Source organism: Ruegeria sp. H9 (genome assembly GCF_056532915.1).
Map to the genome: position 1 here is coordinate 1,063,866 of NZ_JBQFNX010000002.1, position 55,486 is coordinate 1,119,351.

A 55,486-nucleotide genomic window follows, 5' to 3' on the forward strand; every position below is an offset into this window, starting at 1 on the left:
AGCGCAGAAAGCGGCCGCTGAATTGATGATCACGGATTTCAGCAGGAAAGGATATATCGACGGTATTTCCTTGCGCTTGCCCACTTTGTGTGTGCGCCCGGGCAAAGCCAACGCTGCCGCTTCGTCCTTCTTTTCGGGTATAATCCGAGAGCCATTGAATGGGGATGAGGCTGTCTTGCCAGTTGCCGAAACCGTTCGCCATTGGCACGCCAGCCCCCGCGCCGCTGCGACTTTTTTGACCCACGCAGCAACAATGGACACGCAGCTTTTGAATGACAGACGCGCATTGAACATGCCTGGCGTAAGTTGCACCGTCGCCGAACAAATCGAAGCTCTGCGCAAAGTGGCCGGCCAAGAAGCGGTTGGCCTAATCAGGCAAGAACCCGACGAGACAATCGAACGAATAGTCAAGAATTGGCCGCGAGACTTTCAAACAGATCGCGCTCTGGAGTTGGGGTTCGAGGCGGAATCAAGCTTCGACGAAATCATTCGCGTGTATTTAGAAGACGATTTTCGGCTTTAGTCGCCCATCGTCTTTCCAGTTAGGTGGCGTTCCAGATGATCGTGAATTTTCTCTCGTGTTAACTGCTCATCCCCTGACAATGCTGCTTCAAGTATATCGGCATGGTGTCTTATGTTCTGAGAAATGAATTCAAAGTTCCGGTCTGCCACCATCAACTGCTGTCTGAATTGCGCGTAAACTCGGCTATGCATTTGTTTTAAAGTTTCCGAGCCACAGGCAGAAATAAGTGTTTGGTGAAATTCCTTTTCCGAGGCAAACCATATCTCGATAAGGCCGCTCGGGTCGTCTGTGGCGTGAATGCGTTTTTCGATATGGCTGAGTTTGTGATGTGCGGCCGTCAATCTTGCTTCCCAATCCACCCCGCCATTACGGATCGACATTGCGGTGCCTTCGGCCTCCAACAGAACACGGACGTGCGTCAATTCGATAAGCTTCTGCGGCGATCGCATTGGCACGCGGAAACCTTTTTGTTCCTGAAAGTCCACCAAACCAACAGCGGCCAAACGAAAAAGGACTTCACGAACGGCGCTCGCAGAACAGCCATACACTTTACGAAGTTCTTCAGCCCGCACCTTCGCTCCATGCTCGAATCCATTAGAGATCAGGCGCATCTTAAGATCTTGATAAATATCTATTTCGTCGTTCATTCCAGTATGCACCTTCAAGTTTTGTCCAAGTAGCGTCCTAACCTTATTTTCGAATTATCGCAAGAATCTCGAAATTTTTAGAAATTTCAATTTTTTCTTGTTGCATTCGATTCGTCGGCTTAACGTTTACCTGCGCGACAGCAAAGGAGGCGGCAAGATCTTCCACACCGCGCACGCTCAACGTCTGGGAGGACAATATGAAAATAGTCAAGACAGCGGCCCTGGCGGCCGTAGCCACGACAATGGCAGCCGGTTTCGCGATGGCTGAAACAACGAAGCTTAGAATTCAAACCCATTTTTCGCCCGAAACTCTGTCAGGCCAGATGGCTGCAAAATTCGTTGAAGACATTCAGGAAATGTCGAACGGCGAAATCGAAGTTGAAATGTTCTATTCCTCTTCGGTGGTCAAATCAGTTGAAACCTTCGATGCCGCAGCTACAGGAATTCTGGATTGCGACATGACGGGCGGCGGCTATCAGACCGGTAAAAACCCGGCCTTCCAGTTTGCGGGCGACCTGCTCGGCGGATATCAGAACCCATATCAGCAAATGGCTTGGCTTCTTCATGGCGGCGGAAGAGAAGCTGTAAATGATCTATACAACGGCTACGACATGGAATTCATCGGATGGTGGATTCCCGGGCCAGAGTCGCTGTCTTCGACCAAGCCGATTGCAAAAGTGGAAGACTTCAAAGATTGGAAGTTCCGCTCGCCTCCAGGCCTTGCTACCAAGGTGTTCGCGGAACTTGGTGCTTCTCCGATCGTGATGGACTTCAACGAAATCTTCACGGCTTTGGAAACCGGTATCATTGATGGTGCGGATGCTGCGAACCTGACGAACAATGTGGGCCTCGGTCTGTACGAGATCGCAGGCCACACAAACTATCCCGGTTTCCACTCGATGCCTGCAGATCACCTAGCTTGTCGCAAAGACGTCTGGGAAGCGATGCCCGCGCATCACAAGAAGATCATGGAAGTCGCAATGGATAGCCTGGCATTGCACAATGCCACAATCAATGAAGTGCAGAACGCTCAGACTGCAAAAGACCTGAAGGCAAAAGGCGTTCAGTTGTACGAATGGTCGCCTGAAGACCTGGCAGCGTATCGCGCGGCCGTTCAGGTCGGTTGGACGGAGTTCGCAACGACACCTGAAGCACAGGCGCTTTTGGAAAGCCACATCAACTTCCTGCGTGACCTGGGCGCAATGCAGTAATCAGGCTTCGATCGAACTACGACACACGGAAAGGCCGCACTTGCGGCCTCTCCGGATCGGCGCCGGGATCCAGAACTTCATGAAAATCACCAGAATAATAAGTCATGTACTGCAGTACGACATGCCGGAAGTTCTGGGCTACTCGCAACAGTATTATGACAAGCGTACAACCCATCTGGTCGAGATTCAGACAGATGAAGGGGTAACCGGTTGGGGGGAGTGCTTTGGTCCCGGAAACGTAGCCATTGCGAACAAATCCATCGTGGAAAAGGTTATCCAACCAATGGTCCTTGGCATGGACCCTTTGGACAAAGACGTGATCTGGCACAAGGTGTACAATCTTTTGCGAGACCATGGCCAAAGCGGAATGCCAATACAGGCTTTGTCCGGGGTGGACATCGCACTTTGGGACATCACCGGCAAAATCTCTGGCCTCCCCCTCCATAAGCTTGTCGGCGGGGCTCATCGCGCAAGCGTTCCTTGCTACGGCTACGGCATGATGCTCCGGGATGAACCGATTTCTAGTCTTGCAAGCCGTTTTGAGGATGAAGCCGCTAAGATCAAGTCAATGGGATTTACCGCCACCAAAATGAAAACGGGCTTTGGCCCGAAGCCTGATGTGAAACTGTGCGAAGCAGTTAGACGCGGAGTTGGTGACGACTTTCCTTTTATGGTCGATGCAAACCATGCCTATACGACTTCAGACGCGTTCTTTGTCGGTCGGGCGCTGGAAGAACTGGACGCATATTGGTTCGAAGAACCGGTCGCGCCAGAAGACATTGACGGATACCGCGAACTGCGCACTTCGCTTAAAGTAAACATCTCAGGCGGAGAGGCGGTATTCAATCGCTGGGCATGGCGCAATCTTCTTGAAAACCGTGGCATCGATATCGCGCAGCCAGAGGTTTGTGCTTTGGGCGGTGTTTCAGAGTATCTCAGGGTACTGTCTCTATGCCACGCACATTTCACTCCGGTCGTAAATCACGTCTGGGGTAGCGCCATCGCCGTCGCAACTAATCTGCATTTACTAGCGGCCATGCCCGCAATTCCAGGCGGCTTGCATCCATGGGAGCCGATGCTGGAGTTCGACACAACGGACAACAAGTTTCGGGACGATCTGCTGACCGAACCGCTGGAAATTCAAAATCAAGTCAAGGCCAACAACGGCCGTGTCACGATCCCGACTGGCCCCGGATTGGGTGTCGAGCCGGACCGAGACTTTATCGATCACTACAGGATCGAAGGATAGGGACGAGGGTTACGCGATGCACAAGAACTCAGGCGGACTAATTGAATGGCTCATACCGTTGGCCTTCGTCGCAACAGCCAGCTGGCTTGTTTGGCATCTTCCCGCATTCCTATTGGACTGGCTGCCTTACACCTCTGAGTCCCTCAAAAGTCAGGTAACTGAAATATATCTGCGCAGCGACGTTACGCCCGAATTGTCTGGCGTATTCGGGGGGTATGTCGACATCATCGACATGGCCGCGCTCGTCCTTCTACCGTTTCTTGCAGTGATTGGTACCAAGACCGTGCGCCCGGCGACGATGGAGTTCGAAGGCTCGACGGTTATGGACCGTTTCGCCCTGTTCATAGGTCGAGTGACGATGATGATGATCGCAATCATGACTGTCGTGATGCTCTACGAAGTCTTCATGCGTTATATCCTGGAGAAGCCGACCGAGTGGGCGAACGAAATGACACTCTGGTTCGCCAGCTTTGTGTTTTTGATGTCTGGCTACTACGCCATGCAGCAACGCAGTCACATTCGAATATTCCTGCTGTACGACGCAGTTCCACGTTGGCTTCAGCGCGTTTTTGATACGGTTTCGACTATACTGATCGTGCTATTTGCCTTCTTTCTTGTCTACGGCAGCTACAAACAGGTGTTCGTCAACAAGCTCTACAAATGGGAGCTTTATGGCTCTGCCTTCAATCCGCCGATCCCGGCGACGTTGCAGCCGATGGTGCTGATCGTGATTACGCTCGTCGCAATGCAAGCAATTTTGAACCTGGTCGCGGATTGGAACAAAGAACCGGAAATCCACACAGATGAACCGGACGAAGACGAAATTGAAATGATCAAACGGGCGGTGGGACAAGACTGATGGACATTGGAACAATCTCACTCATCCTGATGGTCGCCCTGATTGTGCTTCTGGCGATCGGGATGCCCTTGGGTCTGGCCTCGGCTTCGCTTGCGGTTCTGGTTCTTGTGCTCAAGTTCGAACCGACACTGCTTTTAAACCCGTTTTCATTCGGCGACGGGATTCTCACAGGTCGGCCTGGGACTGGGCCGCTCTATATCCTGGCGCAGAAGATATACGGGCTCTTAACGGACTACGTGCTCATATCCGTGCCATTGTTTATCTTCATGGCGTCGCTGCTAGAGCGGTCCGGGATCGCGCGCGACATGTATTCGTCGCTGAATGTCTGGCTGTCCAGAACACGCGGCGGCATCGCGATCGTGACCTCGATCATGGCGGTGATCATGGCGGCCATGTCCGGCATCATCGGCGGTGAGGTTGTCCTGCTGGGCCTTATCGCCCTGCCCCAAATGCTGCGCCTGGGCTACGATCAGAATCTCGCGATCGGCGTCATCTGCGCCTCTGGGTCGCTGGGAACCATGATCCCTCCTTCGATCGTTCTGATCATCTACGGGCTGATCACCGAAACCTCGATCAAGTCACTGTTCACCGCGTCTTTCATTCCCGGCTTCATGCTGGCCTCGATGATCATCCTGTACATCATCATCCGCACGCGGTTGAATCCTCATCACGCTCCGCTGCCGGAACCGGACCCGAACGACCCCGAACCAGCCGAGAAACGCAAACTGTTTGGTGCCTTCATGAGCATCGTCGTCGCCGGATTTTCCACCGTTCTGTTTATCCGAGCCGCGTTTTTCGAGCTGTCAGGCTCCAACGCTGCCAGCCAGGGCGAACCAGCGCGATTGGGGACAGCTGACTACCTGCCCTGGTTTGCCGGCATCACGATCGTCGCCCTTCTGCTGATTTTCTTCGTCTTTGGCAGACAACGCTCAAAAATCGGTTGGGAAATGGGCAAGGGTCTCGTCGCGCCGCTGGTTGTAATCGGCGTCGTGCTCGGCTCGATCTATGGCGGGATCACAGGTATCACTGAGGCTGCAGGCATGGGCGCCTTCGCAGTCCTGATCATCGCCATCCTAAGGGGCGAAGGATCGTTCGAGCTGGTTTGGGACAGCTTGATGCGGACACTAAAATCCACAGGCACCATCATCTGGGTTACGATCGGGGCCGCCGCGCTGGCGGGTGCCTATACCATTGCTGGAGGGCCCCAATACGTGGCCGACCTGATCGTCGGCCAGGAGCTGCCGACCATGTTGGTCATTCTGGTAATGATGCTGATCTTGCTGTTCATGGGCGCATTCATGGATTGGGTCGGCATCGTACTGTTGATCATTCCGGTCTTTCTGCCGATCGTCCTGCGCCTTCCTATCGAGGAAATCGGAGTCTTTGGCCAGTTGGAGCCGAGTCATGTCGCCATCTGGTTCGGCGTCGTGTTCTGTATGAACATGCAGGTCAGCTTCCTCTCGCCCCCTTTCGGCCCGGCCGCGTTCTACCTGAAGTCAGTGGCTCCGCCGCATATCAGCCTGACGGATATCTTCCGCGGCTTCCTGCCATTCATCGGGATCCAGTTGCTGGCGCTTTCCGTTCTTCTGATCTGGCCGGGTATCATCGCGCTGCTTTTGTGAGGTTGCACCCATGCTGACACAAGATGCGATTGGCAAGTTCCAGACCGATGGATACCTCGTGGTTGAGGATGTAATTCCCCGCGATGTCCTGGGTCGGGTGCAAGCGGAATACTCGGATGTCCTGAACCGGCTCTATGACTGTTGGTACGGAAAAGGGCTGGTCAAGGACGAGCCGTCCGGAATGACCTTCTGGGACAAACTTCTGTCCGCCTATCAGGCCGGATGCGACTATTTCCAGCCGCTGGACATCTCGCTGCCCGGCGATCGGATCATGGCGGACACACCGTTCCATATTGGGCCCGCAGTGTTCGACTTGCTGACGGCCCGTCCCATGCTTGACATCGTCGAGCAGCTGATCGGGCCAGAGTTGGTGAGCAATCCAATCCAGCACGTTCGGCTGAAGCCACCTGCCCTGAAGCTGTCCAAGGACGAGGTGCGCGCGCACATCACCGCAACGGACTGGCACCAGGACCGAGCGGTTGCGCTGGAGGATGCTGATCAGACCGACATGGTCACGGTGTGGATTGCCGTCAACGATGCAACCGTCGAAAACGGCTGCCTGCAAGTGCTGCCGAAGGCACAGGACCAAACCATCCTGCCGCATTGTGCCCGGACGCAGACAGGCATTGCTGACGGGTTCATTGATGAAGGCCGCGCCGTACCCCTTCCTGTCAAGGCCGGCGGGATAATCCTGTTTCACCCTTTGACGCCACACGCTTCGCTGATCAATAAAACGGACCGGTTCCGCTGGTCGTTCGACATCCGCTTTAGCGCGGCAGGCCAGCCGACCGGTCGAGATCATTTCCCCAGCTTCATCGCGAGGTCCAGATCGCGCCCCGAAACCGAGCTGCGAGATTGGCGCGTCTGCAAGTCCAATTGGGAGGCGGCGCGAGCAAGACTGTCCGGCAAGCCGCATATAGATATTCACCGGTGGACATCGGACTCACCGTTCTGCGCCTAGCTGCTGCCGCCAAGAAAGCTGATTATGACTTTTGTACGTTTAGATCGAACGGATAGCGTGGTGGTTGCAACTCGGCACCTGGAGGCCGGCAGTATGGTCGAAGATGTCACGACCAATGCGCGCATACCCTCGGGGCACAAGGTCGCCACGCGGAATCTTGCACTCGGCGATCCGGTCAGAAAGTACGCCCAGATCATCGGTTACGCCACCCAACCGATCGAACCCGGCGACCATGTACACACCCACAATGTCGAGTTCCGCAACACCAGCGTGAACTACGAGTTTGCGACGGATCACAGACCCACGAAACCCGCCAACTCGGTCGATACGTTTATGGGCTACCACCGGGATAGCGGTCGGGTCGGTACGCGCAACTACATCGCGGTTCTGACCACCGTGAACTGTTCGGCAACTGCGGCCCGCATGATCGCCAATCACTTCACGCCGGACAAGCTGGCCGAGTTTCCGAACGTCGACGGCGTGGTGGCCTTTGTACACGGAACGGGCTGCGGAATGGCCGATTCCGGCGACGGTTTTGAAGCCCTTCAACGGGTCATGTGGGGGTTTGCAAAACACCCCAACCACGCTGCCGTTCTGATGGTCGGTCTAGGCTGCGAGATGAACCAGATCGACTGGCTGCTGGACGCGTATGGGCTGAAGCAAAGTCCCACCTTCCAGACGATGAACATCCAGAACGTCGCCGGATTGCGTCGGACCGTGGAAATGGGCATCAACAAGATCAAAAAGATGCTTCCCATTGCCAATGAGGCGAGGCGCAGCGAAGCCCCGGCGTCCGAACTGATGGTTGCGCTGCAATGCGGTGGCTCGGACGCTTGGTCCGGCGTGACCGCGAACCCGGCGCTCGGACATGCCTGCGACTTGTTGGTTGCGCAAGGCGGCACAGGTGTCCTTGCGGAAACACCCGAAATTTACGGAGCCGAACACCTTTTGACCCGCCGCGCCCTTAGTCGCACAACTGGGGAAAAACTGATCGGACTGATCGATTGGTGGCAGGACTATACCGCTCGCAATCACGGTTCGATGGACAACAACCCAAGCCCCGGCAACAAGCAAGGGGGTCTGACGACCATCCTAGAGAAGTCGCTGGGGGCAGCGGCGAAGGGCGGCACCACCCCTTTGACCGGTGTATTCAAATACGCCGAACCCATCACCGCCAAAGGCTTCACCTTCATGGACAGCCCCGGATATGACCCGGCCTCGGTGACCGGGCAGATCGCGGCTGGGTGCAACCTTGTGTGCTTCACCACGGGACGCGGCTCTGCATTTGGGTCCAAGCCGGCACCCACGCTGAAAATCGCTACCAACTCTGAATTGGCAGCACGCATGCCCGAAGACATGGACGTGGATGCGGGCGACATTCTGACCAAAGGCGCCAGCGTCGAGGAAAAAGGACAGGAAATATACCGACGGCTGCTCCAAGTCGCCTCTGGCGCGCGGACCAAGTCCGAGGCGCAGGGCTTGGGTGACTACGAATTTGTTCCCTGGCAAATCGGAGCGGTGATGTGAAACGGATCCTTGTAGCCGGCGGCGGATTAATCGGTATCCGCCACGTCCGCGCCGTGATTGAGCATCCCGGTTGCCAGTTGGTCGGGTTGGCCGATCCAGATGGCTCGATCCAGATCGACGCGCCGCGTTTTGCTAGTATGGACGAGGTGCAGGACCCGGTAGATGGCGTCATTATCGCGACGCCAACCCGACTGCATGCCGAACATGGCATTCTGGCCGCATCTCGCGGTTGGCACATGCTGATCGAAAAGCCGGTTGCCGCGTCGGTCGGTGATGCACTGCGCCTGAAGACGGCCGTTCGCCAGGCCAATGTCCGCAGTCTTGTAGGCCACCATCGGCGGTATCATACAATCTTGCAACACCTGAAGGAGGTGATCGCGCAAGGTACGATCGGACAAGTCATCAATGTCTCGTTGCTGTGGGCCATGCGCAAACCCGACAGCTATTTTGAACAGAACTGGCGGACTTCCGATGGCAGCCCAGTCATGATCAATCTGGTGCATGATATCGATGTCCTGCGCTTTGTGATCGGAGAAATCTCGGATGTCGTCGCCCTGCCCGGAGCGCCCATCCGCGGATCGGATAGGATAGAAAGCGGGGCTGTCGCGATCGCATTCGAAAACGGCGCGACGGGCACTATCAGCTTTGCCGATACCGCACCCAGCCCCTGGGGGTTTGAGGCCGGAACCGGCGAGAACCCGAACATCGGCACGACCCATCAGGACATGATCTGGATCACGGGAACCAGTGGCGCTGTGAGTTTTCCCTCCATGACCCTGTGGCGCGGACAGGATTGGGGCACTGCGGCCCAAAAAGACCAACTTACACGACCGGAACAACAACGCGCACCGCTAGAGGTGCAGCTGGATCACTTCCTTGACGTGATCGATGGCGCTCCTCCACTGATTGACGTCGAGGATGCAGCCCGAACGCTCGAGGTCACATCACGGATTGAACAGGGGCTAAAGGCGCGAACGACCCGAGCGCGGGCGCCGGCCTGATGGACATGCGGCCCGGCCAAATGCCGGACCACCCAAAAACCAATGATTATCCACCGGGCAATATGAGCATTAAAAAAGCAAAGCCGCCCGCAACAAACACAAGAATAAAAACCAGACACATTCACGGAAAGGGAAACCAATGAGCAAACCATCAATCGGGTTTATCGGCTTGGGACTAATGGGCGGAGCCATGGTGAGCCGACTGTTGGACCAAGGATATTCGGTCGCTGTATTGGGAAACCGCGACCGCACATACCTGGACGCCGCGATTGACCGAGGCGCCCGCGAGATGCGAAACGCCCAAGAACTGGCTCAGGCCAGCGACATCGTGATGCTGTGCATGGGCACCTCCGAACAGGTCGAGAGCCGAATGCACGGTGCAGATGGAGTGATTGCGGGATTGAAGTCCGGCGCGATTGTCATCGACTTTGGCACCTCGCTTCCTGGCAGCACACGCGCCTTGGCCGAGGAGGTTGCTGCAGCCGACGGAAGCTATCTTGATGCACCGCTTGGCCGGACACCTTCACACGCGCTGGAAGGCAAGCTCAACATCATGACGTCTGGCGACAAGGCTGCCTTTGACAAGGCAGAGCCGATACTGAAAGATTTGGGCGAAAACGTTTTTTACCTTGGCCCCGTTGGGTCCGGACACACGATCAAGCTGATCAACAACTTCTTCGGAATGACCGTTGCGAACGCGATGGCCGAAGCCTTTGCCATGGCTGACATCACCGGTGTTGACCGCAAGCAGCTTTATGATGTGATGGCCGCAGGGCCGCTGCATTCCGGAATGATGGATTTCGTCAAAGCCTATGGCGTTGAGAGCGACCCAAATCAGCTGGCCTTTGCCATCAAGAACGCGGCAAAAGACCTCGGGTATTATGACCGAATGGCGCGCGAGGCGGGCGTTACCAGCGTGATGTCGCAGGGCGCGCTTTCGGCGCTGAATGACGCCCGCGACCACGGTCAGGCGGATGACATGGTAAGCCAGATGGTTGACTACTACGTTAAGCGTTTCAACACTTGATCGATGGCCGTCTCCGCCAACCCCACCGCTGACCTGCCGCGCCTTGGCATTGTGCTGATGTTGATGGCGTGGCTGTTCTTTTCGTTGGTTGACCTTGGGGCCAAGTGGTTGGCGTTGGCCGGAGTGCCGGCATTTCAGTTGGCGTTCATGCGCTATGCGGGGCACTTCGTGATCTCAGTGGGCGTGATCGCCAAGGGCGGGATAGAGGCCGGTCGGTTCAAGACTGACCATCCATGGCAGGTGATAAGCCGGGCCTTGCTGCTGATCTCGGCGACCGTTTTCAATTTTTATGCCCTACGGTTTTTGCCACTGACCGTTGTGTCGGCAATCATGTTCTCAAGCCCGGTCATCGTGTGCTTTCTGTCCGTCTTTGTATTGAAAGAAAGCGTGGGCCCATGGCGTTGGGCGGCTATCATCCTGGGCTTTCTGGGGGTGTTGGTTGTCGTACGGCCGTTTGGTTCGGCCTTTCATCCGACCATGCTGCTGCTCGTATATAATGCCACCGCTTTGGCCTTGTACTCGATCATGACGCGCAAGCTGTCCGGGGTCGTTGCCGTGGACACTATGCAATTCTACCTCGGGCTTACCGGTACGGTGGTCCTGTTGCCGTTCGCCATCTGGTTTTGGGTCCAGCCAGAAAACACGTGGAGCCTGATTGTACTGATCGGCCTTGGTGTGTTTGGCTGGTGCGGGCATCAGCTGCTGACGAACGCGCATCGGTTTGGAACGGCGAACCAGTTGATGCCATTCACCTATTCGTTCCTAATCTACGTGGCAATCTGGGGTTATCTGTTCTTTGACACGGTACCGGACGCATTCACGTTGGCGGGGGCTGCGCTGATCATGGCTGCCGGTCTCATCATCTGGAAAAGAGAAAAGAAATGACGCGAATTGCCTGCATCGGCGAAGCAATGATCGAATTGTCCATGCTGGAAACCGGCGCAAAGGTGGGCGTCGCGGGGGATACGCTGAACACGGCCATCTACATGCACCGTGCCGCGCCTGACCTGCAGGTGGAGTATGTGACATGTCTAGGCGACGATCCGTTCTCAAGGCGTATCGTGGACTTCATCGCCAGTCATGGTATCGGAACATCCGGCATCCGTATCATTCCGAACGCCTCTCCGGGACTATACGCGATCACGACATCTGCGGACGGTGAACGCAGCTTTACCTATTGGCGCAGCGAGGCGGCCGCCCGCCAGCTTTTTGCCGATCACGACTTCAGCCCGCTGAACGGTTACGACGTGCTGTACTTGTCAGGGATTTCCGTGGCCATTCTTCCGCATGCAGTCAGGCTTGCGCTTCTGGACTGGCTCGAAGGCTCTTCCGTTCGGTTGGTATATGACAGCAACTTTCGTCCGCGTCTTTGGGACAGCGTCCAACACGCTCGGCAGATTAACCAACGGCTTTGGCAACGTGCAGACATTGCCCTGCCGTCCATTGACGACGAGATGGCATTGTTCGGGGAAAGCGCGGACCAGGTGGCTGCACGCTTTGCCGATCATCACGGTGTTGGTGCGTTGAAACGCGGAGAGAATGGCCCTTTGTCCATCGGTCAGAACACTGACCAAACCTATGAACCTGCCAAAAACGTGCTGGATACGACAGCGGCGGGCGACAGTTTCAACGGTGGGTACCTCGCGGCCTTGCTGATGGGGAAATCACAGGCCGACGCCCTGATGGCTGGGCACAATTTGGCTTCCACCGTTGTTCAATTCCGCGGCGCGATCATTCCCGGATAAGTGGCGCGAGATCCTCAGCGCCAACGAGACCCAAAAGCAGCGCTACCGGGTCCGGCTGCTTGACGGCCGTGGCAATTTCCGACGCGCAAGGATCGTTCAGCGCCCTGCCCTTTGCGATCTCGGACATGCAAAAAGAGATCCAGGCCCGCATCCCTGCAATCACCGCCTGAGAGCCGGTCTCACGGAGTGTGGGAACAAACCGATACGGCAGCTTCTGGCTGCCATCCATTGCGATTTGGTCCAGACGGTGCGCCAGCTCGGGGTTTTCAAAGCGGCGTAACAAAGCCTCGGCATAATCCGGAACCTGTGCTTGCAGTGCAGCGGGCAGCGTTGCGCCCGCATCCTTCATCAACTCAGAAACCAGCGGGCGCAAAACCGGGTCTTGAACCGCTTCGTGGACGTAGGTCAGGCCCCGCTCCAACCCGGCATAAGCCAACAGGGAATGGGCACCGTTCAGCATGCGCAGCTTTCGCATCTCGTGCGGGGCTACGTCATCGACCAGTTGCACTCCCGGCCAATCCGGGTGTGGACCGGCGAAACTGTCTTCGATCACCCACTCCGAGAACGCCTCGGTCGGAACAGCCATAGGATCGCCGCTGATTGCGCGAACGGCGTCCGTGGTAGCCGGGGTGATCCGGTCGACCATCGCGTTGGGAAAGCGAACAGAGTCCCAATTCACGTCCAGACCGGCTGCTTCCGCAAAATCGGCAACTGCCGTTTCGAGCGTCTTGCCGTTTTCCATGCGATTGTCACAACTTAGTACCGTTACTGGCTTGCGCCGTTCCGCAAGGCCATAAGCTAAAAACCCGATCAGCGTCGCAGGCCCTTGCCCTGCCAGATCGGCGGCAATCGCCGGGTCCTGAAGGTTCAGCTTGCCCGCGGCGTCCAAGTGATAACCTTTCTCGGTTACGGTTGCCGAAATGATCTCGGCATCCGCCATCACATCGAATATCTCTGCGCGATCCTTGGGCGCGACCAGAACGTCTCGCAGAGCTTTGATGCGCCGGACACCCTGCCCCTGTACGCACAAATCGTACTCAAAACCCTGTCGGGCCAATCCATCCCGAACCGAGGATGAACGCAGGCTGACGCCGACAACGTCCCATCCGCCCGCTTGATCCGTGTAATCCAGCAAATGCGCCCGGGCAAAGTTTCCAAGGCCGAAATGAAGAACTGTACCCATCTAGCTTTGCAACCTGTAAACCTGTTTCGCCAGATCGACCGCCAGCAATCGCGCCAGATGCTCGGCACTGTCCCGATCGAAATAGCCGCGCGCAACCTGCTCCGCCAGATGAATCGCCACACCCTGTCGCCACAGGTCGTGACGTGCAGGAATGGACAGGAAAGCCCGCGTGTCGTCATTGAATCCGGCCAGATTGTAATATCCGGCCGTTTCAACGACCTGATCGAAATACCGCGCAATCCCGGCTGGGCTGTCGTGGAACCACCAAGGCGGCCCGATCCGAAGGCACGGCCAATGTCCCGCCATCGGGGCCAGTTCGCGGGCATAGGTGCTTTCGTCCAGTGTGAACAGAATGATGCGCAGTTCCGCCGAGTTACCGACCCGGTTCAACAGCGCCTCAAGGCCCGTGACCCAATCCATCGCGATTGGAATGTCGGCCCCCTTGTCCCGTCCGAAGTCCCGCAGTACCGCGTGGTTCGTGTTGCGCTTGCTGCCAGCATGTATCTGCATTGTCAGACCATCATCGACAGACATCTGCGCCATTTCGATCAGCATATGCCCATAGAACCGGCGAGCATCCTGTTCGCTACCTTCCCGCCGTCTCAGCCGCTGGTACAGCGCTTCCGGGTCGTCCAGCCACTCGGTCTGCACACGTTCGATACCGTGGTCGGTGGCAGTACATCCCAGCTGGATGAAGTAAGCCCGCCGCATTCGCAGCGCGTTGAGGTAGCCATCATAGCTGCCCAGATCGCAGTCTGTCAGCTCGGCCAACTTGTTCAGGTTCTGTACGAACTCCGGGTCCGACCCATCCAAAACCCCGTCTGGGCGGAACGTCGGAACAACCCGCCCGCCCCAACCGCTTGTTCGAATCTCCCGATGCTCAGCCAGGCCGTCGAGAGCCGAATCTGTGGTGGCCAGAACCTCGATCCCAAACCTGTCGAACAAAGCCCTCGGGCGAAATTCGGGACGCGTCAGCTTTTCTGAGATCTCATCATAAATCAGGTCAGCCGTGCGAGAAGACAACGCCTCAGACACGCCCAGCGTTTCGTGCAGCACGTAGCTCATCCAGATCCGGGATGGCGTTCCCAGAAACAGATGCCAGTGTTCGGCAAAGGTGCGAAAAACGGCGCGGGGATCCTTCTTTCGCCCCTCTTCCCCAACGCCAAGTTCGGACAAAGGAACGCCCTGCGAATAGAGCATACGGAACACGTAATGGTCGGGAACCACAAGCAGCTCTGCCGGGTTGGGAAACGGCTCATCGGTTGCAAACCACCCCGGATCGCAGTGACCATGCGGAGACACGATTGGCAGGTCCTTGATGCCCAAGTACAGGTTTTCTGCCATGCCATTCAAATTGCCAGTCAATTCTGCCTCCGATACTGCTGCCCGCAATTGTTAACACAGTTTTTAATGGTTGCATCTTTCCCGTTCGAACCCGCAGACTGACCGAGTGATCCGGGGGAATGAATGAATATTGCGCTGATTGGTTTGGGGATGGTTTCGGGCACGCATGTCGCTGCCATTCAAGCATCGGATCAAGGCCTCAGTCTTGCCGGCGTCCTCGGGCGCAACTCTGAAAAAGCAGCTGAGTTCGCGCAGCGAAACGGCACCCGCGCATTCGGCTCGATCGAGGAAATCGCAAACGACCCAAACGTCGACTTTGCGATCATCGCAACACCGCCCGATCAGCGCTCAGAGTTGGTTCGGGTTCTTTCGAGCGCTTCGAAACCGATCCTAATGGAAAAGCCCATCGAGAGAACGCTGGGCGCCGCGACAGCCATCGTCGAGCAGTGCGAGGTATCCGGTGTGCCGCTGGGCATCGTCTTTCAGCACCGCGCCCGCGCCGCCTCGCAGGCGCTGAAATCAGCCATTGAACAGGGTGAGCTGGGCGCGATCGCCACGGTGGAGATCCGTGTCCCCTGGTGGCGCGATCAGAGCTACTATGACGAGCCGGGTCGCGGCACTTATGCGCGCGACGGAGGCGGTGTCATGATCTCGCAGGCAATCCACACGCTTGATCTTGCGATGTGGCTGCTGGGGCCGATCTCGGACATTCAAGCCATGATGAGAAAAACTCCGTTACACGATCTCGAAGCTGAGGATTGGGCAGGTGCAGTCTTTGAAACGGATAGAGGCGCCGTGGGCACTATGATGGCGACTACTGCCGAATATCCCGGGGCCGCTGAGTCCATTACCATCCAAGGCACACGCGCCAAAGCGCATTTGGAGTCAGGTGTCCTGACCTTAACGACTTTCGATGGTCATAAATCCACGGTTGGCGAAACGTCCGCCACAGGCGGAGGGGCCGATCCCATGGCGTTCACCCATGCTTGGCATCAGGCGGTCATCGAGGATTTCGCCAAGGCTGTTGCCGATGGCACGCTGCCCATGGCCACCGGACGCAGTGCCCTTTTGACCCACGCCGTCATAGACGCGATGCAGATCGCCAATCGAACCGGCCAGAAAACACGAGTCATCTCATGAGCCTGACCTGCGTCGCCCTTGGCCTGGACCACCGCCATATCTATGGCATGACGGAAAACATGCGTAAAATCGGCGTGGACTGCGTTGGCTACTGGACACAAGGCGATCCGGAAACGCTACCGGGCTACGTCAAAAGGTTTCCCGATATTCCGCGGCTGGCCCGACTGGAAGACGCCCTAACCTGTGGGGCGGATCTGGCGCTGATTTCGGCAATACCGGCAGATAGGGTCGCGTTGACGATCCGCGCCATGCAAAACGGCATGGATGTCATGAGCGACAAGCCGGGCTGCACGACGTTCGAGCAACTCGACCAGATCAAGCGAGCTGTCGCCGACACCGGTCGAATCTGGTCGGTGAATTTTTCCGAACGATTTGAAACGCCCGTCAGCACCCGGGCGACCGAGTTGGTCGAGTCCGGTGCCATCGGGCGCGTGATCCAGACGGTTGGGCTTGGCCCGCACCGATTGAACCGGGCAACCCGGCCGAATTGGTTTTTTCAGCGTGACCGCTATGGCGGCATTCTGACCGACATCGCCTCGCATCAAATCGATCAGTTCTTGCATTACACAGGTTCGAAAACCGCAGAAATCACGAACGCTTATGTGGCGAACTACGCAAACCCCAAAGATCCCGGATTGCAGGATTTCGGAGAACTCAATCTAAGAAGCGAGAATGGCACCGGGTACATCCGGGTTGACTGGTTCACGCCGGATGCCTTGCCAAACTGGGGGGATGGTCGTCTGACGATCCTCGGAACCGAAGGATATATCGAGTTGCGGAAATACGTCGATGTGGGTGGGGCCTCAGGGACAGACCATCTGATCCTCGTCAATGGTGAAACCTGCCAAAAGATCGACGCAGCCGACGCCGGCCTTCCCTACTTCGCGCGCCTGGCCGATGACATCCGCAACCGGACCGAAACCGCGATGACACAGACCCACTGCTTTACGGTCATGGAACTGGCACTGCACGCGCAGGAAATGGCGGAACGCAGATGATCAACGTTGCGATCCTTGGCGCAGGTATCGGTGCGCAACATCTGGACGCTCTGGAACGGCTTGACCGCACCTTCCGCGTAGCCGCCGTGGTCGACCAGAATACGGACCGGATCGAACAGATACGGCAGAACTCGGATTTTCGAGCACTAACCAACATTCAGGACGCTCTGGATGATCCGGCGATTGATGTCATCGACATCTGCCTGCCGCCGCATCTGCATGTACCAACCACGCTTGCGGCACTGGCCGCAGGAAAACACGTTGTCTGCGAAAAGCCTCTTGCGACCTCGATGCAAGATGTGGATCGGATCACGGCAGCCACACGCAACGCGGGCAAGCAGGTGTTTCCGGTGTTTCAATACCGGTGGGGCCCGTCACTTGCCCAATTGCGCCACTTGCAACGCGCAGGCCTGACCGGAGCGGTCCAAACTGCCGCGCTTGAAACTCATTGGTCCCGAGGGGCTGACTATTACGCAGTGCCGTGGCGAGGAACATGGGCCGGTGAACGCGGCGGCGCAGTGCTGGGCCATGCCATCCACAACCATGATCTGCTGACTCATATTGCGGGTGATATCGCCTGGGTGTCTGCAATGGCGACAACGCGGGTCAACCCGATCGAGACCGAAGACTGCGCCGCGATCTGTTTTGGCATGACTTCCGGTGCTTTGTGCACAAGCAATATCACCTTGGGCGCCGCCACGGACGAAACCCGCCTGCGGTTCGTCTTTGAAAAGGTGACCGCCACCTCTGGCACCGAACCCTATGCCCCGGGTCAAACGCCCTGGACATTCGTCGCGCGAGACCCTGTGAATCAAGCCGCTATCGACGAGGCCCTTGCAGCCGCCACTGACGAGCCAACAGGTTTCGAAGGGTTCTTTACCGAAGTCGGCAGGGCGCTGCGGTCCGAGGCAAATTCGGCCGTTACGCTGAAGGATGGCGCTGCATCCATCGGCCTTGTGACAGCGATTTATCACGCGGCGCGCACCGGGCAGCGCGTTGCTCTTCCCATCGGGTCCGATCACCCGCTGTATGAAGGATGGCTGCCATGAAACAATGCTGGCGTTGGTTCGGACCCGATGATCCGATCGCCCTTGCCGCTCTCCATCAAGTCGGGGTTCAGGGCATCGTCACCGCGCTGCATCACATCCCGCCGGGACAGCCCTGGGATGAACCAAGCATCGCCGATCGGCAAGCAGTTCTGGCTACTGCCGGGTACAGTTGGGACGTTGTCGAAAGCCTGCCCGTCTCCGAGGCGATCAAAACACAGTCCGCAGACATGGCTGAACATCTGCAGGCGTATAAGTCCAGCCTCAGGTCCCTGTCCGCCCGTGGCATCAAAGTCGTTTGCTACAACTTCATGCCAATCCTGGATTGGACGCGCACCGCCCTTCGCGCACCGCAGCCGCACGGCGGAACGGCCATGCTGTTCGACCTGACCGATTTTGCTGTTTTCGACATACATATTCTTGAACGTCCGGGCGCGTCCGAAGACTATTCCAGCGACGTCCAGCAAACGGCCAAGGATCGCTTCTTGCGCATGTCGGATAAATCCAAGGCCCAGTTGCAGCATAATGTCACAGCGGGGTTGCCCGGCGCCAACGATCAGTGGAGCGTGCAGGACGTGCGCGCTTTGTTGCAGACCTATGCACATATCGACCGTGACCGGCTTCGCGCAAACCTGATCGACTTCCTGTCAGAAGTCGCCCCAGTCGCCCAAGAACTGGAACTACGCTTGTGCTGTCATCCAGATGATCCGCCGTTCTCGTTGCTTGGTCTGCCGCGGATCATGTCCAGTACCGATGACTACGGCGCCGTTCTGGATGCGGTTGATTTGTTGGCGAACGGCGCAACGTTATGTACCGGATCGCTGGGAGTGTCTCCCGAATTTGATGGGCCGGACTTCGTGCGCAGGCATGGCGACCGAATTCACTTTGTCCATCTGCGGAATACCCAACGCATCGCCGGGTCAGACAGCCAGAAGCCGGACTTCTTTGAGGCCTCGCATCTGGAGGGCGACACCGACATGGTCGGCACAATTCGCGAACTGATGAACGAGCAGCGCCGCCGCAAATCCCAAGGGCGTCGCGACTGGCAAATTCCGATGCGGCCCGACCACGGACAAGAACTGCTGAGCGATCTGGGTGGACACAGTACTCCCGGCTATCCGTTGATCGGGCGTATGCGCGGGCTTGCGGAACTGCGCGGCATCATGGCGGCGTTCTCCTAACGCGTCGGATCAGGCGGTTTCTTTTCGCCCGCAACACTTCTTTGCTTGCCTGAGCGCCGCATTCTTCGTTTACTTACGCTACGTAAACGGGCAGCGGGGTGTCTTCCGGACTCGCCCGACGTCTGTTCAAGACGCGTGAAACTCCCGCGAAAACCGATGCGATTAGGCATCATTTTTCGAAACGCCTGCCATACGGCAACGGCGAAATATCGGGAGGAGCCCAAATGAATACTGCAGGCGTAATAGGTCTTGGCGACATGGGCAGCGGCCTTGCCAAGAACTTGATCAAGAATGGCTTCGAAACATCAGGTTTCGACCTGAGCGAGACGCGCTTGACGGCATTTGCTGACATGGGCGGCCAGCCCAAGGACAGCGTGGGACAGGTCGGTCGACACGCCGCCAGTGTGTTTGTCATGGTAATGAACGGAGATCAGGCCCGCGATGTCATTCTGGGTGAAAACGGGCTGGTTGCGAACATGGCCAAAGGCGGAACGGTCATCCTGTCGGCGACCATTACCCCGGCCGAAGCCCGCGCCATCGGGCAGGATATGGAAGGCTCGGGGATTAACTTAATCGACACGCCGGTCTCAGGTGGGTTTCCCGGCGCGCAGAACGGCACATTGACGATGATGGCTGCCGGTGCTGCGGATGTGCTGGACCGAAATGCCGAAGTCATGCAGGCAGTGTCTGCAACAATTCATCGAGTCGGAGAAAACGCTGGCGACGGGCAAACCGTGAAAGCCTGCCTGCAATCCCTGATCGGATCGATCTTTTCCGCCACATTCGAGGCTGCAGCCCTGGCGGCCAAAGCCGGTGTCAGCGGTCAGGCATTACTTGATGTGTTCTCCTCATCCAGCGCGGGGTGCGGCGTCGTGAATTCCGCCCTTGAAAACATCATTGATCGCAAGTTCGAGGCCACCGGCAGCCATATCGCAACCATGCACAAGGACCTGACGATCTCGCTGGCACTGGCCGGTGCGTTGGGCGTTCCAATGCACACAGCATCATCCGCTATGCAGATCTTTCACGCAGGAAAAACTAAATACCCGAATGGCGACAACTGGGTGTGTACTCGCGTCATCGAAGAGATCGTTGGCGCAGAATTGCATCGCTGAGGGGACCGGACATGAAATTGGGTGTAATTTGCGACGGCATTTCCCGCGATCTGCGGCATGCCGTGGACGTGATGGACGAGTTCAGCCTGGACTATGCAGAGCTTCAATTCGTTGGCGATGCGGAGGTCGGGGATCATTCCCCGCAGCAAATTGCCGAGATCGACGCGCTTTTGCGCGACCGGGGCAAGCCTGTGTCATGTCTGTCGCGCCATATCTTTGCGGGGATGACAGCTGCCAATAGGCCCGGCGACGACCTGCACACTCGGCATATGGACGCCTTGAAACGCGTAATCGACATGGCGCATGTTGTTGGGTCTCCGCTGGTTCGGATCATGACCCAACGAAAAGAGCAGATACTGTGGGGAAAAAACGGCGCCGAGAAGTGGAACGTAGCGCATGGGGTATGGGACTCGATGCCGCCGCTGATCGCGCCGGCGGTTGAACTGGCAAGAGCTGAGGGCGTGACGCTTGTCGTGGAAACCGGAAACGGCACGCTGGTCAATTCCAACTATACAGCCCGCAAGCTGATTGACGAGTTGGACGCAAAAGACTCTTTGAAAGTGCTGTGGGACCCCGGAAACAACTGCTGGTGCCATGAACTGGCATATCCGGACGGTTATGAAGAACTGCGCGGCGGCTATCTGGGTCACATTCACATCAAGGACGTGAAGGTCGACACGCCACGGGCAACGCTGGAAGTGCGCCGCATGGGGGAAGGTCAGCTTGCGCCTTTGTTCCAACCCATCGCGGACGCGCTTAGATCCGACGGCTATGATGGCGTCATTTCTTTCGAAAGCGTTTATCACCCCGGCAACGGGAACTTCGAAGATGGTTTTCGTCTGTGTGTGGACCAGTTTAAAAGCCTGTTTGCATGAATATGCAGTCAATATGCGTTTAAAATCAAAAGTTTGACCCCCATTGCTGAATGCCAAGTGAGATGTAGAAAGCTGGGCGCGCTCGCGTGAAATCAAGGAAAGGGCCTGCTGGATGAAACAACAGTTTTTTGACCTGTCCATTGAAACGCCGGGCAAATCCCTCATCGACATCAGCGGGATCGTTCAGCGTGCGGTGTCCGAACACGAATTTGTCTCGGGCCTGCTGACCCTTTGGTGCGTCCACACCGGTGCCGCGCTGTTGGTGCAGGCCAATGCCGATCCCGAAGTGCTCAAGGATATCGAGACGTTCTTCGAGAAACTCGTACCCAAGTCACCAGGCAAGTATCACCACCGCCCGACCGAGGACGACAACGCTCCATCGCATCTGCGGGCGCTGTTGACGCAAACTCAGGTATCGATCCCGATCGAACAGGGGCAGCTTCCGCTGGGTCGCGTACAAAGCCTGTACCTGTTCGAACATCGGGAAGCACCCAAGGCACGCCGATTGAAGGTGCACTACATCGGGACGTGATGCCTTGGATCACATGGAGCGTTGGCAGTGCTAACGCCCCATCCAGCCCCCGTCGACTACAAGGATTTCACCGTTGACGAAGTCCGACGCAGCCGAGGCCAGAAAGACCACCGGTCCCGCAAAATCAACAGGCGTACCCCAACGGCCTTGGGGTGTTCGTTCCAGGATCGACTTCGACCGGACCGGATCATCCCGCAGGGCTTGGGTGTTGTCGGTCGCGATGTAGCCAGGCGCGATCGCATTCACGTTTACGCCCTGCCCGGCCCATTCGTTGGCCAAGGCTTTGGTCAGCTGTCCAATCCCGCCTTTCGAGGCCGCATAGCCCGGAACGGTGATGCCGCCCTGAAAAGTAAGCAGCGATGCCGTGAAAATGATCTTCCCCGAGCCGCGCGCCAGCATGTCCTTGCCGATCTCGCGTGACAGAACGAACTGCGAGGACAGGTTTACCTCCATCACTTCGTCCCACCAGTCGTCCGGGTGTTCGGCGGCGGGTTTGCGTTTGATCGTGCCGGCATTGTTGACAAGTATATCAGGGGTTTGTCCGTCGGCCCTCAACTGATCAATGAACCCATGCAGCGCGGCGCGATCCGAAAAGTCGCATTGGTAGGCCCGGAAATTGCGTCCCATCGCCGTCACGGCTTTTTCGACATCCGAGCCAGACAGCTCGAGCGAGGCGGACACTCCGATGATATTGGCTCCGGCCGATGCCAATGCTTCGGCCATACCGCGCCCGATACCGCGTTTGCACCCGGTCACAAGGGCCGTCTTTCCCGTCAGGTCGAAACTTTGCAAAACACTCATGAACGCGGTCCTACTTCGATCAGGCTTTTCATTGCGGTTGGGCTGCGATCCAGTGCTTCGAACGCGGCCTGGATGTCTGCCAGAGGGCTGACGTCCGTGATCACAACATCCGCGTCCACTCCGCCCGAGGCGACAACTGCAATGGCTTTCTCGTAATCCTCTGGCTCATAGACCCGAGCACCGATCAGTTGCAGCTCTCGCCAGAAGAACTGGAACAGGTCGATCTGGGGCTTTTGAGCATGGATCGCGACCATTACGATCCGGGCCCGAGTCGCTGCAACAGCGGCCATCGCATCAACACCGGGCTGCGTTCCCGACACTTCGAAAACTACATCTGCCCCTTTGTCGCCCGTGCGCGCGTTGATTGTGGACACCAGATCGGTTTCGATTGGGTTGATCGTGTCAAAGCCAAGTTTTTCAGCTATCGCAAGACGGTTCGGATTCACTTCGGAAATTACGACATTTCCACCCGCGTCCCGCGCAACCATGGCAACCAGGATGCCAATCGGGCCGCCGCCGATAACGACAACGTCCTCTCCAGGTTGCAGGTCAGACAGCCGCACATCGTGGCAGGCAACGGCAACCGGCTCGATCAGCGCCGCATGATCCATGCGCAAGTCATCCGGCAGAACGTGCAACGTGTGGGCCGGAACAGTCCAGATCTCTTGCATAGCGCCATCGGTGTCGAGGCCGAGAAACTTGAGATTCTGACAGATATGCTGATGCCCCCGCTTGCAAGCTGGGCATTCTCCGCAGTGATCTAGCGGTCGGACAACGACCTTCTGGCCGGGTTCGACCGTATCGACGCCCTCGCCCACCGCCTCGACCACACCTGACATCTCATGCCCAATCACCCGGTTCAGGCCGACGCGGGCATCCATGTTGCCGTGGTAGACGTGCATATCCGTCCCGCAAATCCCACAATAGGCAACACGAATGGCAGCCTCGCCGGGACCCGGATCTGTCGCTTGGGCTTGCTCTACTGCAAAGCTCTTCTCACCTCTGTAGTATGCGGCAGTGATCGTCTGGGTCGTCATCTATGCATCTCCTTGTGTTCCGCATTCAATTTGTCCCAGTCGAATTCCACTCCGGTTCCCGGGGTATCCGGGGCCACGGCCAGACAGTCTTCGACAACTAGTGGACGGGTCGTGTACTGGTCTATCGGGAATGAGTGTACTTCTAGCCAGCCTGCGTTGGGTTGCGCAGAAACAAGGCTGACGTGCAGCTCCTGCATCCCATGACTGCAAACCGGAATGCCGTGCTGTGCGCTTAGCGCGGCCACGCGCAGCCAGCCGGTGATTCCACCGCAGTTTGAGGCATCGGGCTGGATAAAACTCAGTTTCGCGTCATCAAAGGCGTATTCAAATTCGTGTATGGTGTGCAGGTTTTCACCCATGGCAAGGGGAACGCCCGTCGCTTCGACAATTTGGCTATAACCTTTGTAGTCGTCTGGAATTGTCGGTTCCTCGAACCACAGGATATCGCAGTCGGCGAACCCTCTGGCAGCGACGATGGCCTGTTCGACACTCATAGAGTAATTCGCATCGACCATGAAGAACCGGTCCGGCCCCAGCATCTCGCGTACCGCCCGGGCACGTGCAAGATCGTCGGCCAGGTCTGGTTGACCGACCTTGATCTTGACTGCGTTGAACCCACGCGCAAGGTACCCTTCGGTCTGACGCAGCAGTTTCTCCAACGAGAAATTCAGGTCGATCCCGCCGGCATAGGCCTTGCACCGTTTGGACGCTCCACCGGCCATCTGCCACAATGGCGCATTCTGCGTTCTGCCGCGAATATCCCACAGTGCAATATCCACGGCCGAGATGGCAAACGAGGCGATCCCACCCCGTGCGACGTAGTGCACGTGCCACTGCATGGCATCGTACAGGCTTTCGATCTGTTCGGCGTCTTGTCCAACAAGGAACGGTGCCAGGTCATGCTGGATCATCGCTAAGATGGCATGACCACCCTTGCCCCCGGTGTAGGTATACCCGACCCCCTCGACCCCATCAGAGGTTTGAATGGTGACAGTGATCAATTGAAAAAACGTGTGATCCCCATGTTTGGCATCGACTAGGACTTCGGCGAGCGGAACGTTGAACAGCCGCGCTGATACACTTTCTATGCGATTCATTAACCTAAGACCTTCTGCTGCCTAGCAATAACCCGAGACTGTAAAAGGATGACCGCAAATAGAAAGCCTCCACGTATGACCATTTGCCAATAGGCACTGAAACTGATGGTGCCCTGGCCGTTTTCAAAGTTTAGAACGTTGAAGACCAGCCCCAGCAACAGCGCTCCGGCGACCGTCGCAGGGATCGATCCCATCCCACCCGTCAACAAAGTACCGCCTACAACCACGGAAGCGATGGCTGACAATTCCCATCCGATGCCTTCAAGGGGTTGCCCAGCTCCAAAACCCGAGGCCAGAAAGACTCCGGCCAGCCCCGCACAGCCCCCCGACAGCAGGTAGACAAAAGCCTTGGCGCGATTGACCTTGAGACCCATGAGGTTCGAGGCATCCTCGCTGCCACCGATCGCCAAGACGGTCCGCCCGATGGTTGTTCTTTCCAGCACCAACCAAAGTGCCAGAGTCAGTCCGGCCACGATGACGATCGCCCATGGAAACATGCCAAACGCCTGCCCCATGCCAAGCTTGGTGAAGTTCGACCCCCAATCGACCGAAATTGTCTGGGCGCCCGAAATCACCAATGCGCCGCCTTTTGCGGCCAGCATGGTGGCCAGCGTGGCGATGAAGGGCGGGATCCGAAGGATGATTATGCAAAAGGCGTTGATCGCCCCGAAACCAACCCCGGCAAGAACGGCCCCCGGCAACGCAACCTGAATCCCATACGGGCTGAGATAGGCCGCAACAACCGAGGTAAAGGCCGCCACGGATCCGACCGACAGATCAATCCCGCCGGTCATGATCACAAAACACATGCCCAGCGCAATCGCGATGAACATCGCGTTGTAATTCAGGAAAGACGAGAAATTGTAGGCGCTGCCAAAGTTGTCATAGCGCATCAGCCCGAACAGAATCAAAGCCAGCAGTGCGATCCACACCGTCACCGAGGCCGAATTACGTCGAAGGTATTTTCGCAGGTCAAAAGCCGTTTCATCCAACATCGATTAAGTCCTCCGAAACTGCTGGACCCAAACGGCCAGGATAATGATGACGGCCTTGGCGATCAGTGCAACTTCGTCCTCTACCCCGTTGGCCAACAATGTATATTTGACCAACTGGATGATGACGGCACCCAGTATGGCACCAAAGATCGGCGCTCGCCCGCCTTGCAAAAGAGCCCCGCCAACAACCGCGGCCGCGATGGCATCAAGCTCCATCAGATTGCCGTTGCGCGCGGCGTCCGAGGCCGAGTTGATTGCAACCACGATCAAACCGGCTAGGCCCGCAAGCACCGCGCAGATGACATAGGCCCCGATCTTGACCCGTCGGACGGGACCACCCGACAGATAGGCCGCGCGTTCATTGCCCCCTATGGCCAGCAGGTAACGGCCCCATGTGGTTCTGGTGATCACCCAAAACAGCACACAGGCAATGGCCAGCGCCAGCCAGCCCTGGAACGGCAATCCAAGCACTTTACCAGTTCCAAGATAACTGAATGAAGGGTTTGAAAACGTCTGCAGGTTCCCGTTCGTCAAGACTTGGGCAATACCGCGACCAGAGATGAAGAGAATGAGCGTCGCAACAATGGGCTGCACGTTCAACACGGCAACCATCACGCCGTTGAATACCCCGCATAGCCCCGCAATGAACAGCGGCAGGACAATGGCCAAAGTGACGCCTAGCATCGGATTGGCAGCACCCAGATCCGACAGAAAGATCAGCGGAGCAAGCGCCCCCGCCAGCGCCATGACCGCCCCAACCGACAGATCGATCCCACCCGTGGCGATTACCAGCGTCATCCCCATGGCCACGATGGCGATTGTAGCGACCTGGCTGATATTTACGAACAGGGTTTGCAGTTGCAGGAAATTAGGTGTGAAAAACGCGTTGAACACCAGCAGGGCGACTAACGCGGCGATGCCGCCGTGAAAGCGGAAGGGCATTGATGCGACCCGTTGCGGCAACTTCATTGCGCGGTCCATGAACCAGTTCCTTCTTCATGATGTGCAAGCGCGCGCACCAGTTTGTTCTCGGTGACCCCGGGGTTGGTCAGTTCCTTGACCGAGCGTCCCTCGTGCATGACCACGATGCGATCGGCGCCTTCCACCAGCTCTTCGAATTCCGAACTGATGAGGACGACACCAAACCCCTTCTCGACATAAGACCGAATGAACGATTGGATCTCTCGCTTGGCGCCAACATCCACGCCTCGGGTCGGCTCGTCGAGTATCAGGATGTCGGGCTGCGTCGCCAACCAGCGGGCAAGCAACACCTTTTGTTGATTGCCGCCGGACAACTCGCGAATGGGCTGGTCCATATGCGCCGCCTTGATGCCCAGATCGTCGATGAACGCCTGAACGATTTCGCGCTCGCGGGCAAAGTCGATCTGACCACGGCTGGCCAGTTTCGGCAGCAGGGCCAGCGTCATGTTCTCGCGCACGGACATGTCTGGAATGATCCCTTCGGCCTTGCGATCTTCGGTCAGAAAGCCGACGCCGTTCGCGATCGCGTCACCCGGTCCGGACGGTTGACCGACCGTGCCATGCAACTCGATTGCGCCGCTGCGTTTCCCGTCCACTCCGAACAAAGCGCGCGCCGCCTCGGTCCGGCCAGAGCCCAGCAATCCGCCCAACCCGACGATTTCCCCGCGGTGGAGTGTGAGGTCGAAATGCGTCAGCCGCGGGCCTGTTGAAACAGAGTCCGCCCGCAAAACGATATCGCCTTTCTTGGCCTTGGCACCTGCGAAGTCCGTCAAGCCGTCTGCCGCGATCTCATCCTTGTTGCGGCCCAGCATGTCCGCGATCATTTCCAGTTTGGTCGTATCCTGGACGTTACGCGTGCTGACGGTGCGCCCATCTCGCATCGTTGTGACTCGATCGCATATTTGGAACAGCTCATCGAGGAAATGCGAAACATAAAGAACAGACACGCCCTGTTTCTTCAACTCGCGCACAACACCGAACAGCACCTCGACTTCGCTGGCATCCAGCGACGACGTAGGTTCATCCATGATGACAAGTTTCGCATCCAGCGATACAGCCCGCGCAATTGCAACCAACTGCTGGATCGCTGTCGAGAAATTTCCTAACGGCTCGGTCACGTCGATATCTATGCCAAAGCGCGTAAGCACCTCGCGTGCGCGCCTGTTGCCCTCGCGCCAGTCGACCAGAAAGCCGAGACGTTTGGGCTCGTACCCCATGATGATGTTCTCGGTCACTGACCGCAGCGGTACCAGGTTGAGCTCTTGATAGATTGTGGCAATTCCGGATTCCTGCGCTTCGCGCGGAGTGGAGATGCGGCTCGGCACACCCGCCAGATGAACGTCGCCGGCATCCCGATCGTAAACTCCGGTCAGAACCTTGATCATCGTCGATTTTCCCGCACCGTTCTGGCCGATCAGCGCATGAACCTCGCCGGGCGCGATTTCCAGGTTGGCCTGGCTAAGTGCCGGCACGCCGGCAAAGGACTTTTCAATTCCCGACATCGAGACGAGCGCATTCATGAGATGTCTTCCTCCGATTGCTTGCAGGCGGCGCCGACCACAGGCCAGCACCACCCACCAGGGAGAATCAATAGGCTTCGTCGATGTGATCGGCCGCATTGTCCTTGGTAAAGATGCGATCTTCGACTTTCACCCATTCCGGGATCGCCTCGCCAGCTGCGTATTTTTTCATGACTTCACAAGCCAGAGGGCCGAAGAAGGGTGAGCTTTCCACCGTCACCCCCATCTTGCCATCGATAATAGCCTGAAGTGCATCGCGTGTCCCGTCGATCGAAACGATGGTCACGTCCTCGCCGGGCTTGCGGCCGGCCAGTTCCAGAGCCTGGATCGCACCGATTGCCATCTCGTCATTGTGGGCGTAGACCACGTTCACATCGGGGTGCGCCTGCAGCAGGGTTTCCATCACCTGACGACCCAGGTCGCGCGCAAAGTCACCGGTCTGAGAAGCCACGATCTCAAAGCGGTCATCCGCTGCAATCGCGTCGTCGAAACCTTTTTTGCGGTCATTTGCAGGTGAAGAACCAGTCGTGCCCTCCAACTGGACGATGACGCCATTGTCGCCGTCGAAATTCTCCATCAGCCACTGTGCGGCCCGGTTGCCCTGATCAATAAAATCCGACCCAAGGAACGCCACAAAATGCTCGCCCGGCTTGGCAACGGCCGGATCAACCGAGCGGTCCACCAAAAAGGTCGGGATTCCCGCTGCACGGGCCTTCATAACGGCTGGGATCAACGGCTTTTCTTCCCGCGGGGGCAGGAACAGAACGTCGATGCCTTGGGCGATCATGCTGTCCACATCCGCAACCTGCTTGGCCGCAGATCCGGCCGCATCCGTCGCGATCAGATCCCAGCCACAGGCCTCGGCTGTGTCATGGAAAGATTTCGTTTCGGCAATGCGCCACGGGTTGTTCGATTCCATCTGCGCAAAGCCGACCTTGTAGCGATCCTTCTGCTCAAGCGGTGGCAGATCCTGCGCGATCACCGTGGTGCCCAACAGCGCACCCGCGACAACCGTCGAGATCAAAAGAGTTCTGCGTTTCATGGTTATTCCTCCTCCATTGGTGCGGTCGCCTCCGTTTTGACCGCGAGTTCTCAGGTCATGCCCAATTCATGTATGTCGTCTGTTTCCTCAGATAGCCATCGAAGCCATACGCGCCGTCTTCGCCCCCAACCCCGGACAAACCCCAACCGGTGTGAAATCCCTGTACGGCCTCACCATTGGAGCGGTTCAGGTACAATTCGCCGAACTTCAAACGGCTCGGGGCCTCCATCAATCGCCGGTGCGATCCCGTAAAGAGATAGGCAGACAGCCCGAATGATGTGTCATTCGCTACGTCTATCGCCTGATCAAAATCATCGACTCGCATGGCTGTCGCTACAGGGCCAAAGACCTCCTCTTGCATCGCCGCATTGCCGTTGTCGGAGACCTCGAGAACCGTCGGGGACATCCAGTGTCCTTTGCGGTGCGCGCTGTCCAACAGGGGCCCGCCTTCCAGATGGACCGTGGCACCTTCCGTGATGCTGCGCTTGATGATTTCGTCGACCTTGGACACCTCGGCCTTGCTTACTTTGGGACCCAGATCGCAGTCCTCCATCGGATCCCCGATCGACAAAGCGCGGGCCGCATACACGAATTTTTCAAGAAACTGATCCGCAATGCCGCGATGCAGATACATACGCTCGTTGCAGGTGCAAATCTGGCCGCAATTGGCAAACCGGGCGGCAATGGCGGCCGAAACAGCAGCGTCAATATCCGCATCCTCCATCACGATGAACGGAGCCTTACCGCCAAGCTCGAGCCGGACAACCTTGATCCGGTCGGCCGCGGCGCGAAAAATCTCTTTACCGGCTCGTGTGCTGCCGGTCATTGTGATCAGTGAGGTATCGGGGTGTTCGACCAACCGCTGCCCTACCACCGGCCCCTTGCCTGTCAGAACATTCAGAACACCGGACGGAAAACCGACCTTTTCGGCAAGCTCGGCGATCGCGAGACCGGACAGCGGCGTGATTTCGTGCCCCAACAGAACAACAGTATTGCCCGCGACCAGCGCAGGCCCGACTTTCCTGGCGGCCAATGCCAGCGGATAGTTCCAGGCCGTCAACGCAACAACAACGCCATAAGGATGACGCCGGATCTGGATTTCCTCGGACTTGTTGTCCGATGCCACTATGTCACCCGAAATCCTCCGGGCCTCTTCAGCCGCATGGCAAAGAAAGGTAACAGCGGCATCAACTTCACTTCGGGCCTGCGTGATCGGCTTGCCCTGCTCGACCGTGATCAAGGCTGCCAGACGCCCGGCGTCAATCCGAATGGCTTCGGCCAACCGCTGAACCAGTCGCGCCCGCTCGATCGCCGGGCGCGAGGACCACGAGCTAAAAGCACGATGGGCCGCCTCGACGGCCGCATCCGCATGAGCGGCACCGCCATCTGGAACTTGCGCAAAGATCTCTTCATTTGCAGGGTTCTCGACACCAACCATGTCCGCGTCAGAGTTGGTAAAGCGGCCATCGATGAACATCGAATGCCGAACCACCTGACCCAACTCCCCCACTACAGACCGCAATTTCGCCTCCCGCGCTTACTCGGTCAGACCACATTGGCGACCGCACCGTCGATCAAAACACTAATAATATTATTTCGTCAACACTAATATTAATTACTATTCACTAATATTAGTTGCGCGTCCTCCGTATAGTCGATAAAAAGGAAGCGAACAAAAAGGTTGAGCAATGAACGATCAAGCGAACAAGGCCGGGCAGCACAGGGGCGTGGGACGAGTCGCGGGCCGGCAGCGCATAACGATGCATGATATTGCACGCGTCGCCGGGTGCTCACAGACGACAGTATCGCTGGTTCTAAACAAGAACGATTCCGTCAAAATCTCCGAGGACACAAAGCAAAGAGTCTTGGATGCCGCCAACACGCTTGGATACGCCATGCCCTCTCAACTCAGGAAACCCCAGGACAGCGCGCCTCGACCCTCGGCGTTAGACGGCACCATCGCTTTTGTCGTGGACGATCTGGCGTCGAGCCCCGAAATGGTAAACGCGTTTAATGGCGTGAAACAGGCCGTTCGTGACACGGGAAATCTTGTATTGCTGGCAGAAACCCAAAACGACCCCGAGGTCGAACCCAGAACGCTTAGGTATTTCCTCGACCAACAGGTTGCGGGCATCATTTACGCAACCGTTTTCACCCGGCGGGTGGTCGTTCCGGAAATACTCAGGCAGACCGCAACCCCGGTTCTGCTGCTGAACTGCTTTTGCGACGACCTCTCTTTTCCTGCGGTGATCCCCGGCGAAGTCGCTGCTGGACATACGGCGACCAACGCCCTGATCAAGGCGGGGCACAAACGAATCGCCACCATCACCGGTGAGCCGTTCATGGAATGCGCCGCAGGGCGAACGACCGGGTACAGAAACGCCCTTGCTTCCGCCGACATCCCATTTGACGAGGATTTGGTCATCGAGGGCAACTGGCTGCCCAGCGCAGGATATGCTGCCACGCGCGAATTGATGGACCTGCCCTCTCCGCCAACCGCCATTTTCTGTCAGAATGACCGAATGGCGATCGGCTGCTATGAGGCGCTCAAGGAACTTGGCCTATCCATCCCCGAAGACATCTCGGTCATCGGATTTGACGATGACGAAACCGCGCGACACCTGTCGCCCCCCCTGACCTCGATGATCCTTCCAACTAGGGCGATGGGACGCTGGGTCATCGAACAGTTGTTCCACGGTCCGACGGATGGTCAGCGACACCCTCTCGTGAAGCTTGAATGCGAACTGGTGGAGCGCGACTCGATCAGCGAACCCAAACGCCGGGCCTGAAGGCGAACTCATGACGGAAACCTTCGATCATATCGTCATCGGCGGCGGCTCTGCCGGCGCAGCCGCTGCAGCGCGACTGGTCAACCAGGGCAAGTGCAGGGTTCTGGTGCTGGAGGCCGGGCATTCGCACCGCCATCCGTTGCTGGACATGCCGCCGGGTATCTTCAAGATGATCAACGGGTCCAAGTTCATGACCTACCACCAGACCGAACCGCAGGACCACCTGGACGGTCGCGTGCATGACATTCCGCAGGCCAACGTGCTGGGTGGCGGGTCGTCTGTGAATGCCCAGGTCTATATGCGCGGCCGCCCTTCTGATTATGACGCGTGGGACGACCTGCTACGACAGACCAACGACGGGGTCGGCTGGGGATGGGATGATGTGCTGCCCTACTTCCGTAGAATGGAAGACAATAACAGGCTTCACAATGACCTGCATGGCAGCAACGGTCCGGTGCAGGTCTCGGATCCGAGGCATATCGACGACATGTCACGTTGGTTTGTTCAGTCGGTGCAGGCCCTTGGCGAACCATTCAACACGGACTTTAACGGCGCAACGCAGCGCGGTGTCGGGTTCTATCAGTTCACCAATCGCGCCGGTAAGCGCAGTTCGTCTGCCTATGCGTTTCTCGCCCCTCTCGAGACGAACCCGAACTTGACCATCCAGCTTGGCGCAACGGTCAGCAAAGTCATCATCGAAAACGATAAGGCCGTCGGCGTGCAGTATCGAGACAAACGCGGAGCCCACACGGTCCGGTGCGATGGTGAAGTTGTCGTTGCGGCGGGCGCTCTGGTGACGCCAAAAATCCTAATGCTATCAGGCATCGGACCTGATGCACATCTTGCCGATCACGGTATTCCCGTGATCTGCCCATTGCCTGGGGTTGGCCAGAACCTGATCGACCACCCCGAAGTTCCAATTACCGCCTTTGCCAACGGTCCCTACGGATACTTCAAACAAGGTGAGGGCTGGCGGATGCTTCGCAACGGCATCCAGTTCAAACTGTTCGGCAGCGGACCGGTGACTTCCGCCGGAGTCGAAGCCGGCGCGTTTGTCAATCCGTCGATTCCTGATGGAGAACCAACCATTCAAGCTTTTTGCGTGCCAATTGTTTATCTGGATCGCGACGCTCTGGACGAGGTGCAGGATGACTTTGGCCTGACCGTTACGACCGTCGTGGTCAAACCGAAATCACGCGGAGAGGTCCGGCTTCGCTCGGCCGATCCTCACACCATGCCAGTGGTCTCGCCCAACCTTCTGAAGCATGAAGACGACATGCAAGAGATGATCCGGGGGCAGCGGTTCTTTCGCCGGGCATTCACGTCGGGCCCGCTTGCTCAAAGGGTTCGCGAAATCGTCATTCCCACAGCGGACGACGACCAGACGCTACGAGCACATTGCAAGCGATTCGTAAAAACCAACTATCACCCGGCGGGCACTGCCAAAATGGGCCGGGACGGCGACGGAATGGCCGTGCTGGACGCCAGAATGCGCGTGCGCGGGATCGAGAGCTTGCGGGTGTGCGACATGTCAGCCGTGCCCGACATCAACGCCGGCAACACAAACGCACCTGCCATGATGCTGGGCGAACGATGCGCCGACCTGATCCTCGGCATCGGATCAGCCCGCGAGATACGCAATTCCTAACCTGAGCTGCGGCGTCGCCCGTCATTGATCCGATTTCTAACGCAGAATATGGCGTCGCCCTGCCCGACCCACCGAAAGTAGACTACCCTGCCTCAATGCGCAGAACGTGGCCAAAGGTCATGGCGCGGACGGAAAACGCCTTACAGAAAATCGTCCCGCCTGGGCGTGAAGCAGTCGATCAACTCTCCGGCAGCCAGGCAAACACAACCATGGCTTACACCGGACGGAATAATCAGGCTGTCACCGGGTTCCAACGCTCGCTCCTGATCTCCGATGACAAAGTTGAACCGCCCGGACCGCACAAATGTCGACTGCACATGCGGATGGTCGTGCAACACGCCTTCGGCACCTTCTTCAAACCGGAATGAAACCATCATGAGGTCTTCATTATCCGCCAAAACCTGGCGCGTGACACCTGATGCAGGTGATACAATCGGATAGCTCTTGGTCATAATGCGAGGTCCTTAGTCAGTTGGCGGCGTTCAATTTATTCGAAATACTCGGCATGTTTCGAGTGAACCTCCTCGATGGTCTTGTCGATGCGGCCCAGATGGCGGCGTATCATCTCGGTCGCAGTCGCCTCGTCGCGGTCTGCTAGCGCTTTTGCCAGCTCAACATGATCCCGAACCAGAATGTCGGCCTCGCTCTCGCGCCCAAGGCTTAGAAGGCAAAGGCGGTCGATCTTTCTTTTGCATTCCTGAATCGTGTTGAAGGCCAGCGGGTTGCCGCTCAACTCACAAATCAGACGGTGAAAGTCATAGTCGAGCTGATGGAACTTCTCGGCTTCGTTCCTTGAAACAACGTCTTTCTGCTGCTTGAGATTGTCCTCCAGCAGCTTCGAATAATCGGGCTTCCAGTTCCGACATGCATCGCGCACCACTTCCAACTCGACCGAGAGGCGAACAAAGCGCGCATGACCGATGCGTTCCATGGAAAAACTACGTACCCGCGTGGCTTTCTGTGGCCGGATCAGCAGCAAATCCTGCGCTTCAAGCCTGTTGAAAGCATCGCGGACCGGCTGCCTCGACACTTCGAACTTTTTTGCAATATCTGCTTCGGACAGTTTTGTTCCCGGCAGAATTTCCAGTGAAACGATCGCCTCGTACAAACTCTCATATACGATGTCAGTGGTTGTGCGCCGCTCGATTTTATCCGTAATACTTTGCATTTCCTGCCTTTTTCTGCGCGTGACTAACACCGGCGGCATTCTGGGCCACTAGGCCTCTCCCTCCGATACTCCTCAATGTATCTCCAGCCAATCCATTTAGCACGGGCCGTACGAAGCCTTTTGCGGCTCCCAAACAAATTTGTTGACAATACTAGTATCCTAGTCGACTACAATAGGCAACACGGCTGAATGCTCGTTAAGGCTCAAAGACCAAAACGGGCGCACTGACTGGATGACCGGGGAGCAAAGGGGGCAAGAAAATGACCGAATTGAACGCTGAACAGATTGGCCCGAACATGGAACTGGCAGGGAAGGTTGCGATCGTAACCGGCGGCGGACGGGACATTGGCCGCGCCTGCGTCATGAAACTGGCCAAGGCTGGAGCGTCGATCGCGATCAACTATCACAGCTCATCTTCGGGTGCGGAATCGGCGGTTCAGGAAATAACGGCTGCCGGAGGTAAGGCGATTGCCATACAGGGCGACATGACCTCCGGTGCGGATGTGGAAAGGCTGATCTCGGAGACTATTGCGACATTCGGACCTCGGATCGACATTCTTGCCCACGTGACCGGCGGATTGCTGGCCCGGAAGACCCTGTCTGAGATGGATATGGAGCATTGGTGCCATGTCATGGACCTGAACACCACTTCTTTTGCCCGCGCTGTTCAGGCCGTGTTGCCGCATATGAAAAAAGGCGGCGCGATCGTCGGGTTTGCGAGTCAGGCGGGGCGTGACGGGGGTGGCCCAGGCGCGGTCGCCTATGCGGCCTCGAAGGGTGCGGTCATGACGATGACGCGTGGATTGGCCAAAGAACTGGGGCCGGACATCCGGGTAAATTCGGTTTGCCCGGGCATGATCGACACCGATTTTCACAATGTCTTCACAAAAAGCGAAGTGCGGACCAACGTGGCCGGCGCCACGCCGCTTAAACGCGAAGGCACATCTGAGGATGTCGCCAATCTGGTCGCCTATCTGGCCTCAGACGCCGCTGCTTTCATTACGGGCGCGAACATCGACATCAACGGAGGCCTGCTCTTTTCATAACCGGCCTTCGCCGGGCATCGAGTCAACTGTCTGTTTTCTAGGGAGGAAAATATGAATATCAAACTGACTAAAACGCTGATGAGCGCCGCGACCGTGGTCGCAATTACCGGGAGCGCATCCTTCGCAGAGGATTGGCGCGGGTGGAATATCCACGTGGATGGTTACCCAAACACCATCGCGATGGACAAATTCGCAGAACTCATTACGGAAAAAACTGGCGGTGAAATCAGCCTTCAAATGTTCCATGGGGGCACGCTGGGCAGTCAGCCCGACGCGGTTGAACAGGTCCGCGCAGGCGCATTGGAAGTCGGCAACTTTAACCTGGGCCCAATTGGCCCGATTGTCGCCGAGGCCAATGTTGTATCGTTGCCCTTTATATTCAAAGACGTCCCGCACATGTTCCGCGTCTTGGACAGTGATGGTGGCGAGGCAATTGCGGCAGGTATGGCAGCCAAAGGCTTGACACCTCTTGCGTGGTATGACGCTGGCGCTCGCTCCTTCTACAACGGAACAAAGGCAATCAACGCACCTGCCGATGTTGAGGGAATGAAAGTTCGGGTCATGAATAATGACCTCTTTACAGGCATGATTTCTGAGCTTGGTGGCAACCCATCGCCAATGGCGTTTGCCGAAGTTTATCAGGCGCTGAAAACCGGTGTCGTCGATGGTGCCGAAAACAACTGGCCATCGTACGAGTCAACTGGCCACTTCGAAGTTGCAGGTTTCTATTCGCTGTCTCAGCACCTGATCATACCCGAATGTATCTGCATTAATACCGACACGTTCAACGCACTGTCACCTGAGATGCAGGCCGCGGTTCGAGAGGCAGCTCAGGAATCTGCAAAACTTCAGCGGCAATTGTGGGCCGAGCGCGAAGCAGCCAGCCGTACAGCCGTCGAAGAAGCTGGTGTGGTCGTGAATGAAGTGGCCGACAAAGCCCCGTTTCAAGCGGCTATGGGCCCGGTTTACGAAGCCTACTTTACTACGAACCCCGATTTACGCCCGCTTGTCGAGACTATCCAGGCGACGGACTGATTTAGCTACATTGGGTCTGATATTGTCCGGTCCCGCACATGCGGGTCCGGACGCCTGATCAAGAGTTGTGAGCCAATGAGTTATACTTCCCTGCCCCCGGCACCAGTGCGCAAGATGATCCAGATCCTGGATTGGATCGCCGATATTTGCCGGGTTTTGACTGGTGTCGCACTGGTTGTCATCACGGTCATATTCGGATGGCTTGTATTTGGTCGCTATGTCCTGAATGCGACGCCGACCTGGGTCGAGCAGGTCGCCTTGCTACTCGTCATGACAATAGCGTTTCTCGGGGCGGCTGTAGGTGTACACGATAACACGCACTTGTCCGTGTCTCTCGTGCGTTCCGCAGTTCCTCCACGTGTGAGGACCATTTTGGTTATCTGCACAGACGTGCTTATGTCTGGGTTCGGCGCCTTGATGCTGTGGTTCGGAGCTCGACTTACGATCTTTAAGTGGGGATCGCTAATCCCATTGATTCAAGTCCCCGAAGGCTTGCGTTCATTGCCTCTCACAATTGGCGGAGGCCTCATATTGCTCTTTTCCGTTGGTCATCTAATCCGCCTCTATGTCGGTTTTGACGAGCGCAATGACAGCATCGAATAGAGGCGAATGATGGGAATACTTCTGTTGCTTGGCGTGTTCGCCCTCTGCGTTCTGATCGGAACGCCTGTAGCATTCGCGCTTGGAATAGCGGCCATTTCGGCATTTTGGTTCGAAGGCTTACCCTTGATGATCGGATTTCAGCGGATCGTCTCCGGGATCAATGTATTCTCGTTGATGGCGATCCCGTTCTTCATTTTTGCAGGTGAACTGATGTTCCACGGCGGGATAGCCATGCGTCTCGTCAGGTTTGCTTCAGCCGCTGTCGGGGCCGTGCGCGGCGGCTTGGGAATTGTGAACGTGTTTTCTTCGATGCTTTTTGGGGGGATTTCAGGGTCGGCCATCGCAGACATTTCCGCACTGGGGTCTATCTTGGTTCCTGTGATGAAAGAGAAAGGTTACGATGCAGATTACGCCGTAAACGTGACCGTCACGTCCTCGATTGCCGGTATAATTATTCCACCCAGTCACAATATGATCATTTTCGCGATCGCAGCCGGGGGTGGAATATCGATCTCGAAGCTGTTTCTTGCAGGCGTTGTTCCAGGAGTTTTAATGTGCCTTTGCCTTGCTGTGGCGGCGTACCTTGTAGCGGTGCGCAGAGGTTATCAAGCTGAGACTTTCCCGGGTTGGCCAGCGCTCGTAGTGAGCTTCTTCAGTGCAATTCCAGGACTTTTGACGGCTGTGATTATCGTCGGCGGTGTGTTGTCGGGTATTTTCACCGTTACGGAGTCCGGAGCATTTGGGGCCATTTACGCATTCGTGGTCACACTGATCGTCTACAAAAGCATAACGTGGGAAAACTTTTGTATTGCCGTCGCTTCTGCTGTGCGCACGACGGCGATGGTAATGATATTAATCGCATGCGCTGGTGCGTTTGCCTACATGCTGACCTTTTACAGAGTTCCGGACAGAACCGTAGATCTGCTTACTGGGTTGACAGAAAATCCGATACTCATCCTGCTGATGGTAAATGCGGTTTTGTTGTTGCTTGGAATGATTATGGATATGGCAGCTCTAATTCTGATCTGCACACCCATTTTTCTACCCGTTGCCAACAGCCTTGGGATTGATCCGCTGCAATTCGGGATGATCTTGCTCGTGAATTTGGGATTAGGATTGTGTACACCACCGGTCGGATCCTGCCTGTTTGTCGGTTGCGCCGTGGGTAAATTGCCAATGGAGAAAGCCGTGCGAACAATATGGCCCTTCTACTTGGCAATTCTCTTCGCATTAATGCTTATCACTTTTGTACCCGCGATTTCACTAACACTGCCAAGCTTGGTTGGGTGAATAAAGTACATTCAAGTTTAAAGGCAGACACTTGAAGCTAAGCTTGTGTTCGAGTTTCTCTCTTAATGAAAAAAGGAAGCTGACATGTCGCAAAAACCCAAAGTGAATGCTCCCGTCGAGCAGATCAGTGTTTTTGATGTCTGCGGTGGCGAAATAGAGATTGGTCGGCCCAAAGATCGATGGACGATGCTTTTCGTCTATCGCGGGCGTCACTGTCCCAGATGCAAGCGATTTCTCAACAAATTGAACGCCATGCTGGCTGATTGGAGCAGCGTCATGGATGTAGTGGTCGTTTCCGCTGACTCTAAAGAAAAGGCTTTGGCCGACAAGGAAGAGTTCGGTTGGACATTTAACTTGGGCTTTGGATTGACCGAAACGCAGATGCGATCACTTGGACTCTACGTGTCGGACCCTCTTTCGGAGGCTGAGACAACCACATTGTTTGCAGAGCCCGGCGCATTCGGAATTCGGCCAGATGGCAGTTTGATGTTGGTCGACATTTCGAATGGCCCTGCTGCGCGCCCGGATCTTGAAGAATTGCTAGACGGAATGAAGTTCAATATCGAAAACAACCGCCCGACCCGAGGAACAGTTTTTTAACTGCAACAGTGCAGTCAGGCGAATTCGAACCAGTCCCAGCTAGGCCAGTATAGCTGTCCTTCATTCGTCACAAAGACCCCGCCACTCGGCGAGAGCGGCGGTGAGTATCAGCTTGAAGGTGCCTCGGCTGGCAAGCGCTCTTTCTCGTTGAAGTGGTTGTAAACAGAGGAGCTGACGGCGGCGAGCTTCTGCAAACTTCGCATCCGCCTGAAACGTTGCATGGCGCGTTCGCGTCGTCGGAAAGGCAGGTGCGAATTCTCGACGCAGTTGCTGAGCCACCAGCCCGTTTTCTGTTTTTTGTCAGCACCAAGCTCTCTGAAAGCGGTTCTGTATGAGGCGAAGCGATCTGTGACAACGTTTTCCGCTTTACCGTGTCGCTCCATCAATTTCTTGAGGAATTTCAGCGCCGCAGCTTTGTTTCGGCGTTTGGTGACAACGGCCTCCAGTACTTCGCCCTCATGATCTACGGCCCGCCAGAGGTAATGCCGCTTGCCATTCACATTCACGAAAATCTCGTCAACGTGCCACTTCCATTTTGAAAAGGCTCGGAGTTGCTGAACACGCTTCTGCCTTATCTCAGCAACAAACATCGGGCCAAACCTGTTCCACCAATATCGGACAGTTTCGTGGCTGACATCGATACCTCGCTCGTGCAGCAGATCTTCGACATTCCGAAGCGAAAGCGGGAAGCGGATGTACTGCATCACCGCAAGGCGGATGATCTCAGGACTGGTGTTTATAGTATTTGAAAGAAGCAGGTCTTGTCTTGGGTAAATGCTGAGAAAGCCCCCTGCCCGCCTCAAGGCAAGGTCTACCGACGAGACCTTTGGGATTGATGACGTCTTTATATTGAATGGTGTCAGTTTTGATCGAAGTGATTTGAGTGTTTATTTGGGGTCCGCAATTTTGGGCATAGACACAGACAATGATGGATTTGCCGATACAACCATCGTTCTAGGGGGCGATTATTCCGGTTCGGAATCTACGGTGAAAGATCTCGATGGGGCGACGGCCATAGCAGCTTCATTTCCACCAAAATGCACAAGACGATGTTTTTCACATTGACGAAGACGATGTCATCGCTGGAAACATCCTAGCCAACGACAACTGGTACACAGGCAGAGGACTAACCGTATCCCTGCTTTCAGGTCCGGAAGAGAGGCTACCAAACCTGAATAATGATGGATCGTTTACATATGAAGCAGATTCAGATGTCTTGATTTGGTCGCCCCCGGTGACGAGATAGTCCAGACATTCACGTATGAACTTGTAGACACGTTCGGTAGAACTTCCGAAGCCACGGCCCTCATTTCTGTAAACATACTGGATGACAGCGTATCGCTTTCGGGAAGTCGGAGACGAGACCATATCAATGGCTTGGATGAAGCTGACATCCTGGAGGATGGCTTCGGAAGAGACAAATTGGATGGTGGGGAAAGCGCCGATATCCTGAGAGGCGGACCAGGCCGCGGTGTTCATATTAGTGGAGAGGAAGCTGACCTTCTTGAGTTTCACTTTTTTGATGGCTTCAACATCATGACTGATTTTGAAGTTGGGATTGATCAGATTGGGATTGGCTCAGGTCTATTTGCAGACAATATCTCTGACATTAAGTACCGGGATCTGGATGACGGGGTGCTGCTTAATTTAAGTGGTGCCAAAGTCTTAGTTGAGGATCTGGCATTTATGGATCTGAGCGAAGATTCATTCGCTTGGTTATAGCGAATATCTGTGCTCGCGCGTTAGAATCTATAGCGTTGTAGAGCCCAGGTTGCCCTAGTGAAACCAAAGTCTTGAAAGTGAATCTACCAATTCGGATTGATCCATGCATCAAGCTGCATTTTGAACTGGGTACAAGGCAGGCCGCACAAAGCCCGAAGTCCTGAGTGGTAGACCGATCACGCCACCGATTCTTGTCCACTTCGTGGTACATATTGTGGCAGTTATTTTTTTGCATGAAAAATGGTTACTCAAATAGGGTTGTTCCCCCTTGGTCCGCCACCTACTCCCTATGTGCGACAAATAGTTTTGCCTTTTGCGATAGAAATTTTCCATTACGCCGCACAGCCATGCCTTCTGCCAAGTGGTTGCGTCGTACATATTTCCCTTTAACAACTGGTTTTGGGCGAAGCCCTTCAGGGTGCTCGTCTCTAAAACCTGCTCCCGGCGAGGGTTGGGGGGTAGCAAGTTTAATATAGTTCGAAAGGGTGGTGCGCCCACAGGCGTCCGCCCAGGACAGGCTTTGCGCGGTGCCCTCATGACGGCACAGCTCTGCAATACTTTCCTCGCCTATTTGGCCGACCAGTACGATCTGGATCATTTCTTGTGCGGAATACTGTTTACGGGTCGAACGCCAAATGTCCTTTGCTGGCTTCTCACCGTGACTCTGCTTGTTTTAGGGGTTCTTTCTCATCTCCACTCCTTGGCAGCTACGATGAGCCAGAAATCTACTCTTATCAAATCGATCAATACTGTCCCAATGGTACTGATGTCAGACACCGGGAGCTAATGATATAGACCAGAACTAAGGACCACAATAAGGCACTGATTTTTTTAAATTACTCAAGTTAGCGCCCAATAGTTAACGGCACAGTAAGATTGGGCGTGGGAGCTCACTTCGGGCGGCGTCAATCCTTTGGCTATCACCTCCTCTGCCCCGGACAGTTGGGGGTACAGATAGAACACTCCGAGCCGTCAACGCTATGATGCGATCCTGTTCCAAACCGGAAACGATTCCATATTAGGAAGCCTATGTCTGTTGGTGGTTCTGAAGAAATTCTTTCCAGTGGCGTGTGCGCGGGTTTAGATAAGATGCAGCTTGAGCAGGGCCTACATGTGCTAACAGGTCAAGCCCGGTCACGAACGGCGAAAAATCATCTTCAACACACCCCCACGGCCTGACATCATATTCCATGTATTCGACGTTGATCCCTGCCAATTCAAACCCCTTGTGCTCCAGATAGTTGCGAGCGCCATGTCCGGTGACATAGCGCGTTCCGCCCAATTCCTTTACGATGTGCATGACCCGTTCTGACCCGTGTCCGCCAATATTCAAATCAGTGCTGAGACAGGTGCTTTTGGGCGCAATTCCACATCTAGAGGCCAGTCCTTCACTGCTGGCAATCAGGGCGTCGCAGAGCTTGTCGTATCGTTCCAGTCTTTGAACCAACGCCAATGTCGTGTCCAAATAAGGGGTGTCTTTCAACGATTGTTTGAGTTTAGCAACGTGACTTTCAAGCCAGTGTGGATTGGCCGCGGTGAGATCAGCGATTTTGGTGCTACTGCCAGTGTGTTTTACCGGTACACTGAGCCAGGAGGTACCTGTTGGCAGCTTTACCTGCACCCGATTGGTAAACGAACCCTTGGAGAACTGCGCATCTACCAACCAAACGACTATGTCGGCCAAGGCGAGTTGAGCCAAAAACCCCGGCCAAGGAAAATACATTGGTTGCGAAATGACTACGGTGGTCATGCTGGTTTGCGGCGAATGTACCCGCCAGGCGAAGAGGATAGCACAAGCTTGCCGTTCAACACCGGATCAATTTCGAATAAGTCTGCCTCTGACATATAGTCATTGAGCGCTGATAGCGGCTCGTTTCCAGTAAACCACGATTTCGACCGATTTTGCGGACTGTCCTTTTGGGCGACATGCCCGATCATCGTATCTGCAACGACCATGTAGCAGCCGGGTGTCACCAACGGACCGTAGGCACGGCATTCGGTCAGAACATGATCGCGGCTGTGATCGCTATCTAGAACTACCATGACTTTGGCGCCTTCAGGGATCTCGGCACGCACAGCGGCCAATGTTTCCTCGCTGGTCGACGGCCCCTCAATTAGAGTGACTCGTTCCGACATAGGGTGTTTGTTGATCGTGTCACGGTTATGAGAGCGGATATCTATGTCGACTCCAATCACGGTGCCGTTGCCAATCAACTGCAATAGTGAGGCCATAAACAGCACCGAGCCACCGCGTGCCACGCCAGTTTCGATAATGACATCGGGTTTCGTGTTCCAGATCACTTCCTGTGTCGCCATCACATCTGCAGGCATCTGAATGATGGGTGCACCCATCCAGCTCCACAGATAAGAGTAGTCATAAGGATCAAGTTGCAACATATGTGCAATTGAACTTTGAAAAACCTGCTCGTCTTGCCCAAGCGCCAAGCATTGCTTTTTCTTGTGAGCTTCAAACTCTTTGCGGTCGTCTTTTGACGTCATGATTTGCCTTCAGCATTTTTAAGTGATTTGCCACGCTCTGGAGCTCTCATCTAAGCTTTGTTGCAGGTCGTGTCACCATCCATTGTGTGAGTAGGTTTTATATCGCGAACATTCGCGTCGGTCCGACACGCTTTTGAACAACCCGAACACTTTTTTTGTCTAGCTTCCGAAATCAATAGCTCAAAGGTCTCTACTAAAACAATAGAGCATCCCACTTTGAATAAGTGTGCCGAATTCTTAGAACGTTCTAGCTACTACCGGGGCCATGTAGCTATCGTTACATCATAGCCGCGTCGGTGTCTCTTATGAATTGGCCCATGATCAGTTCAGCCAATTCGAATGTCCTCAGCTTTAACTGTCCTACCACAAAAGAACTCGCTAATTCGCCGTCTATTTGGGGTCGTCGGTCTGGTATTGACGGTCTCGGGACATTATGAAAGACGAAGTCCTGAGGTATGAGGAGCTTTGACGTGACAGCGATCTTATCCGAAGCGGACCGGAAATTCTTCGAAGCTGAAGGGTATTTGATAATCAAGGGCTTTTACGACGTCGCTAAAGAAATCACACCGATTCAGAAAGATATATATGAAATTATCGGTCTGGTGGCAGAGCGTCATGGTGAAGATCTGAACCGCCCCCGATTTACGCCCGAACAATTTGACGCAGGTTACAACACCCTTATTGCTAGGAACCGTAGCTATGGCGGCGAGATTTACGATCTGGTTAAGCAAATACCGGCGTTCCTGCGCTTGGTTTGTAACGAGAGATCAGATGCGCTATTTCGTAGCTTGCGCAATACTACGCATTCGGGGATTGGTGCGGCGTCTTATGGCATTCGGATTGATGTCCCATACGAAGACAAATTTCGCTCTCATTGGCATCAAGAATTCATGTACCAGCCTCAAAGCATTGATGGAATTGTATTTTGGACCCCGCTTTTACCGGTAACTGATGAATATGGCCCTGTGATTGTTCTACCCAAATCCCATCGCGACGGACTTTGCGTTTATTCTCGCGGAGCGAACTACGCTGACAAGCAAGGCGCATATCAGATCGGCCTGCACGACGAGGACGAGATTATCGGCAAATACGAACAAGCTGCCCCACTGACGGAACCCGGTGACTTATTGTTAATGGATTTTTTGACGCTCCATGGCTCAGGCGTGAATCGAGCAGAAAGAGCACGCTGGTCAGTGCAAAGCCGTTTTTTTAACTACCGCGATCCTGTGGGACAGAAAGTAGGTTGGAAAGCGTCGGTGACATCCGGTACTGACGTCGCACAGGTGTTTCCCGATCATTTTATCGAGACGTAAGGTATGACAACGACGAGACGTAAGATATGACGACAACATGTAATGTCTGCGGTACGCCTTCCGGTGCTCCGATTTTTGAAAGCAGCGAAAACAGATCACTTACCACAATGAACAACCTCATTGAGGGTCGCACTACTGTTTATTTCTGTGAGGTTTGCCAGCACGCTCAAACCAATGAACTGCCCGATCTGGAAGCGTTTTATTCCACCGAGTATGAGATCAGTATTGACAGCGAAGACGATGATCAGCTTTACGCCGTCGTAGACGGCAAGGAAGTTTATCGGTCGCAACATCAGGCGAATGTGCTGATGTCAAAAATTGATCTTTCAAAACATCGAAAGGTACTAGATTACGGCTGCGCCAAGGCGCCCACTCTAAGGTCCGTTTGCAAAGAAATACCAGAGATAGAGCCGTATTTGTTTGATGTGACAGACAAATACATACCGTTTTGGGAACGCTTTCCAACTAGCGCCAAATGGGCCACTCATGCACCTGACCCGAGTTGGCAACGGCAGATGGACGTCGTTCTTTCGTTCTACGCACTGGAACATATCCCGCATCTTGATCGGATACTGGCGGAGGTCAGCATACTGCTCAAAGAAGGAGGGTATTTCTACTTTATCGTGCCGGACATGTATCAGAACGCGGCTGATTTCGTAGTCGCAGATCACGTAAATCACTTCTCCGAGTCGTCTTTGTGGCGTCTCATGACCGATGCTGGGTTCGATAACATTGATATTGATCCAGATGCTCATGCGTCGGCTTACGTCGTTTCAGGTCGGCTTACCGCAACTGACGCGAAAGTTCTAACTCCACCAGAATTCCCGAACCGGGTAGATGATGCCAAGCAGTTGGCCGTTTTTTGGAGCGACATCAAAACACGGATCACCACATTCGAGGAGACAGTCGAGGTGGACATGCCTTTGGCGATATATGGTGCCGGGATTTATGGCCATTTCATCTATTCCTGTCTGAAAGAACCCTGCCGCGTCAGCTATTTTGTCGATCAGAATCCGTTTCTGCATGGCAAGGAGATTGATGGCATTCCGATAGTCCCCCCGCGAGATTTGCAATCGGAGCCCGCGGCAATTTTGGTGGGGCTAAACCCACGTCACGCGCGCCGAATAATTGAAGGAATTCCAAATTTTCAGACCCCTGATCGGAAATTCCTCTACCTGTCATGACGTGTATTCGAAAGGGCTGACTATCTGATGGAAAACCTAGACGACGTCGCATCAAAGTATTTGCAGCCACCTAGTGTCGAGATTGAGAATGATCTCATTATGCGGTGGTATCCCGAGAGGATTTTTGAGCGTGCGGGACATGTTGGGCGTTTGCTAGAGCTTGGGTTGGGGCATGGTTACACAGTTCCCTTCTTTTTCAAGATGAGTGACCAGCACGTCGTCGTTGAAGGCTCTCAAAAGGTCATCGAGAATTTTCAGTCCAAGAACCCTTGGTATACTGGATCATTGGAGGCGGGGTACTTCGAAACTTACACACCTACCGACACCTTCGATCTGATTGTCATGGGATTCGTGCTCGAGCATGTGGATGATCCAGTCGCCATTCTAAGCCGGTACAAAAAGTTTCTAGCTCCCAACGGTCGCATTTGGATTGCTGTACCGAATGCAAAATCGTTAAACCGGCGCCTCGGGCTTGAGATGGGGATGATCGAGGACATTTATGATCTGAACGAAACGGATTTAATGCTCGGACATCAACGCAATTTTTGCCGCGATACATTGCGAAGCGCCATCGAGCTGGCCGGGTACAGAGTAACGCATGAGGAAGGGCTTTACCTGAAGCCTCTTCCATTGGGTGTTCTCAGAACGCTAGATAACTTTGAAGAGAACATGCGCGCGATGATGGCTGTTGGCGTTGACTTTCCAGATCTTTGTGTTGGTCTTCTTGTAGAAGTGTCTCATGACTAGAGCTGTTTGTGCGGGGCCTGAGTTGTGAACGAGCGCCGACGTATTCTGGTCACCGGCGTAGGAGCGCTCATAGGCCAGGGCATCGCCAGCAGTCTGCGGGATGACGGGCGGTCGTGGTTAATTGGACTTGACCGGCGCATGTCGCTATTCGGCGCAGAGCTGTGCGATGAAACTCTGCTGAAACCCAAGCTAGACGAAAGCTCAGATGCGTATCTGACGTTCTGGAAAGATTTGGTGCAGGATCACGGAATTGAACTGATTATTCCAGGTATCAGCATCGACATGGCGTTTCTAGACGCCCACCGAAGTTTTTTCGAAGACCTCGGGGTAGCGTTGGCCCTAAACACATCGCATCTTATCGCGTTGACTGAAAACAAGTCGGATTTTGCAGCCGACTATGCGCAGTTGGGGTTGCCAGTCATCCCGTCGATTACAGGAGGTGGCACTTGGGAAGCGGCCTGCGCGGCGCTGGGGAAACCGCCATTTCTTTTGAAACCCAGCACTGGGGAAGGCTCCGTTGGCATTGTACTTCTTCATGACGAAGTAGATTTTGATTATTGGAGCGGAAAAACCTCGGGCGAATTTCTTGTGCAGCGGATTGTTGGTACGGACGACGATGAATATACTGTCGGTACATTTGGCTTTGGCGACGGCGATTACATTGGCCCACTGATCTTTCAGCGCCGATTGACACGTGCCGGGAACACTGGCGAGGCAAAGACCGTCACTCATGAAGCCGTATCCAAAGCAACTGATACAATCATGCGCTACTACAAGCCGCTGGGTCCAACCAACTTACAATTCCGTTTGGAAGGTGAGGATGCCTATCTTCTTGAAATCAACCCTCGGTTTTCAAGTAGTTGTTCCTTGCGAACCGCTTTCGGGTTCAACGAAGCTGAGATGTGTGTTGACTTTTACCTGAACCGACGACGGCCTGCGCAACCTGTCTTGCGTGAAGGGATTGCGCAGCGTCACAACGCAGATCGGATACGTTATGCTGGGCCTGATCTCTGATATTCATGCCAATCTGGCCGCGCTTGAGGCGGTTTTGGCTGACGCGAAGTCCAAAGGGGTGACAGAGTTTGTGTGCCTTGGCGACGTTATCGGGTATAATGGTCAGCCGGAAGAATGCGTACAACTGCTCAAGGCAGAAGGGGTGCGCAATATACTGGGCAATCACGACAGCTACGTTACGTCGGGACAGAATTGCGAACGCTCTAAGGTCGTCGCGGGTATCATAGACAAACATCAGACAGAGCTAAGTTCGGACAGCGTGGCATGGTTGAGCCGATCAATGGACAGCATCCAGGATGGCACAACATTGTTTGTACACGGAGGACCGCAGGATCATGTCGATGAATACCTCTATAAAGTGGGGATCGATACGTTTCCCAAAGGCGTAACACGGCTGTTTGCGGGTCATACCCATGTGCAATGCATTCTAGACTTCGGTACGCACGTCTTTTGCAATCCGGGCTCGGTCGGACAGCCGCGCGATGGAGACCCACGTGCAGCTTACGCAATCTTATCAGATGGCCAGATTGCCCTGCACAGAGTCGTTTATGACATCGACCGCACGATACGCGCGATGAAAGAGCGCGGGTACGAAGAGTTCATGTATCGCGGACTTGCCAAAGGCGCCCAGATCAACGGGCGTATTGACGAGATTGTGAAAGCCTAAGGAGAGGCCAAGGTCTCGATTACCCGACAGACTCGATCAATGTCCCCGTCTGTCATGTCGTGAAAACTGGGCAGGTTCAGTGCCCGCTCGCAAATATCATGGGCATGCGGGGTAGGCGCTTCTACGAACATAGGCTGGCTGGAAAGCGGGTAGAAAAATACACGCGCATCAATGTTTGCTGCCTCGAATGCTGCCAAGGCCCTCTCACGGGAGACGCCAAGTGCCTTGTCAAAAACAACAGTGGGCATCCACGCGCCATTCCGAACGTGAGGAGGCTCAGGGTTCATCGATAGCCCTAGATGCGACAGCCGCTCTTTGTAGGCCGCTAGTATCTCCGCTTTGCGGTTCGTCAGTTCCTCAATGCGCTCAATCTGCCCCATTCCTATTGCAGCTTGAATGTTTGACATCTTGAATTTGTAGCCGACCGTATCAGCCCAGAATTGTTTTTTCTGCGCCTTGTCACGTCCGTGATTGGACAGCGTCAGAATGCGATCCGCCAAAGCATCGTCATCGGTCACCAGCATCCCGCCTTCGCCGGTGGTCAACGTTTTCGTACCATGAAAAGAGAAGGTCCCGAACTTTCCAATCGCGCCTGTATGAATGGCGCGATATCGCGCACCCAACGCTTCGGCCGCGTCTTCGATAAGCACCACTCCACATTCATCTGCGATGCTCAACAGTGTGTCCATCTCACAGAGATTACCGTAGAGATGTGTGGCTATGATGGCCTTGGTTTTCGATGTAATCGCCGCGCGGACCTGATCAGGATCAATACACCAACTGTCTGGCAAGATATCAACGAAAATCGGTGTTGCGCCCAAATGCACGACGGGAGCAACCGTAGCGATCCAATTTGTGTCGGCAAGGATGACCTCATCGCCCGGACCGATACCTAGCGCAGCCAGACCCATCTCCATCGCGCCCGTGCAACTGGAAGTCGAAATAGCATGTTTTGTTCCGACATACTCTGCGAAGGTCGCCTCGAAGCGATGAATGTAGTCATAACATTTCGGCCCCCAACCAGTGCGGGCGGCATCAGTGGCATAACTAACCTCGAGATCGGTGATAGAGGGTCGGGTATAGACGATGCGGTCGGTCATAGGATTTGCAGTTCTGGCACAGCAGTTACAAAACGGGTATCTACAAGCCAATCAAGTGATTGCATAATCTCGGTTTTCAGGTTCCATGGGAATATCACCAGGTAGTCTGGACGTCGGTTCTGTAGCTCGTCTGGCGCCAGAATGGGGATATGACTGCCCGGTAGGTATTTGCCGATCTTAAATTCTGCAGCATCACATACGAATTCAATGGCGTCTGGACCAACGCCTGCGAAGTTCATAAGCGTGTTGCCTTTCGCGGCTGCGCCGTATCCTGCTACCGACTTTCCCTCCGCCTTAGCATCCAGCACGAACCGCAAGAAATCGTCTTTGACCTTTTCCGCTTTGAGTTGGAAACCTGTGTAGAAGTCATCGTCATTCATTCCGTGAGATGCTTCGAGATCACGCATGGCCTTCACGGCGTCGGTTTGCGCATGTCTGGCTCCTTCAAGACAGGCAAAGAGACGCAAGCTGCCGCCATGAGTTGTTAGTTGTTCAACATCGAACACCCGCAAACCTGCCGCCGCCAGAATACGCTCGGCTGAAAGAAGAGAAATGTAGGAGAAATGTTCGTGATACACGGTATCGAACTGGTTTTGCGTCACCAGGTTCAACAAATGCGGAAACTCGAGTGTGACCACGCCCTGAGGTTTTAGGCAAACCGCCAGCCCTCGCGAGAAACAGTTAATGTCGGGTACATGGGCAAAGACATTGTTACCTATGACAAGATCAGATTTGGCCAGCCCCTTAGCCAACCCTTCCCCGAAGAACTCCTCTACAACATTGATCCCGATTGCCGTCGCTGCGGAGGCGGTGGAATGTGTGGGTTCAATACCTAGGCAGGGGATCCCTGCCTTCCGAAAATTGCGCAGCAGATAACCGTCGTTGGATGCAACCTCGATCACATGAGAATCCGCATCTAGAGCAAATCGTTCGATAACCGTGTCGCAATAGGCTTTGGCATGGGCAAGCCAAGAGGTCGAGGTGGAAGAAAAATAAGCGTATTCTTCGGTGAATAGCGCCTCGCCCGACGAGAAGTCTTCCGTTTGTACAAGGCGGCACTCCTTGCACACGAAAAGCCGCAGCGGATAGGTCAGTTCGGGACGAGAAAGCGCTTCCGCACTTAGATAATCGTTTGACGGGGGTGCATATCCCAAATCAAGAAACGCCATAGTGCGTGAAGACAGACAATGTCGGCAGGTATTGGTCATAAGGGGCGAACATCCAGCAGGGCAGGCAAGTTTTGATCTCTTTCCGACATAAGCGTGATAGGTAAGGGCCAATCAATGCCCAGATCGGGGTCTGTCGCACGCACACCACCCTCAAGTTCCGGTGTGTACGGAGCAGTGTGGCAATAGTGTAGCGTCGCAGTCTCGGTCAATGTCTGGAAACCATGAGCGCAGCCCTCAGGAATGTAGATTGCGTTCCCAGCCTCAGCGCATAATGTGATTGCTCTGCTTTGACCAAAGGTTGGAGAGCCTTCGCGCAGGTCAAGCGCCAGATCGAATACCTTTCCTTCGGTTGCACGTATAAGCTTTGCCTCAGCCATCGGCGCACGCTGAAAATGCAGACCGCGCAAAGTACCTTGCCCCTTGGTTTGCGACATATTCATTTGCACCCAATTGGTCAGCAGACCGGCTTGCGCAAAAACGTCAGCACAGAATGTACGAGCAAAAGCACCGCGGGCATCGGACTGGCGCGCCAACTGGACTTCGTAAAGCCCATCAATATCTTGAGGGATAAGCTTCAAGATTCACCATAATATTGCAACTGTTTAAGTGAGACCGCACGAGGGCACTGGCCCTCCGCAACAGACTGGTACCACTGTATTGTAGCGCGGATGCCGTCTTCGAAAGACCAACAGGCGAAATGACCCAGCAGTGCCTCTGCCTTGTCAGTGGCAAGCCGGAGAATCTGAGCTTCGTGGGCAGAATTGGATTTCCGAGAAGTATCTTCCCATGCGCCCGGCCACATGGAGAGTGCCGTTGTAACAACGTCCTTTACGGTTCTTACCCCCTCAGATGGTGGACCAAAATTGAACGCACTTTGGAGATCGGGATCTGCCGACGTAAACAGCTTTTCCGCGAGTATCAAATACCCTCGCAGAGGCTCCAGGACGTGTTGCCATGGTCGAACGGAATTCGGGTTGCGCACTTTGACTGGAATGTCGGCCGCCAGTGCACGTGCAATATCGGGCACGATGCGGTTCTCGGCCCAGTCGCCACCGCCAATAACGTTGCCTGCGCGCGCCGAAGCCATACGGATCTCTGTCTGTGCAAAAAAAGATTTTCTCCAGCTATCGACGCCAATTTCCATCGCGGCTTTGCTGGAACTATATGGGTCATGACCACCTAGGGGATCAGTTTCGCGAAATGGCCGCGCTTGTTCGTCGTTGGCATACACTTTGTCTGTAGTTACCATAACCACGGCGCGTGGACCGGTCAGATCACGCAGCGCCTCCATCAGATTGAGCGTCCCCATCACATTGGTGGACCAGGTCTCAATCGGGGTTTCGTATCCACGTAAAACCAAAGATTGTGCTGCCATGTGAAAAACGATTTCGGGGTCTGACACTGTTACGGCGTTTGTCACGACAGACGAATCTCGAATGTCACCGATAATGTGCCTGATGGTATCTTCTAGTTTCAGAGAGGAAAAAAAGGGACTTTCAGGTGCCAGTGCTATGCCAGTGACTTTGGCACCGAGTTGCGTCAACCACAGCGCAAGCCATGCACCTTTGAACCCGGTATGTCCGGTAATCAGAACGCGTTTGTCTTTCCAGAACGCATTCATCACCAAGTTTTCCATGGTGCATCGCCGGATTTCCAAAGCTCTTCAAGGTAATCACGATCCCGCATCGTATCCATCGGAGCCCAGAAACCCGAATGCTTGAACACTGAAAGCTGTCGCTCAGTTGCCAGAGTTTCCAATGGAGCGCGTTCCCAAATCGTTTCGTCTCCGTCGATGTAGTCAATCACCTCAGGCTCACAGACAAAAAAACCGCCGTTAACCCAGAAGCCATCTCCATCGGGTTTCTCGTTAAACCGGGTCACAAAATCACCCTCGATCTCCAAGGCTCCGAACCGCGCTGCTGGTTGCAAGGCGGTAACGGTCGCACGGCTGCCAGTTCTTTTGTGAAAGGCCAAAAGCTTGGTAATATCAAGGTCCGTCACACCGTCGCCGTATGTAAGACAAAACGTTTCGGTCAGATGCTCCTTCACACGCTTTAGGCGGCCACCGGTTTGGGTTAGCTGACCGGTGTCGACCAGTGTAACCTGCCAAGGCTCCGAGTATCGATTGTGCACCTTCATCTTATTGTCTTTTAGATCAAATGTGACATCGGATGTATGTAGAAAGTAGTTCGCGAAATACTCTTTGATCAGATAGCCTTTGTAGCCGCAGCAGATGACAAATTCAGTGATCCCATGGGCGCCATAGATTTTCATGATGTGCCATAATATGGGCAAACCACCAATTTCAATCATGGGTTTTGGGCGGAGGTGAGATTCTTCACTAATCCGAGTTCCAAGCCCGCCCGCTAGAATTACCGCTTTCAAATCATCGCTCCGCTCTGTTCTAATCGACCAACAGGCCGCAGATAATTGAATTCCCTTTAAGCATGATAACTTTGATTAGCAAGGAGAGTGGTGTGAGACGCGTCGAGCTGGTCTCAGTTTGCTACATAATTTGAAAACCCATGTGAATCAAAGCTGCCACTTTGGGTCAGCTCAAAGTTCGGTCGTGAGTTGAGTTGGCGTTCCTGATTGAACTCGGGTATTGCCAAGTTGTCTGCGGCAGACTGCGATCTATTCGCAGATGTTGTCTCATGCCGCCATTCTACCGGAGTAGTCAGCCCAGAGGTTGAGCGTATCTGATCGAGCGCAACGAAGTGAGGCTGCTCCCGCCCGAACAAGCCAAAAATTCAAGAGTCAGAATCTGGTTAGCATGGAATAATTCCAGTTCAGTTGCCAGCACCTATATTTTCACAGATTGACTTCGATCGTGTTTTGGGGTTGGACACATGCGAAAATATCAAGTTATGAGCCGCGCTGGACCGCATATCTACACCGTCAAATTTCTAATAGACCATAATTCGACGCCGTGTAGCCCACTAGATCTCCGGTATTAGCCGTATAAGGATGCACCATGGTCCCTCTAGTTATTCCCACACGTAACCGTCCAATGTCTTTGTCCTTTCTCCTTAAGTATCTGGGCGAGTTCAATCCGGGACAACGTGTGGTGATCGCCAATGGCAGTCATCATTCATACCTTGCTGCTTATGAGGAAGCGGTACGTGACAACGACAGTCTTTTGCAGATCGAATATAAGGAGTACGATTCCGATCTGCATTTTCGGGACCGCATGGTTGATTGTGTGAGCGGGTTGGATGATGACATTATCTTCGTCGGAGCAGATGATGATTTTCCTGTGCTTGATACACTCTATCAAGGTGTTGAATTCCTGCGCGCAAACCACGACCACGTCGTCGCTATCGGCGGGATCATTTGCCTGTCAATGTTAGACGAAGATCAGTTCAACGCGAAATTTCTTCATGCATTCAGCCTTCAAGACGAAGACATAGTTTCTCGTCTGTCTAAATACAGCCAATGGGCCTTCGCGACCAGTTATGCTGCGACACGCCGCGATCACTACCTTGAAAGATGTAACAACTTACAGCTTAATGCCATGAAAATATTTGGCGACTATAATGTCGGCCTCCACGACTGTCTGGCTGGAAAAATCAAGGCCTTGCCAGAAATTGGCTACTTCACCACAAAACTAGCCACTCATAGTAGGTTTGGACCGCCCAGCCGTCTGCATTATCTGGAGCATGCACAAGAAACCTTAAACCTGAGAGATTACTATACTGAAAAAATTGCCTCAACTACGGCAATTGACAATCAAGAAGCTCGGTCAATCGCAGATAAACTGATTGCAATGAAAATTGCCCATTGGACAGGTGGCAGCCCGCAGTTTTTGGATGGGTTTGGGTGTTCGTCGCTGTTCCGTGATGAAACTGTGCGCAAACAATATGACGCGTTTCAAGATCTATTTCGTCAAGGTACAGCAGAGCAAAAGAAACTTGGAGGCAATCTAAGGAAGGTTGTCGACGCAATGTTGGAAATTAGTGAGGCTAATTCAGATAATCACGGTGAGCCGGAAAAGTACGATTCAATAGAATATTTTTTGGCTTCGACCAATGGCGGTATTTCGCGGCCATGACAGAACGCCTCGTTAAGGAGTAAATGGATGAAACGAAAGATTAAGCGCAAACTTGCTAAGATGTTTTCTGCGCGCCGCTCGGAGAACAGTGCGAAGCCGAGGCCCGAACCAAAAAAACCAAAGCAGATCATTAGCCCACGGTTTAATATAGCCTTTTCCCCAGAAACGCTTGAAAGAAAGTGAAGTGGGCCTGCTTTCAAAGGGCGTATTTCTGTCGCGAAATTTATCGCTGAGCGTGGAAATTTCGTCGGATCAACAGGTCAAGCAGCCAAATCCGCGATGCGTTGAAACTAACCGAGTCCAGGCGTAATTTATCCTCCGCGGATCATGTGTGTGTCTTCGATACCTGCAAGTGTTGCCTTCGCTGATCGCGCGTACGATACCAATTGGTTCCGTGAAGCATTGAAAGACAATGGGATACGCGCCTGTGTCCCCGGAGGAAAACAGCGCAAAAAAACCTATTAATATGACAGGCGAAGATACCAAAGGCGCAACCCGATCCCCGCCTCCGGTCCATGTTGATCCGCGCCCATGGCTGGACCCACGATCTGAAGTCCGGAGTTCAACTGATGGAAGTTGCGC

At 55.0% G+C, this 55,486-nt stretch carries 52 protein-coding genes and 4 pseudogenes (1 of these 56 running past the window's edge); 34 read left to right on the forward strand and 22 right to left on the reverse strand.

Annotated features, from left to right (window positions below):
* Nucleotides 1-523 carry the 3' portion of a D-erythronate dehydrogenase gene (gene denD, locus ACR0CZ_RS13840; protein WP_170396179.1) on the forward strand. The gene continues 446 nt to the left of window position 1, outside the view, so the window shows 523 of its 969 coding nt (coding positions 447-969); the start codon falls outside the window, past its left edge; it ends in the stop codon at nucleotides 521-523.
* On the opposite strand, the gene ACR0CZ_RS13845 is transcribed toward denD, so the two are convergent.
* On the reverse strand, nucleotides 520-1,170 hold the full coding sequence (locus tag ACR0CZ_RS13845; protein WP_170396177.1) for a GntR family transcriptional regulator: 651 nt from the start codon (nucleotides 1,168-1,170) through the stop codon (nucleotides 520-522). The two genes, denD and ACR0CZ_RS13845, sit on opposite strands and share 4 nt — an antisense overlap.
* Nucleotides 1,171-1,367: 197 nt before the next feature.
* On the opposite strand from ACR0CZ_RS13845, the gene ACR0CZ_RS13850 reads away from it, so the two are divergent.
* The 10 genes and pseudogenes from ACR0CZ_RS13850 (at nucleotide 1,368) to ACR0CZ_RS13895 (ending at nucleotide 12,372) form a co-directional block, all read left to right on the forward strand.
* Complete coding sequence (locus ACR0CZ_RS13850; RefSeq protein ID WP_170396175.1) at nucleotides 1,368-2,381, forward strand: TRAP transporter substrate-binding protein; 1,014 nt, start codon at nucleotides 1,368-1,370, stop codon at nucleotides 2,379-2,381.
* A 79-nt stretch (nucleotides 2,382-2,460) separates the two neighbouring features.
* Nucleotides 2,461-3,630, forward strand: coding sequence for a mandelate racemase/muconate lactonizing enzyme family protein (locus ACR0CZ_RS13855; RefSeq protein WP_170396173.1), 1,170 nt, complete (start codon nucleotides 2,461-2,463; stop codon nucleotides 3,628-3,630).
* 16 nt (nucleotides 3,631-3,646) lie between these two features.
* Nucleotides 3,647-4,489, forward strand: a complete 843-nt coding sequence (locus tag ACR0CZ_RS13860; RefSeq protein WP_480503398.1) for a TRAP transporter small permease subunit — start codon at nucleotides 3,647-3,649, stop codon at nucleotides 4,487-4,489.
* Complete coding sequence (locus tag ACR0CZ_RS13865; protein WP_170396171.1) at nucleotides 4,489-6,111, forward strand: TRAP transporter large permease subunit; 1,623 nt, start codon at nucleotides 4,489-4,491, stop codon at nucleotides 6,109-6,111. The genes ACR0CZ_RS13860 and ACR0CZ_RS13865 overlap by 1 nt, the downstream gene beginning before the upstream one ends.
* A 10-nt stretch (nucleotides 6,112-6,121) precedes the next feature.
* A complete protein-coding gene (locus ACR0CZ_RS13870; RefSeq protein ID WP_170396169.1) occupies nucleotides 6,122-7,072 on the forward strand; it encodes a phytanoyl-CoA dioxygenase family protein in 951 nt (316 codons plus the stop codon).
* 24 nt (nucleotides 7,073-7,096) lie between these two features.
* Nucleotides 7,097-8,599 (forward strand): altronate dehydratase family protein, encoded by a 1,503-nt coding sequence (locus ACR0CZ_RS13875; RefSeq protein ID WP_170396167.1) that lies wholly within the window; start codon nucleotides 7,097-7,099, stop codon nucleotides 8,597-8,599.
* Nucleotides 8,596-9,600 (forward strand): Gfo/Idh/MocA family protein, encoded by a 1,005-nt coding sequence (locus ACR0CZ_RS13880; protein WP_170396165.1) that lies wholly within the window; start codon nucleotides 8,596-8,598, stop codon nucleotides 9,598-9,600. Before ACR0CZ_RS13875 ends, ACR0CZ_RS13880 begins: the two co-directional genes overlap by 4 nt.
* Before the next feature lie 106 nt (nucleotides 9,601-9,706).
* Nucleotides 9,707-10,627: pseudogene (locus ACR0CZ_RS13885) on the forward strand (NAD(P)-dependent oxidoreductase); the annotation flags it as partial.
* Between the two features lie 3 nt (nucleotides 10,628-10,630).
* Nucleotides 10,631-11,512 (forward strand): DMT family transporter, encoded by an 882-nt coding sequence (locus tag ACR0CZ_RS13890; RefSeq protein ID WP_170466277.1) that lies wholly within the window; start codon nucleotides 10,631-10,633, stop codon nucleotides 11,510-11,512.
* A complete protein-coding gene (locus ACR0CZ_RS13895; RefSeq protein WP_170466274.1) occupies nucleotides 11,509-12,372 on the forward strand; it encodes a sugar kinase in 864 nt (287 codons plus the stop codon). Before ACR0CZ_RS13890 ends, ACR0CZ_RS13895 begins: the two co-directional genes overlap by 4 nt.
* On the opposite strand, the gene ACR0CZ_RS13900 is transcribed toward ACR0CZ_RS13895, so the two are convergent.
* Together ACR0CZ_RS13900 and uxaC are read right to left on the reverse strand one after the other, a co-directional pair.
* A complete protein-coding gene (locus ACR0CZ_RS13900) occupies nucleotides 12,359-13,555 on the reverse strand; it encodes a mannitol dehydrogenase family protein (RefSeq protein WP_170466271.1) in 1,197 nt (398 codons plus the stop codon). The genes ACR0CZ_RS13895 and ACR0CZ_RS13900 overlap by 14 nt on opposite strands.
* Nucleotides 13,556-14,899 carry a glucuronate isomerase gene (gene uxaC / locus ACR0CZ_RS13905; RefSeq protein WP_170466270.1) on the reverse strand — a complete coding sequence of 448 codons (1,344 nt, stop codon included), beginning with the start codon at nucleotides 14,897-14,899 and terminating at the stop codon, nucleotides 13,556-13,558.
* A gap of 123 nt (nucleotides 14,900-15,022) precedes the next feature.
* Between uxaC and ACR0CZ_RS13910 the strand changes: the two genes are divergently transcribed.
* From ACR0CZ_RS13910 to ACR0CZ_RS13940, 7 genes are all read left to right on the forward strand, one after another.
* A complete protein-coding gene (locus ACR0CZ_RS13910) occupies nucleotides 15,023-16,039 on the forward strand; it encodes a Gfo/Idh/MocA family protein (protein ID WP_170396153.1) in 1,017 nt (338 codons plus the stop codon).
* Entirely contained in the window at nucleotides 16,036-17,037 is a 1,002-nt protein-coding gene (locus ACR0CZ_RS13915) for a Gfo/Idh/MocA family protein (RefSeq protein ID WP_170396151.1), read from the forward strand. The genes ACR0CZ_RS13910 and ACR0CZ_RS13915 overlap by 4 nt, the downstream gene beginning before the upstream one ends.
* Entirely contained in the window at nucleotides 17,034-18,086 is a 1,053-nt protein-coding gene (locus ACR0CZ_RS13920; RefSeq protein WP_170396149.1) for a Gfo/Idh/MocA family protein, read from the forward strand. The genes ACR0CZ_RS13915 and ACR0CZ_RS13920 overlap by 4 nt, the downstream gene beginning before the upstream one ends.
* Nucleotides 18,083-19,264, forward strand: a complete 1,182-nt coding sequence (uxuA, locus tag ACR0CZ_RS13925) for a mannonate dehydratase (RefSeq protein WP_170396147.1) — start codon at nucleotides 18,083-18,085, stop codon at nucleotides 19,262-19,264. The genes ACR0CZ_RS13920 and uxuA overlap by 4 nt, the downstream gene beginning before the upstream one ends.
* Before the next feature lie 224 nt (nucleotides 19,265-19,488).
* Entirely contained in the window at nucleotides 19,489-20,379 is an 891-nt protein-coding gene (locus tag ACR0CZ_RS13930; RefSeq protein WP_170396145.1) for an NAD(P)-dependent oxidoreductase, read from the forward strand.
* A gap of 11 nt (nucleotides 20,380-20,390) precedes the next feature.
* On the forward strand, nucleotides 20,391-21,254 hold the full coding sequence (locus ACR0CZ_RS13935; RefSeq protein WP_170511755.1) for a sugar phosphate isomerase/epimerase family protein: 864 nt from the start codon (nucleotides 20,391-20,393) through the stop codon (nucleotides 21,252-21,254).
* Between the two features lie 112 nt (nucleotides 21,255-21,366).
* The gene (locus ACR0CZ_RS13940) at nucleotides 21,367-21,786 is read left to right on the forward strand and encodes a secondary thiamine-phosphate synthase enzyme YjbQ (RefSeq protein WP_170396141.1); all 420 of its coding nucleotides are present in this window, start codon (nucleotides 21,367-21,369) and stop codon (nucleotides 21,784-21,786) included.
* A 30-nt stretch (nucleotides 21,787-21,816) separates the two neighbouring features.
* Here the strand turns inward: ACR0CZ_RS13940 and ACR0CZ_RS13945 are convergent, their stop codons facing one another.
* The 8 genes from ACR0CZ_RS13945 to ACR0CZ_RS13980 all read right to left on the reverse strand — a co-directional run bounded on the left by ACR0CZ_RS13945 (nucleotide 21,817) and on the right by ACR0CZ_RS13980 (nucleotide 30,781).
* Complete coding sequence (locus ACR0CZ_RS13945; RefSeq protein ID WP_170396139.1) at nucleotides 21,817-22,587, reverse strand: SDR family oxidoreductase; 771 nt, start codon at nucleotides 22,585-22,587, stop codon at nucleotides 21,817-21,819.
* The gene (locus ACR0CZ_RS13950) at nucleotides 22,584-23,624 is read right to left on the reverse strand and encodes a zinc-dependent alcohol dehydrogenase (protein ID WP_480536911.1); all 1,041 of its coding nucleotides are present in this window, start codon (nucleotides 23,622-23,624) and stop codon (nucleotides 22,584-22,586) included. Before ACR0CZ_RS13950 ends, ACR0CZ_RS13945 begins: the two co-directional genes overlap by 4 nt.
* A complete protein-coding gene (locus ACR0CZ_RS13955; RefSeq protein WP_170396135.1) occupies nucleotides 23,621-24,721 on the reverse strand; it encodes a mandelate racemase/muconate lactonizing enzyme family protein in 1,101 nt (366 codons plus the stop codon). The genes ACR0CZ_RS13950 and ACR0CZ_RS13955 overlap by 4 nt, the downstream gene beginning before the upstream one ends.
* The gene (locus ACR0CZ_RS13960; protein WP_170396133.1) at nucleotides 24,721-25,716 is read right to left on the reverse strand and encodes an ABC transporter permease; all 996 of its coding nucleotides are present in this window, start codon (nucleotides 25,714-25,716) and stop codon (nucleotides 24,721-24,723) included. Before ACR0CZ_RS13960 ends, ACR0CZ_RS13955 begins: the two co-directional genes overlap by 1 nt.
* 3 nt (nucleotides 25,717-25,719) lie before the next feature.
* Nucleotides 25,720-26,697, reverse strand: a complete 978-nt coding sequence (locus ACR0CZ_RS13965; RefSeq protein ID WP_170396131.1) for an ABC transporter permease — start codon at nucleotides 26,695-26,697, stop codon at nucleotides 25,720-25,722.
* Complete coding sequence (locus tag ACR0CZ_RS13970) at nucleotides 26,682-28,217, reverse strand: sugar ABC transporter ATP-binding protein (protein ID WP_480503404.1); 1,536 nt, start codon at nucleotides 28,215-28,217, stop codon at nucleotides 26,682-26,684. Before ACR0CZ_RS13970 ends, ACR0CZ_RS13965 begins: the two co-directional genes overlap by 16 nt.
* Nucleotides 28,218-28,284: 67 nt before the next feature.
* The gene (locus ACR0CZ_RS13975) at nucleotides 28,285-29,259 is read right to left on the reverse strand and encodes an ABC transporter substrate-binding protein (protein WP_170396129.1); all 975 of its coding nucleotides are present in this window, start codon (nucleotides 29,257-29,259) and stop codon (nucleotides 28,285-28,287) included.
* A 55-nt stretch (nucleotides 29,260-29,314) separates the two neighbouring features.
* Nucleotides 29,315-30,781, reverse strand: a complete 1,467-nt coding sequence (locus tag ACR0CZ_RS13980; RefSeq protein ID WP_480503407.1) for an aldehyde dehydrogenase family protein — start codon at nucleotides 30,779-30,781, stop codon at nucleotides 29,315-29,317.
* Between the two features lie 166 nt (nucleotides 30,782-30,947).
* Here ACR0CZ_RS13980 and ACR0CZ_RS13985 point away from each other — a divergent pair, with 166 nt between their 5' ends.
* Both ACR0CZ_RS13985 and ACR0CZ_RS13990 read left to right on the forward strand, forming a co-directional pair.
* Entirely contained in the window at nucleotides 30,948-32,048 is a 1,101-nt protein-coding gene (locus ACR0CZ_RS13985; RefSeq protein WP_480503409.1) for a LacI family DNA-binding transcriptional regulator, read from the forward strand.
* A 10-nt stretch (nucleotides 32,049-32,058) separates the two neighbouring features.
* A complete protein-coding gene (locus ACR0CZ_RS13990) occupies nucleotides 32,059-33,696 on the forward strand; it encodes a GMC family oxidoreductase N-terminal domain-containing protein (protein WP_170396127.1) in 1,638 nt (545 codons plus the stop codon).
* 140 nt (nucleotides 33,697-33,836) lie between these two features.
* On the opposite strand, the gene ACR0CZ_RS13995 is transcribed toward ACR0CZ_RS13990, so the two are convergent.
* A complete protein-coding gene (locus ACR0CZ_RS13995) occupies nucleotides 33,837-34,148 on the reverse strand; it encodes a cupin domain-containing protein (protein ID WP_170396125.1) in 312 nt (103 codons plus the stop codon).
* Nucleotides 34,149-34,183: 35 nt separating this feature from the next.
* Complete coding sequence (locus ACR0CZ_RS14000) at nucleotides 34,184-34,864, reverse strand: GntR family transcriptional regulator (protein ID WP_170396123.1); 681 nt, start codon at nucleotides 34,862-34,864, stop codon at nucleotides 34,184-34,186.
* 260 nt (nucleotides 34,865-35,124) lie between these two features.
* On the opposite strand from ACR0CZ_RS14000, the gene ACR0CZ_RS14005 reads away from it, so the two are divergent.
* From ACR0CZ_RS14005 to ACR0CZ_RS14025, 5 genes are all read left to right on the forward strand, one after another.
* Nucleotides 35,125-35,910, forward strand: coding sequence for an SDR family NAD(P)-dependent oxidoreductase (locus tag ACR0CZ_RS14005; RefSeq protein WP_480503412.1), 786 nt, complete (start codon nucleotides 35,125-35,127; stop codon nucleotides 35,908-35,910).
* 51 nt (nucleotides 35,911-35,961) lie between these two features.
* Nucleotides 35,962-36,945: a TRAP transporter substrate-binding protein gene (locus ACR0CZ_RS14010; protein WP_170396121.1), complete on the forward strand. Its 984-nt coding sequence runs from the start codon at nucleotides 35,962-35,964 to the stop codon at nucleotides 36,943-36,945.
* 75 nt (nucleotides 36,946-37,020) lie between these two features.
* Nucleotides 37,021-37,548 (forward strand): TRAP transporter small permease, encoded by a 528-nt coding sequence (locus ACR0CZ_RS14015; protein ID WP_170396119.1) that lies wholly within the window; start codon nucleotides 37,021-37,023, stop codon nucleotides 37,546-37,548.
* Nucleotides 37,549-37,557: 9 nt separating this feature from the next.
* The gene (locus tag ACR0CZ_RS14020) at nucleotides 37,558-38,838 is read left to right on the forward strand and encodes a TRAP transporter large permease (RefSeq protein WP_170466427.1); all 1,281 of its coding nucleotides are present in this window, start codon (nucleotides 37,558-37,560) and stop codon (nucleotides 38,836-38,838) included.
* A gap of 84 nt (nucleotides 38,839-38,922) precedes the next feature.
* On the forward strand, nucleotides 38,923-39,438 hold the full coding sequence (locus ACR0CZ_RS14025) for a redoxin domain-containing protein (protein WP_170396117.1): 516 nt from the start codon (nucleotides 38,923-38,925) through the stop codon (nucleotides 39,436-39,438).
* 60 nt (nucleotides 39,439-39,498) lie between these two features.
* On the opposite strand, the pseudogene ACR0CZ_RS14030 reads toward ACR0CZ_RS14025, so the two are convergent.
* Nucleotides 39,499-40,203: pseudogene (locus ACR0CZ_RS14030) on the reverse strand (IS6 family transposase); the annotation flags it as partial.
* A gap of 286 nt (nucleotides 40,204-40,489) precedes the next feature.
* Between ACR0CZ_RS14030 and ACR0CZ_RS14035 the strand changes: the two are divergent.
* A pseudogene (locus tag ACR0CZ_RS14035) lies at nucleotides 40,490-40,684 on the forward strand (hypothetical protein); the annotation flags it as partial.
* Between the two features lie 131 nt (nucleotides 40,685-40,815).
* A complete protein-coding gene (locus ACR0CZ_RS14040) occupies nucleotides 40,816-41,160 on the forward strand; it encodes a hypothetical protein (protein WP_170399850.1) in 345 nt (114 codons plus the stop codon).
* 280 nt (nucleotides 41,161-41,440) lie between these two features.
* On the opposite strand, the gene ACR0CZ_RS14045 is transcribed toward ACR0CZ_RS14040, so the two are convergent.
* The 3 genes from ACR0CZ_RS14045 to ACR0CZ_RS14055 form a co-directional block, all read right to left on the reverse strand.
* Entirely contained in the window at nucleotides 41,441-41,758 is a 318-nt protein-coding gene (locus ACR0CZ_RS14045; protein WP_170399847.1) for a hypothetical protein, read from the reverse strand.
* A gap of 429 nt (nucleotides 41,759-42,187) precedes the next feature.
* Nucleotides 42,188-42,910 (reverse strand): WbqC family protein, encoded by a 723-nt coding sequence (locus tag ACR0CZ_RS14050; protein ID WP_170399844.1) that lies wholly within the window; start codon nucleotides 42,908-42,910, stop codon nucleotides 42,188-42,190.
* The gene (locus ACR0CZ_RS14055; RefSeq protein WP_170399841.1) at nucleotides 42,907-43,659 is read right to left on the reverse strand and encodes a CmcI family methyltransferase; all 753 of its coding nucleotides are present in this window, start codon (nucleotides 43,657-43,659) and stop codon (nucleotides 42,907-42,909) included. The genes ACR0CZ_RS14050 and ACR0CZ_RS14055 overlap by 4 nt, the downstream gene beginning before the upstream one ends.
* A gap of 470 nt (nucleotides 43,660-44,129) precedes the next feature.
* Here ACR0CZ_RS14055 and ACR0CZ_RS14060 point away from each other — a divergent pair, with 470 nt between their 5' ends.
* From ACR0CZ_RS14060 to ACR0CZ_RS14080, 5 genes are all read left to right on the forward strand, one after another.
* On the forward strand, nucleotides 44,130-44,972 hold the full coding sequence (locus ACR0CZ_RS14060; protein WP_480459948.1) for a phytanoyl-CoA dioxygenase family protein: 843 nt from the start codon (nucleotides 44,130-44,132) through the stop codon (nucleotides 44,970-44,972).
* 107 nt (nucleotides 44,973-45,079) lie between these two features.
* Nucleotides 45,080-46,156 carry a class I SAM-dependent methyltransferase gene (locus ACR0CZ_RS14065; protein ID WP_170399835.1) on the forward strand — a complete coding sequence of 359 codons (1,077 nt, stop codon included), beginning with the start codon at nucleotides 45,080-45,082 and terminating at the stop codon, nucleotides 46,154-46,156.
* 27 nt (nucleotides 46,157-46,183) lie between these two features.
* Nucleotides 46,184-46,903, forward strand: coding sequence for a class I SAM-dependent methyltransferase (locus tag ACR0CZ_RS14070; RefSeq protein ID WP_170399832.1), 720 nt, complete (start codon nucleotides 46,184-46,186; stop codon nucleotides 46,901-46,903).
* A gap of 24 nt (nucleotides 46,904-46,927) precedes the next feature.
* Nucleotides 46,928-47,917 carry an ATP-grasp domain-containing protein gene (locus ACR0CZ_RS14075; RefSeq protein WP_170399829.1) on the forward strand — a complete coding sequence of 330 codons (990 nt, stop codon included), beginning with the start codon at nucleotides 46,928-46,930 and terminating at the stop codon, nucleotides 47,915-47,917.
* Entirely contained in the window at nucleotides 47,898-48,584 is a 687-nt protein-coding gene (locus ACR0CZ_RS14080; RefSeq protein ID WP_170399826.1) for a metallophosphoesterase family protein, read from the forward strand. The genes ACR0CZ_RS14075 and ACR0CZ_RS14080 overlap by 20 nt, the downstream gene beginning before the upstream one ends.
* Here ACR0CZ_RS14080 and ACR0CZ_RS14085 read toward each other — a convergent pair.
* Genes ACR0CZ_RS14085 through rfbF form a run of 5 tightly spaced genes read right to left on the reverse strand, consistent with a single transcriptional unit; the run spans nucleotide 48,581 to nucleotide 53,238 of the window.
* Entirely contained in the window at nucleotides 48,581-49,684 is a 1,104-nt protein-coding gene (locus tag ACR0CZ_RS14085) for a DegT/DnrJ/EryC1/StrS family aminotransferase (RefSeq protein WP_170399823.1), read from the reverse strand. The genes ACR0CZ_RS14080 and ACR0CZ_RS14085 overlap by 4 nt on opposite strands.
* Nucleotides 49,681-50,892 carry a class I SAM-dependent methyltransferase gene (locus ACR0CZ_RS14090; protein ID WP_170399820.1) on the reverse strand — a complete coding sequence of 404 codons (1,212 nt, stop codon included), beginning with the start codon at nucleotides 50,890-50,892 and terminating at the stop codon, nucleotides 49,681-49,683. The genes ACR0CZ_RS14085 and ACR0CZ_RS14090 overlap by 4 nt, the downstream gene beginning before the upstream one ends.
* Nucleotides 50,889-51,431 (reverse strand): dTDP-4-dehydrorhamnose 3,5-epimerase, encoded by a 543-nt coding sequence (gene rfbC, locus ACR0CZ_RS14095; protein ID WP_170399817.1) that lies wholly within the window; start codon nucleotides 51,429-51,431, stop codon nucleotides 50,889-50,891. The genes ACR0CZ_RS14090 and rfbC overlap by 4 nt, the downstream gene beginning before the upstream one ends.
* Entirely contained in the window at nucleotides 51,428-52,489 is a 1,062-nt protein-coding gene (gene rfbG, locus ACR0CZ_RS14100; protein ID WP_480459947.1) for a CDP-glucose 4,6-dehydratase, read from the reverse strand. The genes rfbC and rfbG overlap by 4 nt, the downstream gene beginning before the upstream one ends.
* The gene (gene rfbF, locus ACR0CZ_RS14105; RefSeq protein WP_170399814.1) at nucleotides 52,474-53,238 is read right to left on the reverse strand and encodes a glucose-1-phosphate cytidylyltransferase; all 765 of its coding nucleotides are present in this window, start codon (nucleotides 53,236-53,238) and stop codon (nucleotides 52,474-52,476) included. Before rfbF ends, rfbG begins: the two co-directional genes overlap by 16 nt.
* Before the next feature lie 589 nt (nucleotides 53,239-53,827).
* Between rfbF and ACR0CZ_RS14110 the strand changes: the two genes are divergently transcribed.
* Both ACR0CZ_RS14110 and ACR0CZ_RS14115 read left to right on the forward strand, forming a co-directional pair.
* Nucleotides 53,828-54,904, forward strand: coding sequence for a TIGR00180 family glycosyltransferase (locus ACR0CZ_RS14110; RefSeq protein WP_170399811.1), 1,077 nt, complete (start codon nucleotides 53,828-53,830; stop codon nucleotides 54,902-54,904).
* A gap of 333 nt (nucleotides 54,905-55,237) precedes the next feature.
* A pseudogene (locus tag ACR0CZ_RS14115) lies at nucleotides 55,238-55,366 on the forward strand (IS5/IS1182 family transposase); the annotation flags it as partial.
* Nucleotides 55,367-55,486: the final 120 nt, after the last annotated feature.

Bases quoted from the DNA above. Each gene is read 5' to 3' on its own strand.
- ACR0CZ_RS13845 (WP_170396177.1), bottom strand. From the start codon at position 1,170: ATGAACGACGAAATAGATATTTATCAAGATCTTAAGATGCGCCTGATC.
- ACR0CZ_RS13850 (WP_170396175.1), top strand. From the start codon at position 1,368: ATGAAAATAGTCAAGACAGCGGCCCTGGCGGCCGTAGCCACGACAATG.
- ACR0CZ_RS13855 (WP_170396173.1), top strand. From the start codon at position 2,461: ATGAAAATCACCAGAATAATAAGTCATGTACTGCAGTACGACATGCCG.
- ACR0CZ_RS13860 (WP_480503398.1), top strand. From the start codon at position 3,647: ATGCACAAGAACTCAGGCGGACTAATTGAATGGCTCATACCGTTGGCC.
- ACR0CZ_RS13865 (WP_170396171.1), top strand. From the start codon at position 4,489: ATGGACATTGGAACAATCTCACTCATCCTGATGGTCGCCCTGATTGTG.
- ACR0CZ_RS13870 (WP_170396169.1), top strand. From the start codon at position 6,122: ATGCTGACACAAGATGCGATTGGCAAGTTCCAGACCGATGGATACCTC.
- ACR0CZ_RS13875 (WP_170396167.1), top strand. From the start codon at position 7,097: ATGACTTTTGTACGTTTAGATCGAACGGATAGCGTGGTGGTTGCAACT.
- ACR0CZ_RS13890 (WP_170466277.1), top strand. From the start codon at position 10,631: ATGGCCGTCTCCGCCAACCCCACCGCTGACCTGCCGCGCCTTGGCATT.
- ACR0CZ_RS13895 (WP_170466274.1), top strand. From the start codon at position 11,509: ATGACGCGAATTGCCTGCATCGGCGAAGCAATGATCGAATTGTCCATG.
- ACR0CZ_RS13900 (WP_170466271.1), bottom strand. From the start codon at position 13,555: ATGGGTACAGTTCTTCATTTCGGCCTTGGAAACTTTGCCCGGGCGCAT.
- uxaC (WP_170466270.1), bottom strand. From the start codon at position 14,899: ATGGCAGAAAACCTGTACTTGGGCATCAAGGACCTGCCAATCGTGTCT.
- ACR0CZ_RS13910 (WP_170396153.1), top strand. From the start codon at position 15,023: ATGAATATTGCGCTGATTGGTTTGGGGATGGTTTCGGGCACGCATGTC.
- ACR0CZ_RS13915 (WP_170396151.1), top strand. From the start codon at position 16,036: ATGAGCCTGACCTGCGTCGCCCTTGGCCTGGACCACCGCCATATCTAT.
- ACR0CZ_RS13920 (WP_170396149.1), top strand. From the start codon at position 17,034: ATGATCAACGTTGCGATCCTTGGCGCAGGTATCGGTGCGCAACATCTG.
- uxuA (WP_170396147.1), top strand. From the start codon at position 18,083: ATGAAACAATGCTGGCGTTGGTTCGGACCCGATGATCCGATCGCCCTT.
- ACR0CZ_RS13930 (WP_170396145.1), top strand. From the start codon at position 19,489: ATGAATACTGCAGGCGTAATAGGTCTTGGCGACATGGGCAGCGGCCTT.
- ACR0CZ_RS13935 (WP_170511755.1), top strand. From the start codon at position 20,391: ATGAAATTGGGTGTAATTTGCGACGGCATTTCCCGCGATCTGCGGCAT.
- ACR0CZ_RS13940 (WP_170396141.1), top strand. From the start codon at position 21,367: ATGAAACAACAGTTTTTTGACCTGTCCATTGAAACGCCGGGCAAATCC.
- ACR0CZ_RS13945 (WP_170396139.1), bottom strand. From the start codon at position 22,587: ATGAGTGTTTTGCAAAGTTTCGACCTGACGGGAAAGACGGCCCTTGTG.
- ACR0CZ_RS13950 (WP_480536911.1), bottom strand. From the start codon at position 23,624: ATGACGACCCAGACGATCACTGCCGCATACTACAGAGGTGAGAAGAGC.
- ACR0CZ_RS13955 (WP_170396135.1), bottom strand. From the start codon at position 24,721: ATGAATCGCATAGAAAGTGTATCAGCGCGGCTGTTCAACGTTCCGCTC.
- ACR0CZ_RS13960 (WP_170396133.1), bottom strand. From the start codon at position 25,716: ATGTTGGATGAAACGGCTTTTGACCTGCGAAAATACCTTCGACGTAAT.
- ACR0CZ_RS13965 (WP_170396131.1), bottom strand. From the start codon at position 26,697: ATGGACCGCGCAATGAAGTTGCCGCAACGGGTCGCATCAATGCCCTTC.
- ACR0CZ_RS13970 (WP_480503404.1), bottom strand. From the start codon at position 28,217: ATGAATGCGCTCGTCTCGATGTCGGGAATTGAAAAGTCCTTTGCCGGC.
- ACR0CZ_RS13975 (WP_170396129.1), bottom strand. From the start codon at position 29,259: ATGAAACGCAGAACTCTTTTGATCTCGACGGTTGTCGCGGGTGCGCTG.
- ACR0CZ_RS13985 (WP_480503409.1), top strand. From the start codon at position 30,948: ATGAACGATCAAGCGAACAAGGCCGGGCAGCACAGGGGCGTGGGACGA.
- ACR0CZ_RS13990 (WP_170396127.1), top strand. From the start codon at position 32,059: ATGACGGAAACCTTCGATCATATCGTCATCGGCGGCGGCTCTGCCGGC.
- ACR0CZ_RS13995 (WP_170396125.1), bottom strand. From the start codon at position 34,148: ATGACCAAGAGCTATCCGATTGTATCACCTGCATCAGGTGTCACGCGC.
- ACR0CZ_RS14000 (WP_170396123.1), bottom strand. From the start codon at position 34,864: ATGCAAAGTATTACGGATAAAATCGAGCGGCGCACAACCACTGACATC.
- ACR0CZ_RS14005 (WP_480503412.1), top strand. From the start codon at position 35,125: ATGACCGAATTGAACGCTGAACAGATTGGCCCGAACATGGAACTGGCA.
- ACR0CZ_RS14010 (WP_170396121.1), top strand. From the start codon at position 35,962: ATGAATATCAAACTGACTAAAACGCTGATGAGCGCCGCGACCGTGGTC.
- ACR0CZ_RS14015 (WP_170396119.1), top strand. From the start codon at position 37,021: ATGAGTTATACTTCCCTGCCCCCGGCACCAGTGCGCAAGATGATCCAG.
- ACR0CZ_RS14020 (WP_170466427.1), top strand. From the start codon at position 37,558: ATGGGAATACTTCTGTTGCTTGGCGTGTTCGCCCTCTGCGTTCTGATC.
- ACR0CZ_RS14025 (WP_170396117.1), top strand. From the start codon at position 38,923: ATGTCGCAAAAACCCAAAGTGAATGCTCCCGTCGAGCAGATCAGTGTT.
- ACR0CZ_RS14045 (WP_170399847.1), bottom strand. From the start codon at position 41,758: ATGATCCAGATCGTACTGGTCGGCCAAATAGGCGAGGAAAGTATTGCA.
- ACR0CZ_RS14050 (WP_170399844.1), bottom strand. From the start codon at position 42,910: ATGACCACCGTAGTCATTTCGCAACCAATGTATTTTCCTTGGCCGGGG.
- ACR0CZ_RS14055 (WP_170399841.1), bottom strand. From the start codon at position 43,659: ATGACGTCAAAAGACGACCGCAAAGAGTTTGAAGCTCACAAGAAAAAG.
- ACR0CZ_RS14065 (WP_170399835.1), top strand. From the start codon at position 45,080: ATGAACAACCTCATTGAGGGTCGCACTACTGTTTATTTCTGTGAGGTT.
- ACR0CZ_RS14070 (WP_170399832.1), top strand. From the start codon at position 46,184: ATGGAAAACCTAGACGACGTCGCATCAAAGTATTTGCAGCCACCTAGT.
- ACR0CZ_RS14080 (WP_170399826.1), top strand. From the start codon at position 47,898: ATGCTGGGCCTGATCTCTGATATTCATGCCAATCTGGCCGCGCTTGAG.
- ACR0CZ_RS14085 (WP_170399823.1), bottom strand. From the start codon at position 49,684: ATGACCGACCGCATCGTCTATACCCGACCCTCTATCACCGATCTCGAG.
- ACR0CZ_RS14090 (WP_170399820.1), bottom strand. From the start codon at position 50,892: ATGACCAATACCTGCCGACATTGTCTGTCTTCACGCACTATGGCGTTT.
- rfbG (WP_480459947.1), bottom strand. From the start codon at position 52,489: ATGGAAAACTTGGTGATGAATGCGTTCTGGAAAGACAAACGCGTTCTG.
- ACR0CZ_RS14110 (WP_170399811.1), top strand. From the start codon at position 53,828: ATGGTCCCTCTAGTTATTCCCACACGTAACCGTCCAATGTCTTTGTCC.